Raw genomic sequence first — 55,858 nt, forward strand, 5'->3', positions numbered from 1 at the left:
TTTTTCCGCGTCCGGCGTCGCGGGCGCCTGGGCCCGGGTCGGGCCTGGCGCCGCGGTGCTACGGCACGCGGAGGACGACCTTGCCGACGGTGTTCCGCCCTTCCAGTTGGCGGTGCGCCTCGGCGGCCTGGGCCAGGTCCAACACCAGTCCCACCTGCATCCGCAGCCGGCCTTCGACGAGCTCCGCTCGCAAGGCCTCACGCGCCTGGCGCTGCAGCTCCGGCGGGTGGATGGTGTGCAGCCAGTAGGCACTCACCTTCAGGGATTTTTCAAACAGGGACTCCACGTCCACCGGTGGGGGCTGGCCGCTCGCATTGCCGTAGCTCACCAGGTGTCCAAAGGGAGCCAGTGACTCCAGGCTGCTCTTCCAGGTGCTCGCGCCCACCGAGTCCAGGACGAGCTCCACGCCCCGGCCTCCCGTCAGCGCGCGGACCCGCTCCGCCACGTCGCCTTCGCTGTAGAGGAGGACCTCGTCGGCGCCGTGCTCTCGCGCGAGCCGCGCCTTGCTTTCAGTCGACACCGTCCCCAGCACCCGCGCGCCCGCCGCTTTCGCGAGTTGAATCGCCAGCAGGCCCACTCCGCCAGCGGCGGCATGGATGAGCACCGACTGGCCCGCGGAGAGCCGGCCCATGGTGTGGACGAGGTGCCAGGCCGTCAGCCCCTGCACGAGCAGCCCGGCGCCTTCCTCGAAGGACACGCGCTCGGGGAGAACGAGCAGTGCCTCCTCCCGTGCGGTCGCGAGCTCAGCGTAGCTCCGCACCGTCAGGGCCACCACGCGGCGGCCCAGCCAGCTCGCGTCCACTCCGGGGCCCACGGATTCCACCACTCCCGCCGCCTCACTCCCGAGGATTCGCGGCAGCGGGGCCTGGGCGTCGTAGAGGCCTCGCCGGCGCTCGGTGTCCGCGAAGTTCACTCCCGCCGCCCGGACCCGGATGCGCACCTCGCCCGGACCCGGCACCGGGTCCGGAACCTCCTCGAGACGCAGCACCTCCGGCCCACCCACCTCGTGATAGCGAATGGCTTTCATGCGCTGTCTCCATAACGCCCGGCTGCAATCGCTGCCCGTGCCGCGGGGCTTTGTTCTCCGCCGCTCCTGAGGCAAGGCCTGGGCTTCCTCTCGCCTTGAAACATGCGCCGGCGCGTGGGCACGTCTCACGCGGCGGAACGTGATTCGCGGCGCTCGGGGGCTCCCGGGTCCGCTGGGAGTGTCTGCCTTCCGCTGCGACTGGCGCGAAACGCCGGAACCCCGCGTTTCCACACGGGAAAACCCTCGTGTGACTGGCCTCGCACGTCCTGGCTTGATTGAGTGTTGCTCCCCACCGTTACCGAGGAGCCTCTCGTATGAAGTTGCTTCGTTCCTGTCTCGGCGGTCTGCTCGCGCTGGGTCTCTTCTTCGTCCCCACGGCCTCCGAGGCCGCCGCCGTCCGAGCCGGGCTCGGGGCCGACTACTGGATGGACCAGAGCGCCGCCTTCAGCTTCACGCTCGGCGTGGAGGGAAGAATCGCGGGGCCCCTGTCCGTCGGAGCTCGCTTCGGAGCGGCGCTCATCACCGATGGGAATGACGTCGGCATCCCGCTCGACCTCTACCTGCGCGCCAACGTCGCGCGCAGCGTCTACATCGAGGGCATGGCCGGGCCGTGGATTGTCTTCGGCCGGGGCGATGAGTTCCGTGCCCACGCCGCCTTCGGCTTCGGCCTCCAGGGCAAGGCGGCCAGCATCGGTCTCGAGGTGGGCTACCTCGACCCGGAGCCCATCATCGGCCTTCGCCTGGGCTACAAGTTCTGAGCCTCAGTAGTGCGGTGGACGCTCCTGCTGCCGGGCGTCCACCAGCCCGGGGTCCCCCGCCAGCTTCTGCTTGAGCACCTCCACCTCCGCCTTCAGCGCGGCGATGGTCTTCTGCTGCTCGTAGAGCACGTCGCTCAGTTCCTGCAGCATCTCCTGCTGCTGCATGTAGCGGACTTCCAGCTCGGCAATGCGCATTTCGTCCATGCGGGGCTACCCTTAACCCGGAGCGGCCTCTCGCGTCCCCCTCCGGCCGCCGGTTCTGCCCGCCATGAACGTCCAGGAACACATCCAGCGCTCCCGCGAGCTCCTCGCCCGTGGCCAGCCCGAGCTGGCGGAGTCCGCCCTGAGCGATGCCATCGACGCCGCCGTCGCCACCGAGGACATCGTCCTTCTCACACAGGCCCGCTTCGCCCTCGGCGAGCTGCTCTTCCAGCAGGGGCGCGACGACGAGGCGCTCCCCTACCTCCAGGCCGTCGTCCGGACCGAGCGCGTGGACGGCTCCGTCGACGCCGAGGTGAAGGCTTCCGCGCGCATGTTGCGGCAGATTCGCGGAATCGAGCCTCGCTGAACGTCCCGGCCGCCGCCGTGTGGGTCAGGGAATGCTGCACGACTGCCGGATGAGCTCCTCCCGCCCGGAGAAGCGGCGCTCCAGGTCCATCCGCGTCAGCCGCGCATCGCTGATGCGCCCTTCTTCGAGCTGCATCGCGCACATCGCCGCCAGCGCCTTCGGGCTCTCGAGGTCCAGCTTGTCCGCCTGCCGCAGGGCCTCCTCCGCCACCTCCGCGTTCCCCAGCCGGTGCCACGCCAGCCCCAGCTCGAAGAAGGCGATGGCCAGCTTCGGGTCCTCCTCCGTCGCCTTCTGGAAGAGCTTCGCCGCCTCCGCGTCCCGTCCCTCGGCTGTCCACACCCGGCCCTGTTCCACCAGCAGCCTGGCTCGCGGTACCTGGCCTTCGAGCGAGTGCAGCACGCGCCGTGCCTCATCCCCGCGCTTCGCGGCGCTCAGCAGCCGCGCGTAGCGCAGGCCCACCAGCGGGTCGGCGGGCGTCTTGCCGTGGGCTCGTCCCAGTGACTTGGCCGCTCCCGCGACGTCCCCGTCCTTCTCCTGAAGCTCCGCCCGCAGCAGGTCCGGCCGGGCGTCCGCCGGGGCCAGCCGTGCCGCCCGCTCCAGCGCGGAGCTCACACACCGGTCCATCCGCTCCACGTCGCAGATGCGCGCGAGCAGCAGCTGCGTCTCCACCGCGTTCGGGTCCCTGCGCTCCGCCTCCTGGGCCAGCTCTCGCGCCTCGGCGGGGGCACCCTCCAGCAGCAGCTCCGCGGCCTCGCGCAGCTCCGCGGGCGTCGCCTTCGGGTGCTCCCGCAGTGGCAGCAGGAAGGGCGCCCGTTGCTCCGCGTTGGGCAACACGCGGGCGATGGCCAGCTCCTGCTCGGGCATGTTCCTGGGGAGGAAGAGCGGAATCAGGTGGATGAGCAGGGCGACGCCGGACACCACCAGTGCTCCCCGCAGTCCATGGTCGAGCCCACGCCGGCGCCGGCCCTCGGAGGGCGCCTCCGGGGCGGCCCCTGTCGTCAGCGACGGATTGTCCACGCGCTTCTCTCGCTCCCTCTCAGCCAGCCGTCCTTCCATGCCTCCCCTCCCGGCGTGCCGCCAGCACTTCGTGCCCGGGGTGCCCTACACCGCACGGAGCCGGGGCCGCAGCCCCGAGGGCAGCTCCAGGCCGCAGCTCCAGCACAGCTCGAAGTTGCCCGGGTTCTCCTCCCGGCAGCGCGGGCACTCCACCGAGCGCTCCGCGGCTTCCTGGTTCTCCCGCAGCTCCGCCAGCAGCTCGCGCGCGTGCTCCACCTCGTGAGGCCAGAGCCAGAGCTCCACCCACGTCTCGCCGCTGGGAATCTCCCCGCTGAGCGGAGCCAGCGCCTCGCCGCGCACCTCGACGGCCAGCCCAGCGGCCTCCAGCGCACCCGCCAGCAACCGCGCCTCTCCTACCGTGCGATGCACGGAGAACTGCACCCGCTTCATCTCTCTGTCTTCACAGAACACCGCGCCCCCGGCAACCCCACCTGCTCCTACGTTCGCGCTCGTTCCCTGACCTGCCAGCTCACCCGATGAGACGGAGCGGCTCATCCGCCGGCCGCAGCGATTCGAAAGCGGGGCGCATCGCGGGGTGAAGGACCACTGGATGGAGCCCGGGCCGGCGCGCTACTCCTCGTCACGCAACTCGTGGGGGAGCACGACGTGCGCCCGGCGTGGGGCTCTCGCGTGCAGCTCGGCCGTCAGCAGCGCATCCAGCTCCGCGAGGAGCGCGTCGTAGGCGGCGCCTGCTCCCCGTGCGGGCAGCCGCTTCGCCGCGAGCCGGACCCGCGGTGTCTCCTCGTCCTCGAAGGCCAGCGTCACGGCCATCCCGTCCGGGCCGCCCGCCTGCGGCACCATCATGACGGGCACCGGGCCACGGCCGGCCTCGTCAATCAGCGGGCCCAGCCGGCGGCTCTCGTCCGCTGTCAGGGCGCGTTCGGCCACCACCTCGCCCTGCTCGAGCACCTTGAGGTGCTCCAGTCCTTCCAGCCGCAGCGCCTGCGCTCCCGTGTTCGTCCGGCCGCTGCGCTCGTAGGTCACCATCCTCACGCGTCCATCACCCCCTCGGGCAGAGGAGTAGGCACCCCGGCTCGCGGCGGCATCCCGGTCCGCCCACGTCCCCTCACGCCACGTCGCGCGAGCCCCGGCCGGGCGTGCGCTTCCCGACACCACGCGGGCCCCCCGGCCGAGTGTCCCGCCCGGGCGTTCTCCCTACTTTCCGCTCCGCTCCCGGGCATTCCCGCCCGGGACACCCGAGGTAGGTCCATGAGCAAGGACAGCGGCAGGACGCCCACTCCCAACGATCAGCGCTCGAACACGAAGAACCCGAACAACCCCGCGCAGAAGTCCGCGCAGGAGAACCGTTCCAACCAGATGAACCCCAACAACCCCCGCCACTCGTCCAACAACCCGGGCGGCGGTGGCGGCAACTCGGGTGGCTCCACGCCGGGCTCGGGCTCCGGCGGCGGCTTCGGCTCCTCGAACAAGAGCTGAGTCCGAGCGACGCTTCGCACCTCCAGGGCCGGGGAGGGTCGGCCTGGGGCCCTGGGGCGGTGGCGCGGTGCGGACTCGCGGAGCTTCCTGCCCGCGCCCACCGCGCCACCGTGTCTACTCCGGGGGCACGCCGCGTCCGCGCGTCTTCGCAGGGGGCCTCGTCAGCGGGACTTCGGAGCGCACTCGCCTTCGCCGCGGAAGTGGCCCACCGTGCGCACCAGCGCCGTGACGAAGTCGCGCAGGTTGCGCACGTTGCCCACGCCGCCCGTGCCGTACTGGCCCTGCGGCAGCTCCGTGAGGTCCACCGCCTGGAGTTCCTCCAGCGTCACCTCGCCGTCAGGCCCCGCGATGCCCAGCTTGTCCGCGGCGGCCAGCGCGTCGAAGCGCATCTTCGCGGCCGGAGACTGCAGGTCGTCGAAGAAGAGGTGGTCGCCGTGCAGCGTGAGCTCCACCGTCTCCTCTCCCTCCTTCGGTACCGTCACGCCCTTGCCCAGGTCCGGGCTCTCGCAGTGCTCATAGAGCGTGTCCGTGGGGAAGCCCCACGCGAAGCGCTTCGTCACCGAGCCCTTCGTGGCCGTGCCCTCCACGTAGATGGAGTAGCCCTCCGCCTTCATCCGCTCCACGTCCCGCGCGTCCGCGTTGCCCGCCACCGCCTCCGGCCAGGGCGCAATCGCGTAGCTGACGTGCTCCCACTCCTTCGCCGGCAGGTCCTTGAAGGTCTCCACCACCACCGGTCCGGACTTGTGCACGTCGAACACCTTCGACGGGCCCTGCTCCGCGGCCGTCTCGTCGCTCGAGGCCACCTTCACCTCGCCCAGCATCACCAGGAACTTGCCGTACTTCACCGTCCAGCCGTCCGCGAAGGCGGCCGCGGGGATTTCCTTCTCGATGAAGTCCTCGCCGTAGGTGGTGAAGGTGACGGTGCCCGTGCCCTCACTGCACGCGGCCAGCCCGAGGAACGACAGCCCCAGCATCCACTTCTTCATTGCGCGGCTCCTTCTACCCACGTCACGACGTAGGTGGTGGTGTCCTCCACGCCGCGCACCAGCGCGTTCTGCGCCTGGCTCCCGGCGGGGAACGTATAGACGCCATCCGCGTCCGGGTCGGCCGCGGTGGCGAAGTCGATGCGGCCCAGCCACTTCCCCAGGTCCACCGCGATGCGCACCCGCCCGGCCTCCATGCCCAGGGACTTTTCGAAGCGTACGCCGGCCACGGGCGAGGGGAGGTCCACCACCGCGTCGAAGCGCACCGTGCCTCCATCCGTGTTGCGCGCCGTACCCTTCAATCGCACCGCGTGGCCGCTCAGTACACCCTGGGCATCCGTTGCCGCCGTGGGTGCCGCCAGCGTCAGCTCCATGGAGCCGTACTCGCCCGTCACCGCGCTGGCGTCTCCCAGCGTGGCTCCCGTGAGCAGGTCCACCGTGCTCGTGGTCAGCACCTCACCCAGCGCGTCGCCCGGGACGTAGTGCCCCGGGTGCGCGTGTGCCGTGCCTCCGATGAGCGAGTACCAGTCGAAGCGGGACAGCAACACGCGGCCCTCGAAGAAGCGCACCGGGCCCACGGACGCGTGTGCGGACTCCAGCGTCACCGTCCAGCCTCGCTCGTTGGCTCCGGTGGGGAGGGTGGCCGAGACTTCGACGGGGAAGACGCGGCGCTCCGCCTCGCTGCCACAGCCGCTGAGGACCGTGGACGCGGCCAATGCCAGCGCGCCCGTCAGGATGTGTCTGCGAATCACAGGTGGACCTCCAGGGTGAGCGAGGCCAGCCGAGGCGACCCCGCGGTGAAATGTCTTGCCGGCACGAGGCTGGCCGCGGCCTCCGGGTCGAAGCGCGAGCTGTAGACGAACTCGCCGTCGCGCCAGCGCGCGTCGAGCACGTTCTTCACCTCCAGCCGCACGCCCACCTCGCCCCGCCGCATGCCCAGGTGCGCGTCCGCGAGGAACACGGAGTTGCTTCGCTCGTCGAAGGGCAGGGGACGCGGGCCGAGGAACGTCAGCCCCGTGCCGATGGAGAACGTCGTGCCCGGGCCGCCCAGCCACGCCCACTCCAGCGGGCGCTCCCAGCCCACGTCCGCCCTCGACACGAGCGGCGCGAAGTAGGGCAGCAGCGTGTCCGTCTCCGTCACGTACGCGTGCGCCACCGTGGCGCTCAGCGCCGCGACGAGCCCGGGCAGCGGCCGGGCCTGAATCGCCGCGGAGACTCCCGAGCGCAGCGTCTCGCCCGTGTACACGGTGGAGCCCACCGCGTGGTCGAAGAAGAAGTCGTTGTCCACCTGCGAGCCGAAGAGGCTGAGCTGCACCGCCCAGCGCTCACCGTCACGCCGCGCGCCCAGCTCGGCGCCTCGCACGGAGACGAAGGGGGCTCGCTCTCCCTCCGACAGGCTGCGCGCCTGCGGCGAGCGGAAGCCGTCTCCGTAGCTGGCGAAGAGGCGCCAGGCCTCCGCGCCGTCCGACAGCGCGTACTCCACGCCCGCCTTCGCGCCCAGGTGCATGCCGAAGGCGCTGCGGGCGTAGCCTCGCCCGTCGTAGAAGCGCGGGTCACTGAAGGCGAGCGCGTCGAAGACCTCCACGCCCAGCGCGTCCGCCCTCCCGCCCAGGCGCAGGGCCCAGCGGCCGAGTGATACACGGGCCTCCGCCCAGCCCCACACGTCCGTCTGGGTGATGCGCGCGTCGATGTCCTCCGAGTAGAAGGTGCCGTCCGACTCGCGGTAGTGCCGCTGGGTCTGCTCCACGCCGTCACGCCGGGCGCCGAGGCCCAGCTCCAGCGCCACGGGGCGGCCGAAGGCCATCACCGTCCGGCGGTGCTCGGCGCGCGCGCCCACGGTGGTGGAGTCGTTCGTCTGCTCCAGCCCGTCTCCGCGCGCGTCCACGCGGTAGCCGGTGAAGTTGTTGCGCAGCCGCAGGTCCGAGCGGATGCCGAAGACCTCCAGCTTCGTGCGGCCCTTTCCAGTGCGCGGCAGCTCCACGCCCAGGAGGAGCTGGTGCCGCGACACCGTGCCTCCCTGCCGCCCGGTGGAGGGCGAGAAGAAGGTGCTCCGGCCCGCGAGCAGGTCGTCCTCGCGCACCACGCCCGGTGAGTCGAAGCGTGTGACGTAGCTGCCCCCGAGTGCGCGCACCGTGAGCCCGTCGCTGACCTTCGTCGTGGCCTGTGCGAGGAGGGCCGCGCGGCCGTAGCCTCGCTGCGCGCCGTAGCCCCTGCCCTCGCCCAGTTCCACCGCGGCGAAGGTGCTCTCGTCGTCACCGGGACGCACCGTGGCCACCAGCCGGCGCTGGCCGTACTGGCCCAGCGTGCCCGTAAGGTGCACTCCGGGCTCGGCCACGCCCAGGTTCATGCGCACCGTGCCGGCCACGGCGAAGTCTCCCTGGGACGCGCGGTAGGAGCCCTCCGTCACCTCGAGCGACTGCACCACTTCGGGGATGACGAAGTTGGTGTCCGCGTAGCCGAGCGCGTGGATGTGGCTCACCTCATTCACCGGCAGGCCGCCCACGTCCAGCTCCACGTCCTGCCCGTGGAGCGCGTCGAAGCCGCGCAGGAAGAGCTGGTGCGCCTTGCCTTCTCCGCTGTGCTGCGAGGCCACGAGGCCGGGCACCGCGCGGAGCAGGTCCACCGCGGACGTCCTCGGTGCCGCGTCGAGGATGTCCCGGCCCAGCGTCACCTCGGAGGCGCTCTGCGTGGGCCTCGCGCCTCGCACCACGGTGTCGCCTGTGGATGGTGGCTCGGTGGTCGCGGTCTCGAGGTCCGGCGGTGTGGCCTGCTCCCCGGCGGGAGCTTCCGCGCTCGAGACTGGTGGATTCACCTGGGGCACTGCTTCAGAAGGCGGGCCTTCGGCCTGAGCCGGCACGGCCGGAGACACGGCGAGGACACACGCCGACAACGCGGTTGCGAAGAACACGGGCACGCAATGACAGACAGCGGCGCGGGACACCGGCCCCGGGACTCACGCACCCGTCAACGTCACGGCGCACGTGTCTCCCCGGGGGGACGGCCCCACCGGCAGACGGTTTTCAAACGCACGGATTCGCGAGCAGGCCGCGCGGGCTCCCCTTCGGCCGCGCGCAACCCCTACGCTCCTGGACACACCTCGGCTGTGCCGCCGCCCTACGGGCCCTGGGGCATCGCCGTCAGGCGCGGCGCGGCTCCCGGGGCGCGTGACGGCCCGCACAGCACGTCCGCCAGCCACGACACGGCGCGCACTCGCGGCGGCTTCACCACCGCCCATGCCGCCACCATCGCGTGCAGGTGCTCCACCGAGCCCGTCAGGTGCTGGTGCCCGTCCGGCCCGTGCCCGTCTTCCGGCGCGCGGGGACGGGAGTCCTCGCCATGGCCCGTGCCGTCATGCTGCTCCGCCCGTGCGTGAGCCTTCTTCGCGCCCCCGGACGCGTCGCCCGAAGCCCGCGCGCCAGGCCCGGCCCCGTGCGAATGCGCCTCGTCACCCGGTCCATGGGCGTGGGTGTGCTGGCGAGCCACACCGTGCCGGCCGCCCCCGTGTCCCACCACCGCGTGCACCACGGGTGCGACCGCGAGCCCGTACACCAGGACCATCAGTCCCAGGCACGCCAGGTCTCGTCGGTCATGGCGGTTGAGCAAGGCGGTGCGGACCGGGGAGGAGGGGAGGGGCGGCCGCCTCCTAGCCGTCTTCCCCAGGACACGCAAGGCGGCAGCCGCCACCGGATGACCCCTGCAAGACACCCCGCAGCCCTCACGGAGGGTGCGCCTTGTAGAGCCCTTGACGCGGCGCATTGAATTCCACTGCCGGGACGTCGCCCCAGTCATTAAACTCTCTGCGTGCGTTCCGAATCATCCGCCGCGCTCCGACAGCCGTCCTCCGAGGGCGACGTCCCACCACCTCCGCCCCGCGCGGACCGCCTGCGTGCCCTCGCCACCGAGGAGTTCGACCTCCTCGTCATCGGCGGAGGTGTCACCGGCTCCGGCTCCGCCCGCGACGCGGCCCTGCGCGGCCTCAAGGTGGCCCTCGTCGAGCGCGAGGACTTCGCCAGCGGCACTTCCAGCCGCTCCTCGCGCCTCATCCACGGTGGCCTGCGCTACCTGGAGCACGGCCACCTGGGGCTCGTGTTCGAATCCAGCATCGAGCGCCGGCGCCTGCTGCAGCTCGCCCCGCACCTGGTGCGGCCCCTGGCCTTCATCTGGCCCGTCTACGAAGGCGCCCGCGTCCCCCGGTGGAAGCTCAACGCGGGCCTCATGCTCTATGACGCCCTCTCGCTCTTCCGGAACGTGAAGGGCTACCAGCGGCTCAACCTCAAGCAGGTGCAGGAGGCCGAGCCCGGCCTGCGCACCGACGGTCTCAAGGGCGGCGCGCGCTACTACGACGCCGCCACCGACGATGCGCGCCTCACCCTGGCCAATGCCGTGGGTGCCTCCGAGGCCGGCGCCATCGTCCTCAACCATGCTTCCGTGCGGCAGCTCGTCCTGCACGAGGGGCAGGCTCGCGGCGCCGTGGTGGTGGACCACCTCTCCGGCCAGGAAGTCACCGTGCGCGCCCGCGCCATCGTCAACGCCACCGGCCCGTGGAGTGACGAAATCCGCCGCCTCGACGCTCCCGATGGAACGAGCCCCGCGGTGCGCGGCAGCAAGGGCGTCCACATCGCCGTGCCGCGCGAGCGCCTGGGGCACCAGGACGCCCTCACGCTGCTGTCCCCCAAGGACGGCCGCGTCATGTTCGTGCTGCCCGCCGAGGGCTTCACCATCATCGGCACCACGGAGACGTCCACTCGCGCCCATCCGGCCGAGGTGCGCGCCAGCGAGGCGGACGTGGCCTACCTCCTCGAGTCCGCCAACGCCTTCTTCCCCGCCGCGAAGCTCACGCGTGACGACGTGGTGAGCGCCTGGGCCGGCATCCGTCCCCTGGTCGCCAGCGGCTACCACGGACGGCAGGCCGACGCGGGCAGCGCCAGCCGCGAGCACGCCATCGACGTGAGTCCCTCCGGCGTGCTGGCCATCAGCGGCGGCAAGCTCACCACCTACCGCGTCATGGCTCGCGACGTGGTGGACGCGGTGGAGCGCCACCTGGGCCAGGCCCGCCGCAAGTCCCCCACCGAGACGCTGCCCCTGCCCGGTGGCGCCATCCCCAACCTGGAGGCCGAGTTCTCAGCGGCCCGCGCCGAGGTGGGGGACGACGCCACCGCCGTCCATCTGGTGCGCGCCTACGGCAACCGCTGGCGCCGCGTGTGGGCCTTGACTCGTGAGGACTCCTCGCTGGCCCGGCCGCTCGCCGAGGGCCTGCCCTACCGCGCCGCCGAGGCCGCCTGGGGCGCCACCCACGAGTTCGCACTCACCTTGTCCGACCTGCTCATCCGGCGCCTCAAGGTGGCCTTCGAGACGCGGGATTTGGGCCGCGCCGCCGCCCGGGTGGCCGCCGGGGTGATGGCACCACGCCTGGGGTGGGACGCCGCCGAGACGCAGCGGCAGCTCGCCACGTACGAGGCCGACGCGCTGCGCATCTTCGGAGTCGACAGCGCGGATGCCTGATACCGGAGGTTCCGGCCGCCGGAACGTCCGTCTCTCCACTTCTCCAACCTCAAGAGTCCCTCGAGCCCGTCGCGCGTCGGACAGGCGCGCGAGCAGCCGGCTGGCTGGCGTGCTTAACTTGCGTCTCGGGAACGGGACACGCTGTGCTCTCGTTCCCACCGGCCCTCCGTGCCGGAAAGGGCGCCGCACACCACCCGCTGGCCGGGGCGTTTTTGAGGAGAACGAAAATGAAGCGTTGGGTCTGGCTCGGGCTGGTCGGAGGACTGGTGGCTTGTAAAGAGGACCCTGTCGAGCCCCAGGTCTGCCCGGGTACGGAGGTGGTGGGGCAGTCGCTGCCCAGGGCCCGCGCCCAGAAGCTGGCGGTGGATGACGGCCTGGAGCCGGTGCTCATCATCTACAAGCCCCGGGTGTCCGGCAGTGCCCTGTCCAACGCGGATGCGTTCGCCGCCAGCGTCAAGCGCCTTGGCGGCCGGGTGAAGAGCACCTTCCCCAGCCTGAACGTGGTGGCCGCGCGGGTGTCGCCGGAGGTTCGTGAGGCCCTCTCCCGCGACCCGGACGTGGAGCGGGTGGAGCCCGACCGCGTGGTTCGCGCTTTCGGGATGCCTCGGCTGTCCCCCCTCGCCTTGCAGGGGGCCGCGCCCAACCGCACCGGCTCCGCGGGCGAGTACACCGACGGCCTGAAGATGGTGCAGGCGCCCGCGGTCTGGGATGCCAACAACGACGGCGTGCTGGACGACGGCGCTCCCTCGGGCACCGGCATCAAGGTGTGCGTCATCGACAGCGGTTGGGACCCCCGTCACCCGGAGCTGGCGGCGGCGGTCGTCGGCCAGAAGGACTTCATCGACGGTGACGAGGAGGCGTACGACCAGAACAAGAGCGAGGATGGCACGGTGACGTGGGGCGGCGGACACGGCACGCACACCGCGGGCACCATCGGCGCGCAGCTCGGCGCGGGCGGGCGCGTGTTGCCGGGCTACGAGCCCAACGGCGTGGCGGGCGTGGCGCCCACGGTGTCGCTGCTGATTGCGCGCGTGCTGGACGTGGAAGGCAACGGCAGCACGTCCGACGTCATCAACGCCATGACCTGGTGCGTGGCGCAGGGGGCGAACATCGCCTCGCTGTCGCTGGGCTCGGCGCAACCCAGCGAGTCCGAGGAAAAGGCCTTCATCGCGGCGGTCCAGCAGAACGTGCTGTCCATCGCCGCCACCGGCAACTCTGGCGCGCCCAAGGTGTCCTATCCTGCGGGTTACGCCTCTGTCATCGCGGTGGGGGCTATCGACTCCAATAGCCAGTGGGCGAGCTTCTCGCAGTACGGCCCGGAGGTCTCGCTGGTGGCGCCGGGGGTGAACGTGCTGAGCACCACCATCGTGGGGGCCTCTCCGTTCGGGGCCGTCGACGCGGCGGGCACGCCCTTCACGTCCAATCCCCTGGAGTACTCGGCCATCGGCAAGTACTCGGGCAAGCTCATCCACTGTGGCCTGGGGGACAGCCTCGCCGCCTGTGGCGAGGAGGCCACCTGCTCCGGGTTCGTGGCGTACGTGGACCGCGGCGGCGGCATCTTCTTCGAGGAGAAGGCGCGCCACGCCATCCAGGCGGGGGCCAAGGCCGTCATCATCGGTAACAACGAGGCGGGTGAGGGGGCGGGCAACTTCACGCTCACCACCCCCAACTTCCCCTGGGTGCCCACGACGTCCATCTCCCTCGAGGACGCGGCGAGCCTGAAGGGGTTCGTGGGACAGGACGTGACGGTGGACGTCTCCGGCGTGGACTACCTCGTCCAGACGGGGACCTCCATGGCCACGCCCCACGTGGCCGGCGTGGCCGCGCTCGTGCGGAGCGCGCGCCCGGACCTCGACGTCGCCAAGGTGCGCGAGGCGCTGGAGAAGAGCGCCAGGAAGCTGAGCTCGGTGCCGCGGGACCCCCAGTACGGCTTCGGCCTGGTGCAGGCCAAGGCCGCCATTGATTACGCCAACGCGAACTTCCAACCCGCGCAGCCGTGAGGCTGAGCTGGGCGCTTCAGGCGATTGAGGATGCAAGGGCCCCCGGCGCCGCGTCAGGCTCCGGGGGCTCTTCGTTTCCGGCGGATGATGCGAAGGGTCAGCGCAGGGGGAGCCGGGGCGAGGCCACGAGGCATGCGCCCACGGAGGCCTCCAGCGCGGCGACGGCCTCTCGCGAGGGGTCCTCGCAGGCCTCACCGGCCAGGGCGGTGGCGAGCACGTCGCGGCTCCAGGAGGGCTCCTCGCCGGTGGACGTGGTGGGCCCCGCCTGCATCATGCTGAGGCCGACGAAGGCCACCGCGGCGGCGGCGCCCATCATCATCTTCCCCCAGTTCGTCCAGGTGCCCGGGAGGGGGACCCAGCGCTGCACGGGGGGCCGTGCCAGCCGGGCCTCCAGCGCGGAGAAGCTCAGAGTGGGGCGGGAGGGCGTGCGGCGCGCTCGCTGCGCCATCCACCCACGCTCCAGCCGGAGCCACGACAGCGCATGCCGGCACGCGGGGCACATGTCCGCGTGGGCGCTCACTCGGGCCGCGTCCTCGGGCGGCAGCTCGCCGGCCAGCAGTGCGTCCAGTTCATGCTCACGGCAGGCGCTCATGGCCGACCTCCGACGTGGCCGGAGAGCTGCTCGCGGAGCTGCAACCTCGCCCGGTGGATTTCGTTCTTCACCTTCTGCAGCGGCCAGCCCATGACCGAGGCAATCTCCTCGTAGGGGAGCCCGTGGTCGATGCGCAGCAGCAGCGCCGCGCGCCGCTCCTCGCGCAGCATTCCCAGCGCGTCCGCCAGCAGGCCCTCCAGCTCCCGGTCCAGCAGCAGGTCCTCCGGTGTGGGCGTGGGGAGCACCGCCTCCACGCGGCTGGCGTGTTCCTCGTCGTCCACGTCCACGTGCAGGCCCCGGTGGCGCCGGGACTCCAGGTACACGTGACGGGCAATGCCCAGCAGCCACGCGCCGAGCCGGTCCTCGTCTCGCAACGCGCCGAGCCTCCCGTGGGCGCGGACGAAGGTCTCCTGCGTCGCCTCGTCCGCGGCGGCCTCGTCCCGCAGCAGGTCTTTGAGGAAACGCCAGACGCCGGGGGCGTGGCGCTCGAAGAGGGTGCGGAAGGCGGCGGGGTCTCCGGTGCGCGCACGGCGCAGCAGGGCTCGCTCCCTGTCCATGTCGGACGGGGGCACACCTGCTAGCACCATTTTCACCGCGGAAAGAAGAGCCACGGTTCCACCGTGTCACGAGCCGGCCCGGAGTTTCACCGGCCCGTGCTTTTTTCTCCAGGCCACCGGGGAGGGGCGGCCGCCCTTCGTACCTCGCGTGTCGGGCGCCCCGGCGAATCCACTGGAGAAGAGGCCGTACAATGACTTCTCTTCAATGCTGGACCCGGGGGAGGACTTCCCATGCGCAGGTTGCTGGAAACACTTCTTGGCGTGGGGGCCCTGGGAGGATTCGTGGTCCTGGTGGCCGTTTTCCCCCCGACCCCATCCGTCACGGTCCAGGTTGACTCGGAGCTGGTGGTGCGTGGCGGCGTGGATGAGACCTGCCTGGCGCGTCACTTCGCAGACGCCTCTGTCCGCGGTTGGTATGTCATGCCCGTGGACGACGTGTTCGGGCCTGACAGGAACTTCGGTGGGGAGATTGGAATCCAGGTCGCCGGCTCTGATCGTCAGACCACGACCCTCCGAGTCGTATCGGAGGCAAGGGCGAACGCCCGCTCGTTATCGCCCGAAGAGTGGCGTAACGCGGAGAAGAACAATGCGTTGGCCATCGAGAGGATTCTCAGCCAGTGCGTGCCAGCGGAGAACGTTGTTTCCAGGTCCTGCATCCGCAGGGGACATCCTTCATCCGCGGTATGTGGAGCGGGCGTATGACTCACCTCGGTTCTCGACGCTGGAGCATCGCCGCGGCGGCTGGCTCATGCCTGCTGCTCATGGGCTGCGATGAGACGGAAGGTCTCTACCGCACCGTCACCGTCGATTCCGAAGTGGCGGAAGCCTGTATCCACACGGCACTGGAGGCGGTGCCTGGAGCTACCCTTTCGGGTGATGGCACACGGTGGTCCGTCCGGTTGCCGGGGAATGCCGATGCGACGCTGGACCCTTCCGTCGTGCTGACCCGGAAGGGCTCGCTCATGAAGCTCGAGGTGTTCGTGGGGCGAATCGTTCCAGGCCGCGGGCGATACACCGCTGACGAGCTTGCCGCCGCCGAGGACGCCACCGAGCGACTCATGCGGGCCGTGACCCTGGCCTGCGTGCCTTCGGACAAGGTGCTTTCTTCTTCCTGCGAGGTGAAGGCACGCGCTCGTCAGAGTGGGGAGTGTCAGCGCGAAGGGGCTCGCTGAACGCCCGCTCGCGCCGGTGACCGCTCGCGTGCGGCTCACCGGACGCGAGTGCCGTGCTCAATCCCTCAACAGCGAGACAGCCTCGGCGACGCGCAGGGCCCAGGCCTCGGCCGAGTCGAGCTCCGCCCGCGCGCTCGCGTAGCGGTCCTTGCCTTCCTCGGAGCCGTCGCGAGCGAAGACGGCGTCGTGAAACTCCTTCTGCGCGCGCGTGAGCCAGTGGCTCGCCTTCTGCCTCAGCCGGGCCGCGGACTGCGGCGTCATCGCCAGTTGTTCAGGAGCCATCAGCTCATGCTCCTCGGGGTGCAGCGCCGTTACCTTGTGGAAACCCGCATGTTCGATCGTCGTAGCCATGCTCTGAGAATTCGCACCGACAGCCGGGCAGGCACCTGACCATCCGGGCGATGCCGTGTGCGGCTCACATCAGACCCATGTCCCGCGGTACGAGAAAAGTGTTCGGACTCGTGGGAAGCCACTACGCCACGGGGAGGCCGGGGTGACTCTTCCGCGGTGCGTCGAGCCAATCGCGTGTCCTGGCTTCCCGCAAGAGCTGTAAGGGATTGCGATTATATCCGGCGGTGCGTGTTTGTCATTGCTCCACCATCGCGGGCCTCCCACGCGCACTACGCGCTGGGAATCCCCCGGGCCCGGGCCCTCACGCGCGCGGCCTCCTCGGAGTTGCCCGTCTCCTCCAGCAGCGCGGCGGCGCGGTGGTACAGCAGCGCGGCCTCCAGGTGACGCAGCGCCGCGGCCTCGGACTGGGCGGCGGCCACCAGGAAGGGCACGGCGCGCAGGGGCTCATGGCCCTCCACCCAGTGCTGCGCCACCACCGCCGGCGCCGCCTTGCGCAGCTCCAGCGCCACCGCCAGCCGGCGATGCAGCAGGGACGCCAGCGAGCGCGGCACGCCCTCGCGCACCACCTCGAAGAGCAGGTCGTGCGTGAAGCGCTCATCCCGGAAAATCTGCGCCCCCTCCAGCTCCGCCAGGTGCGTGGCGAGCGCGAGCGCCGGCATCTCCAGCACCTCGCTGGCCAGCTCCAGCCCGAAGGACTGCCGGGCCAGCGCCGCCAGCCGGGCCACCTGCAAGGCCGCCGGAGTCAGCCGCTCCAGGCGCTGCTGGAGCAACTGCCGCCCACGCCCGGAAGGCGGGACATGCTCGGGCCAGCCGCGCTCCAGCCCGCCCGTCTCCAGCAGGTGCTTGAGCGTCTCGGTGATGAAGAGCGGATTGCCCCCGGTGTGCCGCGACACGTCCGGAGCCAGCCTCGCCGCGCCGGGAAGGTCCAGGGTGTTGAGCAGCGCGCCCACCGCGTCCGGCACCAGCGGCTCCAGCTCGATGACGACGGCCAGCCCCGCCACCACCAGCTGCTGCACGCAGGCGTGCGCCTGGGGCGACAGCTCGTCGCTGCGGTAGGTGTCGATGAAGCGCGGGAAGCGTCCCCCCGGCCCGGGCGCGTGGCGGCGCGACAGCATGAGCACCGCGAACTCCGCCGTCGCCGAGTCCATGAACTGCAGGTCGTCCGCGACGAGCGCGTCCACGCCGGCGCAGAGCTGGTACACGAGCTCGCAGTGCGCCTCGAGGAAGCGGCTGCGGTCCGCCTCGTCCGCCATGGGCGGGGGCGGCCCTTCCGGCCCGGCCATGTCGGGCAGGAGGCGCGCCAGCTCGCGCCGCACCCAGGGCTCCAGCTTCGGGTCCGGCACCTTCGCCAGCAGCTGCCGCACCAGCCGCACGTGCGAGGCGTACGGCACGTTCAGCTCCCCGGGCCGCGCCTCCAGGATGAGGTGCGTGCCGCGCGACGCGGCGAAGTCATGCGCCAGGCGCGTCTTGCCCACACCGGGCTCGCCCGCGAGGAAGATGGTCTGCCCCGCCTCCCACGCCGCCTCCATCCGCGCCCACTCGCGCTCGCGCCCCACCAGCACCGGCGGACGGAGCACGGAGAGCGGCAGCTTCGGCTTCGGAGGCGCCGCGGGCGTCGACGCCTTCGGGCCGCGCTCGATTTCCCGCGCCAGCGCCAGCGTCTCCGGCAGCGGCGTGGTGTCCAGCTCCTCGCGCAGCATGCGGCGGCACCGCTCGAAGGTGTTGAGCGCGGCCATGCGGTCCCCGGCCACGTAGTGCAGCCGCATCAGCCGGCGCCACGACTCCTCCGAGTACGGGTCCATGCTCAGCAGCTGCTCCGCCAGCGCGAGCGCTCCGGGCAGGTCCCCCCGCCGCTCCCGCGCCTCCGACTCCAGCGCCGCGGCCCGGCGCCGCAGCTTGTCCAGCCGCTCGCGCGCGCCCTCCAGCCACCGCTGGAACTCGGTGCAGTCCTCGTACTCCAGCGCGCCCAGCAGCACGCCGTCCATCGCCAGGGCCTGGGTGTGGCGCCCCGCGAGCACGTGCGCCTGCAACTCGGTGGCATCGGTGGAGACGCGCTCACAGAGGGAGAGCACGTCCGTGCCCTGCACCAACTCCACTCCGCACGCGAGCCTCAGCCGCCGCAAGAGCTGTCGCATGTTGTTGCGCGCCGTCGCCTCGCTGGACTCCGCCCAGAGGAGTCCCGCGAGCCGGTACTTGGGGTGGGGCCCCTCCAGCGCGAGCCACGCGAGCACGCCGGCCGTGCGGCGCTCCAGCGGAATGAGCGCGTCACCGCTCCGGAGCCGCGCCTCACCCAGCAGCTCCAGGCGGACACCTCGCGTGTCTGCCACCTCGTTACCTGCCATGTCCTCCCCAGGCCCCCCTGGTTGGGAGGCAGGGGAACGTAGCACGTCTCACCGGGCCCTCCTCGCGGGTTGTGGTTGCCCCAGCGGTGACAATCCTTGTCATGTGGGTTTTCTGCCCTGCGGCAGCTCTCCACTCTGGGCGGATGTCGGAAAGACCTGTGAACGCGGTCACAGCGTGGTCACACCCTTTGGTTAATCAATACGCGTGAGATTGCCCGAGGAGGCTCCCGTGGGTTGTGACAACCAGCAGGCCGAAATGCAGGTGGATGTCATCATCAGTGGCTGCGGGCCGGTGGGGGCGCTGACTGGGAATCTGCTCGGACAGATGGGGGTGCGGACGCTGTTGCTGGAGCGTGACATGGCGCCCCACGGCGAGCCGCGGGCCTTCTCGTGCGACGACGAGGGGCTCCGCATCTACCAGGCCACCGGGTTGCTGGAGCTACTCCAGAAGGACATGAAGGAGACGCGCTTCGCGGAGTACGTGGGCGGCACCGGCAAGCGCTTCGCGGAGGTGCACACGGGCGACGCCGACTTCGGCTTCGGGCACACGCCGCTGTGGTTCTTCCACCAGCCCCTGGTGGAGGGGGCGCTGCGGGACGGCTTCAAGCGCTTCCCGCACGTGGAGCTGCGGCAGGGCATGGCCGTCGACAGCGTGGAGCAGGACGCGCGCGGGGTGACGGTGCGCTACCGCGAGGTGGCCACCGGCGAGCTGCACACCGTCCGCGGGCGGTACCTGCTGGCGTGTGACGGCGCGCGCAGCTCGGTGCGCAAGGCGCTGGGCATCCCGATGTCCGGCAAGTCCTACGGCGAGAGCTGGCTGGCGGTGTCGGGCACCATCGACGGCCCGGCCCCGGACCTCTGCCGCTTCGTGTGCGACCCGAAGCGCCCCGCTTTCATCGCCACCGGCGCGAAGAACCAGCTCCGGTGGGAGTTCATGATGATGCCCGGCGAGACGCGCGAACACCTCGAGAAGCCTGAGACCATCGCCGGGCTCATCGCCCCCTATATCGACCCGGCGCGGGTGCGCATCGAGCGCGCCCAGGTGTACGTCTTCCACTGCCTCAACGCGGCGCGCTGGCGGGATGGGAATGTCTTCCTGATGGGAGACGCGGCGCACACCATGCCGCCCTTCATGGGGCAGGGCCTCGTGTCCGGCATGCGCGACGCGGCGAACCTCGCCTGGAAGCTGAAGCGGGTGCTGCACGGGCAGGCGCCGGACTCGCTGCTGGACACCTACGAGCAGGAGCGCCGCCCGCACGTGGCGGAGATTCAGAAGCTGTGTGTGAGCGTGGGGCACCTCTTCATGGCGCGCAACCCGGTGGTGGCCACGGCCCGCGACGTGTTCATGCGCGCCCTCCAGCGCATCCCCCGCGTGCGCCGCTTCATCCAGGGCTTCGAGTTCAAGCGGCCGCCGCTCCACGCCGAGGGCTACTACTTCGGCGGTCCGAAGGTGGACCCCAAGGCCCCGGAGGGCTCGTACTTCATCCAGCCCCGGGTGCGGCTGCAGTCGGGCGAGGAGGTGCTGCTCGACGACACCCTCGGCAACGACTTCACGGTGCTGTGCCGGTGGGACGCCCCGGCGGCGGAGCTGGCCGCGGCGCGCGAGCTGGCGGAGTCCCTGGGCGGCCGGTTGGTGACGTTCCGCTCCGCGCGGGAGGAGCCGAAGGCCGAGGCCCCCGCCCTGGTGGACGTCACCGGGAAGCTCACGGAGTGGTTCTCGCGCCACGCCGCCGACGTGGTGGTGCTGCGCCCGGACCGCTTCGTCTTCGGCGCGGTGAAGGCTCAGCACCTCCCGGAGCTGCGCTCCGCGCTCGGGGTGTGAGCCGCGGGACAGTCCGCCGGAGAGAATCAACTAAGGGCTTAGTTGACGAACAACTAAGGTCTTAGTAGTTTGCTGGCCACGGAGGAACTCACGTGGCCAGCAAACCCGAGCCCGAAGCGCCCCGGCCGTTGACGCCGGTGGAGCTCGAGCTGATGCACATCGTGTGGAGACTCGGCGAGGTGAGCGTGGCGGACGTGCTCGCCGCGCTGCCGCCGGAGCGCGCGCTCGCGTACACCTCGGTGTCCACCGTTCTGCGGATTCTGGAGCAGAAGGGCGTGGTGCGCAGCCGCAAGCAGGGCCGCGGGCACCTGTACTCGGCGGAACTGCCTCGCGAGGCCTACGAGGCGCAGAGCGTGCGCCACCTGGTGGACACCCTCTTCGAGGGCACCCCGTCCGCGCTGGTGGCGCGGCTGGTGGAGGCCGTGCCGCTGGCGCCCGAGGAGGTGGAGCAGATTCGCAAGCTGCTCAAGGCGAAGGGGGGCAAGCCATGAGCGCGGCCCTTCGAGAGCTCGCATCCTTCTATGTGGCGGTGGCGCTGCTGCTGCCGGTGGCGCTGCTGCTGGCGCGGCTCTCGCTGGCCCTGCTCGCGTGGCTGGGAAGGCCGCTGTCCGCGCGCCAGTCGCTGCGCGTGGGGCGGGGGGCGCTGCTGCTGGCGCTCGTGCTGCCGCTGCTGGCCACGGGCGCGCATGCGCTCGCTCCGGCCGGGCCGCTCTTCACCTTCGAGCGCTCGGTGGCGCGCCATGCGGGGCGTCTCCCCGCGCCCGCGTGGAATGCTCCCGCGGCTCGAGTCTCCCCCCAGCCTCGGGACACGGCGCCGTCATTGCCGCCGGTGCTGCCGCTGGTCGCCCTCGGGCTGGCCGTGGGCGCGGCCCTCTTCACCGCGCGTGCGCTGGTGCGTCACCGCCGGCTGCTGCGCGGCCTGGAGTCCCTGCCTCGCGTGCGAGGCGTGGGGCGCGTCGTGGTGGCGCTGGGGGAGGAGGGCACGCCGGCCTTCTCCGCGTGGTTCCCGCGCCGCCAGGGCCGGCGCTCCGCGTGGGTGGTGGTGCCTCCGTCGGTGCTGGGGGACGCGGAGTCCTTCCGCCTCACGGTGCTGCACGAGTTGCAGCACCACCGCCAGCGCGACACGCACCTGGCCTTCGCGCGGCTGCTGCTCACCGGCGCGTTCTTCTGGCACCCGGCGGCTCACCTGCTGTCTCGCTGGCTCGCGTCGCTCCAGGAGTTGGCGTGTGACGAGGCGCTGGTGGCCAGCGGCCGGGCCCAGGCGCACGCCTACGCGCGTTGCCTTCTTCAAGCAGCGCTCTCGCTTCCGGGCGCGCCGCCCCTTCCCGCCGGAGCCACCGGCATGTCCCACCCCACCACGAGGAGAATCCAGATGCTGTTCCAACCCCGTCCCTTCCGCGCCCACGGCGCCGCGGCGCTGCTGGCCGCGCTCTCCCTGGTCCTCCTTCCCCTGTCGACGCTGGCCCAGAACGCGGCGCGTGGCCGCACGGTGACGCTGGCGGAGGCGAAGGCGCTCGCCGAGTCCAGCCAGCCGTCCGGAGACGTGCCGGTGGTGGTGGACGCGCAGGTGGTGGCGCAGGTCAACCGGCTCATCGGTACGGAGAAGGGGCGCGCCTTCATGAAGCGCGCGCTGACCAACCTGGGCGCGCAGCGGGAGGCGCTGCTGGCGGGCCTGCGCGCGAAGCGCCTTCCCGAGGGGCTGCTGGCCGTGGCGGTGGTGGAGTCGGCGGTGACGAACATGCCGGAGACCTCCACGAATCCGTCCCTGGCCCCGGGCCTGCGCGGCGCGGGCGTGTGGATGTTCATCCCGGACACGGCGCGGCGCTACGGCCTGGAGGTGAGCGCCACGAAGGACGAGCGGCTGGACGTGACGCGCGAGACGCAGGCCGCCGCGGCGCTGCTGTCCGACCTGCACGCGCGCTACGGCGACTGGCGGCTGGCGTTCGCCGCGTACAACCAGGGCGAGAAGTGGGTGGACGGGGTGATTGCCCAGACGGGCAGCCGGGACGTGACGGCGCTCGCCGGCGCCGGCAAGCTCAACGACTACACCGCCACCGTGCAGGCGGGGCTGCTCATCCTGCGCAACCCGCACCTGCTGGACTGAGCGGGCACCGCCGGGCGGACTCAATCCCAGGCGCGCGTCACCCGCTCCACGAGCGCCATGAGTCCGAGAAGCACCGGGCCGTGCAGCACCAGCGCCACGGCCACCCTCCAGGTCCAGTCCCGAGGCCGCACCCACCGCTCACGGGCCGCGTGGGGCAGCAGGTACACGGACAGGGGCACGTAGAGGAGCCGCGCCGTGACGACTCCTGGCGCGTACTCACCGAGCACCACCGTCGAGCCCACGTGGGACAGGACGTTGAAGGTCATCGTCACCTGGTAGGTCAGCAGGGCGTACGTCGCCGGCCCTCGCTCCCGCTCCAGGTCCGCCCACAGTGCGACGGCGTAGGGCAGCACCGTCACCAGTCCCAGGACGAGCAGGAACTGCGGCAGGGGGACGGTGGCGGCAGTCCGCGCACGGGAGCGGGGCTGCGCTGCGCTCGGGACTCATTCGTGGCGCGGTCGGGCTTCGCACGAGGCAGGGCGCCGCCTGGCGGTGCCTGGGCCATGGCGGTGCATCGGAGAAGTCGCGAACGGGGGCGGCCCTCGATGAATGCCCTCGCGTTGCACGGACCATTGAGAGTGCGTCGCTTTCTCGGAGAGCATGACCCGGCACCACTCCGTCAGAGACGGGCACCTCTGGCGATGCAGCACCGATGGCCAACGCGGGGCCGCCAGTCCTCTCGGCCTCGACGTGCTCCGCGACAGGCGCAAGCGTGCCGGTGCCTCCAGGCTCGAAGTCTTCCGTCCTCACCGCCCCAGAAGGAGGCGTGCCCGCGGCCCGTGCCATCTCCTCGGCCCGCACGTTGCCGTAGCCCCGCAGCGCCATCACCGCCGCCGAGTCCCGCGCTCATGAGGTACAGCTGCTCCGCCGTCCACATACCCCTTCCCCTCTCCCTCGCCCCCAGGGCGATGCTCCGCTGAAAGGAGCGCTCCTCCCGCGGCATGGTGTCCACCTCAGGGGTCTGACATGGCGGGGAGGCTGGGGTCCGCCACCAGCGAGGACCCGGCGGGTCATGCGGAACGGAGGCTCCATTCCACGCTGGCGGCCCAGGGCGGGTGACAAGGCGGGAGAGGTCAGGTTGATGAAGCGGTGCGGGCTGCACGGGCCGTGCGGAACGGAGGCTCCATTCCGCGCATGGCGGCCCGGGCGGGGGGCTGACAAGGTAGAGAAGCGGGGCCCATGCGTGGTGAGCTCGTGGCGGGCCTCGCGGAACGGACGCTCCATGCCGCGCATGGTGGCCCGGGGAGGCTGACATGGCGAGAAGTCGTGGCATGGGAGACAGGGCCTGGGGCTTCGTGGGTCCTCGGTCTCCCGCACTCCGAACATGCCGAGTTACCGTTGTGGCTACCGCATGGTCGAGGCGGCTCCATGGCAGGACTCATCCGCGTCCTGGAGCAGTAGCAGCACCCGGTGCATCCCCAGCGCCTCCTCGACGTTGTGCACGGTCTGCACGAGCGGCACCAGCCAGAGGGCACGTGATTTCGTCATGGCGTGGGGAGGCGCACGCTACCTCGTGGCCACGGGCATGAGAACACCTTCGCTGCGTGCCGCAATCGGTGAGCGCTTGTTTCGCGTGAGACGTCCCGATGCAGTCGGACCCTCCGAAACAGGCTGCAGACAGCCTGTTCGAAGATTCACCGCCAACAGTTCTTGATAGCGCTGACGCCAGCCCGCCGCCCCTTGCGTCACAGGTCGAAGAGGTCCTTGAACCAGTCGAAGACGGTCTTCATCGCCTTCTTGATTTCTTTGTCCGCATACCCGGCGGCATCGAGGGCTGCCTTGACGGTGTCGTCCCCGTACTTCAGCGTGTCCTTCATGAACCGGGCGGTGTGTGTCGCCGACCAGCCGTACGCGGTCCTCAGGCCGGTGGCGATCTGCTTGGAGCTGTAGCCCGCGGCCTTCATCGCCACGCCCGCCGCGTCGCCGCCGATACCGTAGATGGTCTCCAGCGCCTGCGCGGCCTCGGCGCCAGTGTGGTTGAGCAGGCGAAGGCCCCGGGCCGCGGCCTCCGGAGTCTGGCGGAACTGGTTCATCAGCACATCCGCGACGGCCTCGGCGGTCTCGAACCCGAGGATGGCGCCCTGGCGCACCCACTCCAGCCACGCCGTCCCCTGCTCCAGGAACTTCCGGACGAGCGCCTCCGCCTTGTCCTGGAGGTCCTTCCCCAGCGCCAGCAGGGTGTCGTCCTTGATGGCGAGGTCGAACGTGGCGATGTTGAACCGCTGTCCCTGGAACCTGAACTCGCCGGTGCACCGGGCCCAGAGCTTGCCGCCCGAGTAGCCCAGGTCGAGCTTCCCGTCGACCCGGGTCTCCAGCCTGAGCGTGCCCAGCGCTCCCAGGTCCAGCGTCGTGTCGATGCCGGCCTCCGCGCGGCCCCCGCAGGTGAAGTCGCTCGGGTCCTTGAACCGGGCCTTCAGCTCGTAGCTCAGCGTCGTGCTCGGCCGCTCCGTCAGCCCGAAGGCGAAGCCCTGGTCCGAGATGGAGATGAGCAGGCCCGCCACCTCCAGGCCCAGCAGCTTGACGCCGGCGGAGAGGAAGGCGTGCGGCTCCCGGAAGTCCGCCTCGAGCTGTGGCTGCGTGAAGGTGGAGAGCGACAGGCGCGGGTGGCTCTTGCCCTTGTAGCCGGTGATGGAGAGGAACTCGCGCTTGCCGATGATGAGCGGCTCCACGTCCACGTCCACCGCGATGCCCTTCATGGGATTGACGATGACGTCCGTCTCGGCGCGCAGTCCGAAGAACTCCAGGCCGCCGTGCACCTGGAAGCCCATGGGGAAGGAGAGCGCCCCAATCGTGGTGGCCTGCGGCGCGCAGTAGATTTGCGGCTGGAGCGAGACGCGGATGTTCGTCCCGTCACGCTTCAGCTCGTAGTGCGTCATCGTGGTCAGGTCCGTGAGGTGCCAGGCCCGGCCGCGCGCGTTCACCGTCAGCAGTACGGACTGGTGCCCGCTCGGGATGCGCACCTGGCCGTGCTGCTGGAAGGCGTCGGCCACGGTGGCCAGGTCCCGCGAGTCGAGCGCCGCCGCCACCGAGTCGGGAAGCTGGAAGGTGCGCGTTCCGTGCAGGCCGAAGCCCGTCAGGACCTTGCTCATCACCGAGGGCACCGGCGCGCCGGCGATGGTGGTGACGACGTCATGCAACGTCAGCTCGCTCACCGCGCCGGCGAACATGCTGCGGCCCGGGTTGACCGAGTCGAACAGCACCGCGATGGAGCTGTTGAAGCTGGCCACGTCGACCGTCGCGGCGATGCCCAGCGTGGGGATGGCCTGGGTGTTGATGCCCACCATGAGGGCCAGGTTCGTCAGCTTGACGGAGGAGAACGACAGCGTCCCCCTCATCGTGCCGGTGAGGTACACGCCCAGGGGCACCGCGGACATCTTCACGTCGAAGGTGAGCGGCTGGCCCTCCACCTTCGTCGTCACGAGCCCGTTGAGGAAGAGCCCGAAGACGCCGCCCTCCATCATGGCGCCGAAGCTGCCGGTGAGCCGCGTGTTCTTGTCGATGTCGCACGCCACGGCCGCGGACAGCCGCGAATTCTTCTTCGGGTCCCTCCCAATCTGGAGCGAGATGTCGAGCGTGCCGTCCACCGGCACGCCCAGGAACTTCCGGAGGATGTTCGCCGTCTCGTCACCGCCGAACCGCATCCGCGAGTAGAGGTTGAAGCCCTCCTGGAGCTGCCCGCCCGCCTGCGCCGGAAGAGTGACGGGGCTCGCCTGGAGCGTGGGGTTCGCCAGCGTCTTCGAGTCCGGGAAGGTGTACCCGGGCAACGTGTGCGTGGCGACCGCGAGGAGCAGCTTCTCGAACTGGAACACCTCGTCGAACGGCGCGAGCACGTCCAGGCCCGGGATGTCCGACATCCGGAGCATGTCCAGGTTCAGCCCCGCCGCGAAGCCCCACTTCCCGTTGGTGCGCAACACCTGCAACGCGATGACACCCAGCGCCTCGGGACGCGCATACAGGCCGAAGCTGAAGGTGGAGGCGCCCGCGTCCGTGCGCTGCTCCACGAACAGCTCCGTCTGGGGGAGCGTGAAGGAGGGGAACCAGTCCGGCAGGTCGAAGCCGCTGCCCGCGAGGTCCGAGATGATGGCCGGCAGGTCCACCTCGAATCGGGGCAGGGACGCGGCGACGCGGAAGGAGCCCGGCACCGCGAGCTGGAAGGTCGTCTTCGCGCCCAGCACCTCCAGCGTGCCGCCGAACCGGCCCGTGAGCTGCCGCGTGGGCCCGCTGTCGAGCCCCACGGTGATGTTCCGCAGCTCCACCGGGGCTCCGCCGCCGAACCTCAGCTTCCACGAGGCGCCGAGGGTGCCCTGCACCCGGAGCTGGCTCTGAGCCGTGCCCTGAGGCGAGCCCGCCCCCGTGCCCGGAGTCGTGCTCGAGGCCGACGTATAGGTGAGCGACGCGGAGGTGAGCCCCACGTCCAGGTCGCCGGGAAGGGCGGGCGGCGTGAGGCCCAGCGCCCGGGCGAGGTCGTCCACGCCCAGTCGCTCCTTCGGGTCCTGGAGCATCCACGTGGCGTGGAGCGTCTTCGTCTGCGGGGTGTTGAGGTAGTCCAGCATGAAGGCGTTGCCAGCCAGCCAGAGGTAGCCCCGGAACGTCTTCGTCGATGCCCCCTCCACCGTGCGCGACATCCCCAGCTCGACGCCGAGGTCGAGCGTCGTGCCCAGCAGCTCCGTGGCGCTGAGCGCCCGGAGGCTGAAGCTCCTGCTCGCGGTGTTGAAGGACAGGTTGAGGTTGCGCAGCGTCATCTCCGGCGCGTTGGCCGGCAGCGAGAGGCCGAAGAGGTCGAGCGCCTCGCTCATCAGGGTCGTGAGGGAGATGTTCTGCTCGCCCACCGTGCCGCCGGAGAACGTCCAGCCCAGGCCGGTGCCCTCGTACTCGGCGGCGACCATCAGCTCCGTGCCGGCGATGGAGAAGTTGCCGACGACCTCGCCCGCGCCGCCCCGGCCCGGCGCGTAGTCCAGGTCCAGGGAGATGCCGGTCAGCACCAGCGGCGTGCTGCCCAGAGAGAACGACCAGTCATCCGTGAGGGTGCCTTGCAGGCGGTACTCCCTGCTGCTCACGTTGCCGAAGAGCTTCAGCTCCGTGCACCGCATCTGCCCCATCGAGATGGAGTCACCCGCGATGCTCTTCACGGCCTCGGCGATGTCGACCGTGCTCCCTGGCAGCAGCTCGCAGGCGAAGCCCAGCGAGGGCAGCTCGATGGAGGCATTCAGGAGGTCGCCGCCCAGCGTGGCCAGGCACTCCACCTCGGCGGTGACGCGGCTGGAGCCCGAGGGGAAATACGTGAAGGTGACGGCGAGCTGCTCGAAGGTGAGCAGCCCATCGAGCACCTCCCAGGGGTCGGGCTGGCTGTAGGCCACCGTCACGCCGAGCGAGACCAGCTTCTGGCTCCGGGGCGCCACCGACAGGCTGAGTCCCCGGAGCTGGAGGTCATCGAGCGCCGGGAGGCTGTCCGGCACGAGCCCCGCCAGCGACTCTCCTCCGAGCAGGTGCGGAAGCTGTGAGAAGGAGAGGCCCTGTCCCGGAGACAGCTCGCTCTCGATGGTGAGCACGTCCAGCTCGCGCGAGTGGAGCCGCACGGCCAGGGGAATCCGCAGCGGCTGCGCGGCGCCGACGTCCTTCGACACCGCCGCTTCGAGCCGCACGCAGGAGGTGACGAAGCTCGGAGGCTTGCCATCCTTCGGCTCGACGGGCGCGCTGGCGAGGCTCAGGGCGAAGGGGATGTCGTAGCCCGCGAGGCGCAGCGGCGCCTGGGGGGCGGAGCGCAGGCAGAGGCTCGGCAGCTCTCCGTTGAGGACGATGGCGCCGGTGACGTCCCAGCGCGAGCCGCCTCCCATCAGCCAGGACAGGTCCTTCAGCGCGGGCAGCGGCGAGAGCGTGGCCTTCAGGCTCAGCCCCGGCACCTGCTTCTCCTGGAGCGTGAGCGAGGCCGGCACGAAGCCGAAGCGGGCCGCGAAGTCCGAGGGCAGCACCGGCGCGCCCGAGGAGGCGAGGCCCAGCTCGGGCGCGGCGTAGGAGAACAGGTCGAAGTGCGTGCCCTTGAGCGCGGAGAACGTGTCCGAGGGCTTCCAGCCGGAGGGCAGCCCCGTCAATCGAAGCGAGAGGTGCGCCACGCCGTCCGCGACGGTGAAGGTGGCCACCGCCTGGAGGCCGGACAGCCCGCGGTACGGCTTCGCGAGCTTGCCGCTCACGGTGATGGAGGTGTCCGTCTCGGCCGTCCTGCTCGCGCCGTCCAGCGCGAGGCTGTCCGCGCCGAGGTGGCTCACGAGCAGGCGGGTGAGGGGCTCCGACTGGAGCCCGGTGCCGCTGACCTGGAAGGGAGAGGACGCGAGCGCGGAGGAGATTCGCGCCTTGAGCGTTGGAACGTCGATGGGAGCCATGGCGAGCATGGGTCGCTCCTGTTCGAAAGGAAGGGGAAGACGGCCGCGCCGCTCAGGGGCAGGGGAACGCGAGCACGACGGGCAGGTGGTCGCTCACCAGGTTCGCGCCAATCCAGCGGTCGGTGACGCTCAGCGGATGGTTCGTGTTCGCCTGCCGCTGGAGGTTGAGGGCGAGGTCGGCGTCCTTCGTCCTGTCGGAGGTGGCGTAGTGGGTGGCGATGGCGGACACGTCAATCTGCCCCGCGTTGAGCGGCGCCCCCGTCTGGACGATGTTGGCCGCGATGTCGACGACCTTGCCCGAGTCCACGCCGTTGGTGCCGAAGGCTGGAGTCGCGTTGCGGACCTGCGCGCCGCCGTAGAAGAAGTTGTCGAAGGCGGCGCCCCGGATGGTGTGGGTACTCGACGTGTCGCCGGGGCTGTCGGACTTGTAGTCGCGGAGGATGGTGGCTTCCGTCGTCACGGCCGCTTTGAGCCGCTGGCTCAGGATGTCGCTGGTGAGGGGCGCCGGTGGGAGCGGGTTGAAGGGCACGCCGGGGGCGTTGCCCTGGGGCGCATTGCCGGCCTGGGCGGCGGGGTTCGCCGAGCCGCCCTGCTGCTGCGTCGGCGTGAGGGCGTCGTAGGCGTTGCGGTTCGTGCTCTGGAGGAAGCTCGCCTGCGGCGTGTTCGCGTTCTGCAGGAAGTCGATGTTGAAGTCCCCGGTGAAGAGGATGTTTCGCACCAGCACCGGCTGGCCATCGACATCCAGGTAGTCGGAGACGGGCGGGGGATTCTGCGCGCGGTTGACGTTGAGGTTCTGCTCCCAGGCGTAGAGCTGGGAGATGTGCAGGAAGGGGAGCTTGGCCACCTGCGCCTGCGCCAGGCCGTTGCGGGTCGTGCTGCCGCGCACCGCCGCGTAGTGGCAGCAGACGATGGGGAGGATGTAGTCCGTATTGCTAGTGGGCGAGTGCACCTTGAAGAGCGCCAGGCCGGGCATCCGGTAGCCCCGGCCCAGCGAGTAGCCCCCGTTGGCCAGGGGCAGACCTCCGAAGTTCTGCCGGGTGGCGGCGCGCTGCATGGGGCGCTGGGCGAACGCGTTGCACAGGGGCAGCTGCGGCCGGGCGTTCGGCAGTTGAGGCATCTGGCCCCAGTTGTTGTTGTTGGGCCACGTGCTCCAGCGCACCGCCTTCAAGTTCGTCAGCGGGTGGGCCTGCGTCCCCATGGGGGGCGTCCCCGCGGCGGGCGCGGGCAGGGTCAGGGGCCGTATCAGCCCCAGGTCCCGCACGATGAAGCCATAGAACTCGCAGCCCGTCTCATGGGACAGGAACCATGTGTAGGTCGGTGCGTTCTGCGCGTTCTGTGCGGCCCTGGCCGCCGCGTTCAGCGCCGTCGTGAGCCGGTCCATCAGGTTCCGGACCTGGGTCTTCTTGACCTCGAGCAGCACCAGGATGTCGATGTCCTCGGCCACCACCGTGCGCGCGATGGCGGTGGCCATGCCGTCGATGCGAATCTTGTTCCAGCTCAGTTGCTCGATGTTCCAGTTCATCACCCGGATGGTCGGCATCGGCGCTCCCCTGGGGCGTGTGGCGGCGTCGCCCCGGGGAGGGAGACGCACGCCATTTCCGATGTGAATTTTCCGGGGGATTTTCCGGCGCGTTCAACGGCCCGGGTGGGGCGCGGCGCGAGCCGGTGGGCTCACGCCGGCCGCATGAACCGGTGGAGCGCGGCGAAGTCCGCCTGCCCGTCTCCGGCCTGGATGGCCTTCTGGAAGAGCTGGTCGAAGGCCTCCGGCACCGCGCGATGGATTCCGCGCTCCTGGCAGATGGCCAGCACGTGGTGCAGCGCTCCGGCGTGGATTTCCACCGTCGCGAGCGTCTGCTCGTCGGCGCCGAACCGTCTCCGCGATGCGGGCTCCCTTCGCCGCGAGCGGCTCGCACTTCGGAAGTGCTCTAGTGATTCGGGACGAGGACCTGCGTGAGGCCGCCATCGACGAGCAGCTCGACGCCGGTGGTGAAGGTCGCTTCGAAGCCGAGGAACAGCACCGCGCGGGCGACCTCCTCGACGGTGCCGATGCGCTTCATCGGGGTGACGGCGTTGCCCTCCTGCTCGAAGGCCGCCAGGTCCGCCGGGGAGACACCCGAGACACCCATGGTGGGCGTCTTGATGAAGCCGGGGCTCACGGCGTTCACCCGGATGCCTCGCGGCAGCAGCTCCGCGGCGAACCCCTGGGCGAACGACCGCAGCGCCGCCTTCGCCCCCGAGTAGACACTCAGGCCGGGGTAGCCCACGGCATCCGCGACGGAGGTGGTGAAGACGAACGAACCGCCCTTCCGGACGAGCGGCGCCAACCGCTGCACCGTGAAGAACGCGCCCTTCGTGTTGACGCCGAAGGTCTGGTCGTAGGCGGCCTCCGTCACCTGCTCGAGCGGCTCGATCCGCGAGAAACCGGCGTTGATGAACACGAAGTCCACCTCACCGAGCTTCTCCTGGACGATGCGGCCCAGCGCGTCGATGTCGGCCATGTTTGTCGCGTCGGAGCCCACCACGTGCGCCCGGGACTCCAGCTCGCGCCGCACCGCCTCCAGGTTCTTCCCATGGCGGCCGGTGAGGAGCACCTCGGCGCCTTCCTCCAGGAGCGCCTTCACCGTCGCGAGCCCCATGCCGAGCGTCCCACCGATGACCACTGCCTTCTTCCCTGTGTACCTGCCCATGAACACCTCCTTGTGACAGGCAGATGAATAGGAGCGGTGGGCCCGGCCGTCGCACACGTTCGGACGCGCGAAGAGCACGAACGGATGCAAAGGAAGGGGCTCGTTGGCATAAGTCATGGACGGACGCCGCGAGGCCGGTGGAACCTCGTGGAGAGGAGTGGTCGTCATGAGCAGGGAGAAGCAGGCGGCGCTCGCGCTGTACTCCGGCGGCGCCAGCGCACGTCCGGTGGCGGCACGGGAGGACGCGGCACGGGCCCGCACGGGGCTGCGTGTGGACCTCCATACGATTCCGCCCGGCGTGGTGGAGCTCGCTCCCCTGCCGGACCACCGGCTGAAGGTCCATGCGGGAGCGCCCACGCACGGCTCCTGCAGCTTCCATCGCTTCGTCTACACACGCGGCGACGTGGACCTCCTCCCCGCGGGGACCTCGGACGTCTGGGAGCACACCGATGCGAGCACCTCCGTCATGGTGCGGCTCTCACCGGCGCTCCTGCGGCGCGCCGCGGAGGACATGGGCATGGACCCGGACCGCGCCGGGTTGGAGCAGCGCCACCAGTTCAAGGACCCGCAAATCGAGCACATTGCCTGGGCGCTCGATGCGGACCGGCAGGCGGGCCATCCGGGCGGGTTGCTCTACACGGAGAGCCTGGGTCTCGCGCTCTCCATCCACCTGCTGGGCCGCTACCCGGCGCCCCTGAAGCACGTGCGCGGACTGTCGCAGGCGCAGCGGCGGCGCCTGACGGAATACATCGAGGAGCACCTGGACAAGGACCTCGCCCTCGCCCGGCTGGCCAGTGTCGCGGGAGTCAGCGCGTCGCACCTGAAGACGCTGTTCAAACGCTCCATGGGCGTCCCGGTGCACGAGTACGTCATCCAGCGGCGCGTGGAGCGCGCGAGGACCCTGCTCCTGCGGGGCAAGCTGCCCGCGGGGCAGGTGGCGCTCGAAGCGGGCTTCTCGCACCAGAGTCACATGGCGCGATGCATGCGGCGCATCCTCGGCGTGACGCCCAGGGCCCTGGTGCGCGGCCCACGCGCGTAGGTGGCACCTACCGGAGGATGAAGTCCCGGGGGCGCAGCGGCTCGGGCTGGGGCTCGCCCAGCGCCTCCAGCAGGTTGATTTCCGCCGTGCGGGCGAGCGCGAACAGGGGCAGGTCGTTGGGGGCATCCCCGAAGGGCTCCTCCAGCTCGTCGCCCAACCAGTCCAGCCCGAAGAAGGTGTAGGCAATCATCGCGGTGAGCACGGGCGTGAACCAGCCCAGGGACTCGGCGAGCCCGAAGGGGAGCAGCAGGCAGAAGAGGTACGCGGTGCGGTGGAGCAGCACCGTGTACGTGAAGGGCAGCGGGGTGAGGCGGATGCGCTCGCAGGCGCAGAGCACGCCCATCAGGGCATGCACCCGCGCGTTCAGCGCGTTCCAGGTGATGTCGGAGAGCCGGCCCTCCCGCCGCAGCGAGGCCAGCTCACCGGTGTGCTCCCGCAGCAGGGCGTTGGGGCGGTTCCCGCTGGCCAGCACGCGCGAGCACTCCGGCTCCGGGAGGAGGCGGGAGAGGTCCTCCCGGGCATCGTGCCCGCGCAGGTGCGCGGCGAGCGCGTGCGCGAAGGCGATGTTCCGGTGCACGAGCCGCCGCGCCGCCTGCCGCCCCGCGACGGGCGACTCGGCGCGGCCGTCATCCAGCAGGGCGATGACTTCGTGTGAGAACTCGCGGAGCTCGATGAGCAGCGCGCCCCACTGCTTCCGGGCCTCCCACCAGCGGTCGTAGCAGGCGTTGTTCCGGAACCCGAGGAAGATGGAGAGCGCGATGCCGAGCAGCGACAGGGGCGCGGGTGATGCGATGGGGAGCCGCGGCTCGCCCTGCCGGAACGCCCAGACGACGATGCAGGCGAGCACCGCGATGCCCAGCACGTGGGGCAGGACGCGCGGCAGGATGGTACCGCGCACGACGAACAACAGACGGAGGGGACTGGGGCGGGGACGGACAATCACGGCCGGCCCCTCCTGCTCCAAATCCCCGGGGGCCGCAAGGGCGCGGCGCGGCAGTGGGCCGGGCATGCTCGGCCTGTCGCACGGCCCGTCGCACGGACTGCACGGCGGGCATCAGTGCTGGTGCCCCAGCCGCACGTCCACGTTGGGGTGGGCCGCGGCGAACGCGCGCAGCTTCTTGAAGCTCTCCACGCCCCGGGGGCCGTCGGCGGTGAAGGTGCCGGGCTCCACGTCGTGCTCCCAGCCCCAGCGCGTGTGGCAGGCGTCCCCCACCAGCAGCACCGGGCCCTTCGTCGAGCGCACCAGGTACGCGGTGCTGCCCGGCGTGTGGCCCGGCACCCAGAGCGCCCACACCGAGCCGTCGCCGAAGATGTCCACCGCGCCGTCGAACAGGCCGCCAGGCTCGTGGGAGTAGGTCCACTCGGACAGGGCGGGCTTGCCCGCGAGCGCGCGGTCCGTGCTGCCCTGCACGAAGAGGTAGAGGAACTGCCGGGCGGAGGCCTCGCCGGGGCCGGTGTACACGGGCGTGCCAGCCGGCACGTCGGCCATGCCGGTGACGTGGTCCAGGTGCAGGTGCGTCAGGAACACGCCCTTCAGGGGCTGCGCCTGCCTGCCCAGCCACTCACCGAGCGGCGCGTTCACCTTCAGCTTCTCCATGTTCATGGCGCTCCGCACCATCCCGCTGAGGGCCGACTTCTCCGGCGCGTCCCGCAGCGCCGTCTCCACCCCGGTGTCCACGATGAACAGGCCCTGCTCCGGGTGGCGGAGGGCGTGGAAGAAGACCTGGATGGGCTCGTCCTCGTTCTTCAGTCCCGCCGCCTTCGCGGTGGGGTGGTCGAGGTTGATGACGCCGCCGCGCTCCACCACCCAGTCGGCGGAGTTGACGGTTTCGAGCTCCACCGGGCCGGGCTGGTCCAGCAGCGCGAGCAGGCCCGCGGTGGGGCGCGCCGCGCCGAGCGAGGACTTCCGGGCCTCGTGCGAGGTGGCGGCGCAGCCGACGGAACTGGCGACGGCGAGGGCGGCGGCGATGGAGAGGGCAATCATCCTGGGGCGCATGTGTGACGGGCTCCGTGAGTGCGTCGAGACATGCGGAAGGTAGCGATGCCAGAATGGATGGAAAACGGCGATTCCGTCATGGGGCCATACGAAAATGGATATCTCCTGGGATGACGCGCGGCTGTTCCTGGCCATCGCGGAGACGGGCAGCTTCAGCGGGGCGGCGCGGCTGTTGCGCATCGGCCAGCCCACCGTGAGCCGCCGGCTGGCGGCGCTGGAGTACGCGGTGGGGGCCACGCTGTTCCGCCGGAGCGCTGACGGCGCGGCGCTGACGGCGGCGGGGGAGCGGCTGGTGCTGCCGGCGAAGAAGATGGCGGAGTGGGCGGGGGAGCTGCACCGCGCGGCGGAGTCGGCGGACAACTCACCCCGCGGCCTGGTGCGCGTGACGTCGAGCCCATATACGAGCTTCGACTTCCTCGCGCCCTTCGCGGGCTTCGTGGCGCAGAAGCATCCCGGGCTGCGGCTGGAGGTGCTGTCCACGATTCAGCACCTCGACCTGGCGCGCGGCGAGGCGGACCTCGCCCTGCGCACCCGGCCGCCGACGAACGCGGACCTGAAGCTCGTGTACACGCTGGAGATGGAGAATGCCGTCTTCGTCTCGAAGGCGCTCAAGGCGAAGCTGCCCAGGAAGCCGACGCTCCAGCAGCTTCCCTGGGTGGCCTGGGCGCCACCGTTCGAGTCGGTGACGCCCAACCCCCAGCTCGAGTCCTTCATCCCGGACTTCACTCCCGTGTTCACCACGGACAACTACCTCGTGATGCTGGCGGCGGTGGAGGCGGGCGTGGGGGCGATGGTGCTGGCGAACCTCACGCACCGCTTCAGCCGGGACCGGGGGCTGGTGCCGCTGGACGTGGACCTGGGGCCATTCGCGACGGGCCGGGTGCACCTGGTGTGCGCGAGGTCGGCGCTCGACATCCCCCGTGTGCGGAAGGTGTCGGAGCTGCTGGTGGACGAGCTGGAGCGCGTGAAGCGGCGCTGAGCAGTGGTACGGTGCTCCGCCTTCAGCTCAGGAGAAGACCCTCATGGCCGACCTCAAGGGAAAGACGCTGTTCATCACGGGAGCCAGCCGCGGTATCGGCAAGGCCATCGCGCTGCGAGCCGCGCGGGACGGCGCGAACATCGTCATCGCCGCGAAGACGACGGAGCCCCACCCCAAGCTCCCCGGCACCATCTACACGGCCGCGGAGGAAATCGAGAAGGCCGGCGGGAAGGCGCTGCCCTGTGCCGTGGACATCCGCGACGAGCAGCAGATTGCCGCCGCCGTGGCGAAGGCGGTGGAGACGTTCGGCGGCATCGACATCCTGGTGAACAACGCCAGCGCCATCAGCCTCACGGGCACGCTCGAGACGCCGATGAAGCGGTTCGACCTCATGCACGGCATCAACACGCGCGGCACGTTCGCGTGCTCGCAGGCGTGCATCCCGTACCTGAAGAAGTCCAGCAACCCGCACATCCTCAACAACTCGCCGCCGCTCAACATGGAGGCGCGCTGGTTCGGGCCCCACGTCGCGTACACCATGGCCAAGTTCGGGATGAGCATGTGCGTGCTCGGCATGGCCGAGGAGTTCCGGGACGAGGGCATCGCCGTCAACGCCATCTGGCCGCGCACCGTCATCGCCACCGCGGCCGTGCAGAACCTGCTGGGCGGCGATGAGACCATCCGCGGCAGCCGCTCGCCTGAAGTCATGGCGGACGCGGCCTACGCCATCCTCACGAAGCCGAGCCGCCAGTTCACCGGCAACTTCTGCATCGACGAGGACGTGCTGCGCGCCGAGGGCGTGACGGACTTCTCCAAGTACCAGATGGTGCCCGGGGCGGAGCTCCTCCCCGACTACTTCATCTGAGGCGCCCGGCTCGGGGGAGGGGCGCTCAGTCGATGGCGGGCGCGCCGAAGACGGACACCTCGCGCAGCGACGAGAAGTAGCCCCTGCCCCGCGGCCCGCCCGGGTATTCCGTCCAGGGCGCCGTCAGCCACAGCCGGATGCGGCTCACGGGAGGCGCATCCGGCGCGAGCGGCACGTCCAGGAAGCGCTCCACGGCGCGCTCGGTGTCCGGGTCGGCCACGTGCAGGTTCTGGGGGGCCTGGGAGAAGGGCGCACTGTCCCCCAGCGGAATCCACGTCTTGCCGTCCACGGAGCCCTCCACGTGGAGCACCTCGCCCGCGTGCGAGGAGGTGTCGAGCCCCCGGAGGAGCACCCGCCGGGGCCGCACGGGCTCGCGCAGCAGGATGAACAGGTCCTGGGCCAGCGAGCTGCCGGAGAAGGGCACCTGGACCGGCTCGAGCCGGCCATCGGTGAAGGGACACGGCGTGATGGGCCGGGTCTCCACCACGGCGCAGGCCGCGCCCCGGCTGGCGGGCACCGGGCCCGCGAAGGGCAGCGGCAGCGGGGGCGCCTCGGAGACGGCGCTGTAATACAGCGTGCTCGTGAACCAGACGCGGGCTCCCCGGGAGAAGGACTGCACGTGCGCGAACCCGTCCGTGAAGTCCTCCAGCATCTCCGGGCGCAGCCAGGGCTCGCCGCTGCTCGCGACGACCCGCCACGCCAGGCCCGTCTCTCCCCGGAGCCGCACGAAGTACTCCGGCTCCGGGATGTCCGCCGTGGGCACCACCGGGTTCCAGGACAGCCGGACGCCGCCCGCTTCCTCCTGGGCACGCACGTGGCTGTCCCACGCGCGCAGCGGTGGCACGTCCGCGTCTCGGATGAGCTCGAACTCGAGGAAGTCCCTCGCTCCCTCTTCCCTCGGGGGGAGGTGGAGCTGGAAGAGGTTGAGGCTCGCCCACGGGTGGGGACGGTCCAGCCTGTCCGCGCCCGTGTCGCGCGCGTTGAGCCGGTGGAGGAAGAGGCCGTCCTCGCCCGGAGTCACCTCGGCCCAGGGCTCGTAGCGGGTGTCCCAGACTTCACCGCCGTACTCGTTGACGCGGATGTTCACCTTGCGCGGGCGCATCAACGAGAGGGGCCCGCCGCGCCACGGCGTGCCGTCCGCCTCCAGCGCGGTGCCGGAGAGGTAGATGGGGTCATCGGGCTCCATCGCGCAGCCCCCCAGGGCCACGCAGAGCGGCAGGAGTCGCGAGAGGCGCACGCGCATGGTCAGAAGGTCCCCTTCACCCCGAGGGTGGGCAGAATCACCGGCACGCCGATGCGCGACTTCTTCAGCCCCGAGGGCGCGTCGGGAGGCGTCCCGTAGCCGTACTCGTGCGTCAGCACCTCGCTGCGCGCGGTGACGTTGAAGACATCCAGGTATGCGTCGAGCACGAAGCTGTCGAACACCCAGGAGCGCGAGGCGCGCACGTCGAGCCGGAAGAACGGTGGCAGCCGGTCCACGGCGTCGCGGCTCACGGGCATCCACTCCGCCTCGCCGTCCGCGGTGGTGCCCTCGCGCCGGGTGCGGTAGCCGAACTGCCCGGACTCCGGCCGGCCGGTGTTGAAGTGCGCCACCGCGCCCAGGGTGACGAAGTCGAAGCGGTAGCTGAGCGCGGCGTTCACCGAGTGCGCCTGCTCGAAGGCATAGGGGAGGTAGCCCTCCGCCTGCCCGAGCTCCTCTCCGTTGGGCCCCAGCTTCGAGTAGCGCTCGAAGCGCCTGCTCTGGTTGAAGCCGTAGGTGAGCCAGCCGAACCAGCGGCGCCCGAGCGGCCTGCGCGCCATCAGCCCCAGGCCGTAGGTGTAGCCGCGGCCCTGGACGTCCTCGGCCTCCAGCCCGCGGCGGCGCAGGTTGCTCACCACGTCCTCGAAGTTGAACTCCAGCGTGCGCAGCAGCGGGTTGAAGTAGGCCTCGGCGGACAGCTCCACCTCCGGGGCCGGCCGCCACTCCGCGCCCGCGGAGAGCTGCACCGCGCGTTGCAGCCCGCGCTCCAGCGCGAGCATCTCCCCCGCGGGCACGGGCAGCAGCACGGTGGCCGGCTGGTGGTAGAGGCCCGCGCCGGCCTTGAGGGTGAGCGCGTCCGTGAGCGCATGGCGCACCGCGAGCCGGGGCTCCAGGGCCACGTGCGTGTCGAGGCCGAAGCCGTGGTAGCTGTCCAGCCGCACGCCCGGCACCAGCGTCCAGCGCGCGGAGGGCCTCAGCGTGAGCTGCGCGCCCACGCCCGCGAAGGTCGCCAGGATGCCCGGCCGGTGGTAGGCGTCCTTCCCGTCGACGGGGCCCACGGGGCGGAAGAGGCCCGTGGCGATGAGGTCCGCGCTGCGGCGCTCGAGCTGGCCGAAGACCTCCAGCGCCGCCGCCGGGGACAGCTCGCGGGTGTGGCTCGCGCGCAGCGCCAGGCTGCTCTGCCGCAGCTCGTAGCTGCCGGGCGCGTCCGCGCCCCGGGCGAAGTTGAGGCCCAGCCGGTCATACCCATACGTCAGTCCGGCCTCCGCCTCTCCACCGGCGAACGGGTGACGGCCGCGCAAATCCACGCGGTGGAACAGGAGCCCCACGCCACCGGCGTCCTGCTCGGGAGTGCGTGCCGTCAGGCCCACCGCGTCCGACGTGCCCAGCGCGAGCAGCCGCAGCCGTCCCTCGCCCACGCGCTGCTCCACCCGGGCCTGGTAGTCCCAGGAGTCGGCGTAGACCTTGGGCTCGCCCGGGTCCGTGTACGTCTGCCCATTCGGGGACGTGTACGAGGACGGACCGGTGATGCTGTTGGCGATGCGCGTGACGATGAGGCCGGTGTAGCTGACGCGGGCGGCGGCGGTGACGGTGGTGCCCGTCCCGGTGAAGGGGACTTCGAGGAAGACGCCGCTGTGGATGAGGTCGGCGTAGGCGCTGCCGCGCACGCCCTCCTCGCGCGGCCGGCTCACGTGCGCGTCCACCGCGCCTCCCAGCAGGCTGCCGTGGCGCGCGGAGGGCACGCCCACCTGGAAGTCGAGCGTGTCGATGAAGTCCGGGTGGACCACCGCGCCGCCCACCATCAGGTGGTAGAGGAAGGGCACGCGCACGCCGTCCACGGAGAAGGCGCTCGCGGAGGGCTGCACGCCGCGCACCACGGGGTACGAGAGGCCCGAGGCGAGCGTCGTCACGCCCGGCATCAGCATGATGACGCGGAAGGGGTCGCCCATGGTGCCGGGCACCTCGCGCAGCTCCTGCTCGTGCAGGGTGACGCGGGAGACCTCGGTGCGGGGCCGGTCCGCGCGCACCACCGTCTCGTAGGGGTTTATCGAGAGCGGCTCCAGCGCGTAGAGCACGTCCAGGTGCTGGCGCTCCTCCAGCGTCTCCTTCAGCACGAGCAGGCGGTGGCCGGGCGCGGTGATTTTCAGCTCGGAGGTTCCGGGGGGCGGTTCCAGCCGGAAGAGGCCCTGGGCGTCCGTCTCCGCCGAGGCCTCGCCCGCGCGCACCGTGGCGCCCGCGAGCGGCTTGCGCGTGCCCTTCTGCCGCACGCGGCCGGTGAGCAGCGTGCGGGGGCCCTGGGGGGCCTGGGGCTCGAAGCGGTAGGAGAAGGGCAGGCGCACCGCGACGGGCGCTCCGCCGGAGGTGGCGGGGTGGAAGCGCAGGCGTGGGGCGGCATGCAGCGCGGCGGCGGCGAGCTCGGGCGGGGCGTCACCCACGAGGCGCACGCCGGTGACGTCCCCGGCCTCGTCCACGGTCAGCTCCAGCTCCACGACCACGGGGGCGGTGAGGTGGAGTCCCTCGGGCAGCCGCGCCGGGGCGTCTTCCCGCAGGATGGGCGGGACGAGTGGCGCGGAGGATGGCGGCCCGGAGGTGCTCTCACCCGGGACGGGAGGAACGAGTGACCTGGTGGGGACCTTTGCTTCCCCGGCCTCGGAACGCGGGGTGGCGAGCGCCGGGGCGGAGGCTGTGCAGAGGACCAGGGGCAGGAAGAAGGAGCCGAGGCGCGTCATCGTCGGGGGCGGGGAGCCTGCGGGGTGCAGTCGTATAGACGTACGGCGCACATGCAAGGCTTTGGTCGCTCGGCGACGACGTTTTGATCAATTCTTCTTTCTGCCCAGGAGGGGTGTTCGGGAGGGCTTCGGCGGGCCCGGCAGGTGCGGTAGGTACGGGGCCCATGCCCACGTCGCGCGCCCGAGTCCTCCTCCTGGCCATCTGCGCCCTCTTCGTCTCGGCCTGCCCGCGTCCCACCCGGGCTCCCGTCACGAAGCCCGAGGACGCGCTGGTCGAGTTCTCCCGCTCCCTGCCGCTGCGGGACGACGGCGAGCCCGCGGCGCTGCGGGCCGCCATCACCGAGAGCCTGGTGTGGCTGGGGAAGCGGCCCGTGGACGAGCGCTTCGTCTACGGGCCGCGCCAGGTCACCGCCTATGAGCTGCGCACCGCGCTGGAGCGCCTGCACTCGCGCATCCGCGACGGCATGTCTCCCGAGGAGCTGACGGCGCGGGTGCTGGAGGACTTCGAGCCCCTGGAGGCCGCGGGAGGCGAGGACGGCCAGGTGCTCTTCACCGGCTATTACGAGCCCACGCTCGAGGCGAGCCTCACGCGGACGGACGAGTACACGGTGCCCATCCTCGGGCTCCCGCAGGACCTCATCGAGGTGCCCCTGGAGCCGTTCGCGGAGCGCTTCAAGGCGGAGCGCGTCTTCGGGCGGCTCGACGGGCGGAAGGTGGTGCCCTACTGGACGCGGAGCGAGATTCGCGCCGGGAAGCTGGCGGGCCGGGGACTGGAGCTGGCATGGGCGAAGGACCCGGTGGCGCTCTTCTTCACGGAGGTGCAGGGGAGCGGCACGCTGAAGCTTTCCGATGGGAGCCAGCGCCGCATCGGCTATGCGGCCTCGAATGGGCGGCCCTACCGGAGCATCGGCTCGCTGCTCATCCAGGAGGGCGCCATTCCGCGCGAGGCGATGTCGATGCAGGCGCTGCGCTCCTGGCTGGCGGCGAACCCGGCGCAGCGCGGGCGGGTGCTCGACTACAACGAGTCGTATGTGTTCTTCCGCTTCCTGAACGGCGCGTCGGAGGGCTCTCTCGGGAGGCCCGTGACGCCGGGACGCTCCATCGCCACGGACGCGCGGCTGTTCCCGAAGGGCGGGCTGGCCTTCATCCACACCGAGCGCCCCGTGAAGGGCGCGGACGGGACGGTGCGGTGGGTGCCGCTGTCGCGCTTCATGCTCAACCAGGACACGGGCGGGGCCATCCGTGGCGCGGGCCGGGTGGATGTCTACTGGGGCCCGGGCCCCGACGCGGAGCTGGCCGCGGGCATGATGAAGCAGAAGGGGCGGCTGCTGTTCCTCGTGCCGCGCGTCGTGCCCGAGAGGCCGGCGCCCCGCGCTTCAGCGCCGTAGGCTCAAGCCACGGTCTTCATGGTGATGTGGATGGGCGTGGGGTTCGCGAGGTTGTCGCTGACGGGGCATCGCGCCTCGACCTCGCTCTTGAGCTTCGCAATCTGGTCGGCGTTGGCGGGGCTCTTGATGAGGAGGGTGACGTCGAGCGACTGGTAGCCGGCGCGCACGTTCCGGTCGGTGCCGGCGAACTTCGCGGGGTCGAGTGAGCCGCGCACGGTGATTTCGGTGCTGGTGACGGGGATGCCCAGCTCCTTCGCGATGAAGAAGGTCATGTAGTTCAGGCAGCCCGCATGCGCGGCGAGGATGAAGTCGAGCGGGCTGGGCGCGCCGTTGCGGCCGCCCAGCTCGGGGGGCTCATCCATGAATATCTTGAAGGCGTGGGCCTCCGTGGTGCTGCGAGCCATGCTCTCGCCCAGCGTGCGGACCTGTCCGGTGTAGAGCTGCTTTTCCATGATGGCGTCCTCCCGTGTGAAAGGGATACGCGCCTGGAGGCATTCCCTGGCTGTCCACCGGGAGCCGCACGGGAGGTGGGGGCTCGGGGAAGGCAGGCGAGGAGGCAGGGACCTTCCGTCGCCTGGGCGGAAGAGTGGGTGGCGGGCGCACTCGGAAACCGGGCAGTATGGGCGCTGTCACCATCGTCACGGGGACTTGAGCCCACCCCGTGCGCGCCCACGCCTGTGTGGCGCCGTTGAGGAGACACGAGGCATTCGGGATGAGCAGCGAAGCGGTCGAGACGAAGGACGGAGTGGTGGTGCTGGACTACGCGAAGCTCGCGGCGGGCGAGGACCTGTCGGCCGCCATCGAGCGCGCATATGGGGCCGACGGCATCGGCCTGCTGGTGGTCCGTGGAATCCCGGGGCTGGCGGAGCTGCGCAACGGCCTCTTGCCGCTCGGGTTCCGCTTCGCGGCGCTCCCCAACGAGGTGAAGGACCGGTACGTCCACGCGCGGAGCAGCTACTCGTTCGGCTGGAGCCACGGGAAGGAGCTGCTGAAGCCCGGCCAGTTCGATGAGTTCAAGGGCTCGTACTACAACAACCCGCAGTACGACGTGCCACAGGCGGACCCGGCGCTGGTGGAGAAGTACCCGGAGAACTACCACCCGAACGTGTGGCCGGACGCGGACTTCCCGGAGCTGCGGCCCGCGTTCATGAAGCTGGGGCAGCGGATGGTGGACGTGGGGGTGCTGGTCGCGGAGCAGTGTGACCGGTACGTGCGCTCGAAGCTGGGGGACCGGCTGACGCCGGACGGGGAGCTGGCGAGGACGATTCGCGAGTCGCGCGCGTGCAAGGCGCGGCTGCTCTACTACTTCGCCATCAACGAGGACGCGACGCCGCGCACGCGTGACTCGTGGTGTGGCTGGCACAGCGACCACGGCTCGCTGACGGCGCTGTGCCCGGCGATGTACTTCGAGGCGGAGCCCGGCGCGCCCGAGCCGGCGAGGTCGGACATCGCCCTGCCGGACCCGGAGGCGGGGCTGTATGTCCGCACCCGTGGCGGCCAGGAGCGGAAGGTGGTCATCCCGAAGGACTGCCTGGCGTTCCAGATTGGCGAGAGCTCGCAGATTGTGACGGGGGGGCTGCTGAGGTCGACGCCGCACGCGGTGCAGGCGCTGGCGTATCCGGCGAGCCGGAACATCTCGCGCTCCACGTTCGCGGTGTTCATGCAGCCGGACAACGACGCGACGATGCGGGCCCCGGAGGGGACGGACCCGAAGGAGCAGCGCGTGGGCGCGTTCCAGCCGGGGATGACCTTCGGCGACTTCGCCCGGGCGACGTTCGCGAAGTTCTACAACCCGTACGCGTGACGTGGATGCTGGCCGGGGCGTTCGTGTCGGGGCTCGGACGGAGGAGCCTCGATGCGTGCTCCCTGGCGAAGCGGGTGGTGCCGAAGACGTTCGAGGTGTGGACGTACAACTTCGGGCCAGGCACCACGCGTGGAGACCCTCGGCTTCAAGAGCCGGGACCTGCGCCGTCTGATTCGCGGCGCGGTAGGGATTCGCACGAGACAGGGCGCCGCCCCTGGCGGTGCCTGGGCCATGGCGGTGCATCGGAGAAGGCGCGAACGGGGCGGCCCTCGATGTCGGTCTCGACGTGCTCCGCTCCAGGCGCAAGCGTGCCGGAGCCCCGCGGCGCCAGCACCGCCGCCGACTCCCGCTCCCTTCCGCTCTGGGGTGAAGCTCCGCTGAAAGGAGCACTCGTCCCGCGGCATGGTGTCTACCCCAGGGGGCTGGCATGGCGGGGAGGCTGGGGCCCGCCACCGGCGAGGACCTGGCGGGTCCCGCGGAACGGAGGCTCCATTCCACGCATGGCGGCTCAGGGCAGCTGACACGGCGGGAGCGGTCAGGCTGATGAAGCGGTGAGGGCCTCGCGGGCCTCGCGGAACGGAGGCTCCATTCCACACAGGGCGGCCTGGGCAGCTGACACGGCGGGAGAGGTCAGGCGGATGAAGCGGTGAGGGCCGCGCGGGCCTCGCGGAACGGAGGCTCCATTCCACACAGGGCGGCCTGGGCGGGGGGGCTGACAAGGTGGAGAGGCGGGGCCCATGAGGAGTGAGCGCGTGGCGGGCCACGCGGAATGGAACTTCCATTCCGTGCATGGCGGCCCGGGGGGCTGACATGGCGAGAAGTCGGGGCATGGGAGACAGGACCTGGGGCTTCGCGGGTCCCCGGTCTCCGGGTACTCCGAACATGCCGAGTTACCGTTGCGGCTACCGCGTGGCCGCGGCGGCTCCATGGCAGGACTCATCCGCGTCCTGAATGAGTCCGGAGCTCTTGGAGGCACAGGTGCTGGCGGACGCGAGGGAGGCCCTGAGCTATTACGGCCAGGAGCTGAACATCCGCCGGCGCACGCTCAACCCCGAGGGTGACCTGGTGCAGGTCCAGGTCCAGCGCGTTCGCCTCGTCTACGAGGGGGGCGACCTCGGGCCTGGAAACCCGAAGGAATGGAAAAAGGCCGTGAATGAAGTCAAGAGCAAGGTCACGGGCGTGGAGGTGCTGCTCCAATGAAGGTGCTGGAGTTTTATGACTTGAGGCCGGAGGACCGTTTCTGCTTGTACTTCGAGGCCAGCTTCGACCCTCATTCCCCCCTGGATAGTGAGCTGGAGGCCTTCTTCCAAGCCCTCGAGGCGTATGCGGGCGTCAGCATGCCGGAGGTCGTCCATGGCAAGCGGTGGCGCAAGTACTCCCGTGCCGCGGTCTTCAAGGCACTGGAGGAGAGGCGTGACAGTGACATCGAGTCCATCGGGCTGTATCGGAAGCAGTGGCCCGCCCTGGACATGTCGCTCAGTCTCTGGTTCCCGCCGCATTTGCCCCGGCTGGACTTCAGTGCCTCCGTTCAGCCGCTCTCCGTCTTCGCGGACGCCGAGCGCTGCCAACACTTCGTGGACATGGTGCGCGCCTGGACCTCCCACTACCCGGTCACGCATGCCGAGGCCAGCAGCTTGGCGGAGATCCAGTTGTCGGGCGCTCCCGACTACGGTCGCGACGAGCAGACCTCGATTCGAGACGGCTTCGACAAAGTCTACGAGGTGTCCTGGCTCAACGTCTTCGGGCCGAAGCTGGTGGAGTCCATCGGCCGCGAGCGGGTGCTGTCCACGCCAGCCCACCGGGTGGAGGAACTACCCCACGGCGCTGTTCTGCTCGTGACGTGGCCCATCGCCGCGGACTTCGCCCGTGACGAGGCCCGGCAGGCCCAGGCCCGCGCGCACGCGCACCTGAGGCCGGACCTGGACTACGCCACGCTGCTGCGCACCCTGCGCGAGCGAAGCGCCATCCTGGCCCCCGTGCAGCCGCGCTTCCCGCCGGAGTGGGAGCGGCTGCTGACGCGGGTGGTGGACCGGGTCCGCATCAGCGAGCGGCAGCGGAAAATCGCCGAGCTCAACGCCTGGCGCCCCCCGGAGCCGGACGAGTGGCTGCCGGCCCGCGCGGCCCTGCCTCCGGACGTGAAGGACGTGGACTTCGTGCGCCAGCAGTACGGCGACCTCGCCGAGGGATTGGTGGCATTGCTGCACACCGACGTGCCCTCCGTCTTCGAGGCGTCGCCGGAGTCGCTGACGGACGTGGACGCGCACCTGTGGTGCGAGGACTTCCTGAGGAACCGCCGGCCGGGAGTCATCGACGAGCACCTGATGCCGGCGGTGGGGGCGTACCTGGGAGAGGTGCTGGTGAAGCACCTCGGTGGGCAGTGGATTCCACGCAAGAAGCTGGAGGAGGCGCAGGTTCGCATCGGCGACCGCGTGTGGCTGCCCTTCCTTCGGGCCCACCGGTACACGCGCTCGCGGCAGGCGCTGCTGGACTTCTCGCTCTCCGGGCTCTACCGCGCGGCCGAGCAACACCGCGCCTGACAGCCCTTCGCGCCGCGCCGCGAAACACGACCGCCGGGCCCCTCTCGCGAGGAACCCGGCGGCGTGTGCTGCCTACCGCTGGAGGGACTCAGTCTACTTCTTCGGGCCCCGGTGCTCGTGCTCGGTGATGCACTGCTCGGTCTTCTCGGGCGCCACGAGGAAGGGCTGCATCCGCATCAGGCTCTCGGTGTCCCCGAGGTACGGGTCACCGATGGTGCTGGCGCCATGGTAGACGAGGGCCGTCCAGTCGTTCTGCGACGCGTTGATGATGTCCGAGGTGTCGCCGTCGTTGTTGAGGTCCTGGGCGAGGGGGGCGGCCTGGATGACGCCGTTGCCGTTGAAGTCCAGGTTGGCGCTCGCGTTGCCGGAGCGCAGGGAACTACCGATGCGCACGCCGTAGTGGGCCAGGTCCGCCTCGGTCGTCGTGCCGGCGGGGGCGAAGGCGGAGATTTCACTGACGGCCGCCTCGCTCGCGGAGGCCACGCGCACCCGCGAGTAGTCCAGCACGCCGGTCGTCCCGTCCACCGTCAGGCCGCGGAGCTGGTAGTTGTAGCTCATGAGGCTGAGGTAGTTGGCCTTGTAGTTCATGTTCTCGTTGCCGCCATGCATCAGGCCGATGTTGTGCCCCAGCTCGTGCATGATGGTGCCGGCCTGCTGCTGCTCGGTGCCGCCGGGGGTGGACCAGTTGCCCAGGGTCACCATGAAGTCATGGCCGGGGATGCCGCGCGACAGGCCGCTGGAGCCGCCGCTGTTGTACTGGTTGGCGATGAGCGCGTAGTGGAAGAACGGCGCCCGGCGCGAGGCGAAGTACTTCGCCTTGATGACGTCGAAGTCCGTCCACGCGGGGCTCAGGTCCATGTCCGCGTCGGCGGCGGCGACCTGCTGGTCCACCACCAGGTGCAGCGCGATGCCCGTGGAGCCGTCCGGGTTGCTCACCGGCGCGTTGGCGAAGGCCGCCGTCACGCGGTCCAGCGCGGCCTGGATGGGCTGGAGGTTGGGGTAGTAGTCCATCTCCACGAAGACGTCCTTCTTCTTCGGGTTGGCGCCGTAGTAGCGCAGGTCGACGCCGCCGTAGCCGTACAGCTCGGCGAAGTCGCTGATGCTGTCGCCGTCCGTGTCGGAGTTGGTGGCGCTCGTGCCGTAGCGGCTCTCCGCGGCGTCGCAGATGCCGTCCCCGTCCGAGTCGGGAGCGAGCAGCGCGCAGAGGTAGACGGGCTGCACACCGGAGATGAGGTAGTCCTTGCCGTCCTGCGTCACCTCCTCGTACTTGGGCTTGTGGTAGACGTTGACGGAGCGGTAGCCGGCGCGGCTGTAGAGGAGCCGGATGGCCTCCTCGCCGGACGCGGGCATGATGATCTTCACCTGGTCCGCGCCGTTGCGGTCACCGTACGCGTCGAAGACGAAGAGGCCCGACGAATCCGTCTTCTCGCTGGGCGTGGCGCAGCCGGCGCCGGAGCAGGTGCCGGAGGCGACGGACACCGTCACGTCCTGGATGGCGCTGCCCGTCGAGGCGTCGTTGACGTAGCCGTAGACACAACCGTTCAATCCAACGGCGGCCACGGAGGCCACCAGGGTGTTGCGAAGCGTGGACATGAGTCCCCCTCATGCGATTCGAGTGTTGGCGGTGCGCGCGCGCTGTCACTTGAACGGGAGGGGGGGAAATTCTTCCCGGCGGGTGTGTCGATTTTTTTCCGGCGGGGGCGGGGCGCCCTACTTCGAGCGCGGCGCGGGGCGGCTCTTCGCCCGGCCGGCGGTGAGCCAGCGCCAGAGGCTCGCGGGGGTGGGGGAGAGCCGGAACTGCGCCGCCCGGACCTGCTTCAGCCCCGCGCCGCCGATGTGGCTCACCAGGTTCTCCAGCCGGGCCAGCCCGTCCTTCTTCCGGCCGGTCCTGCCGAGCACCCGGGCGAGTGAGATGGTGGCGCTCAGGTGGTACGGCTCGAGCTCCAGCGCCCGCTCCAGGAGCACCACGGCCTTCTGCCGGTACCCCCTCGAGCGGTCGAGGTGGTTGGCGCCCTGCACCAGGTACTTCACGGCATCTCCACGGCGTCCACGCTCGATGGAGATGCTCGCCGCCTGGCTCCACAGCTTCTCGTCCATCGGAAAGTGCGTCGCGGCCTGCACGTACACCGCGAGCGCCTTGTCCGCGAAGCCCTTCTCTTCGAGCACCCGGGCCGCCCGGGCGAAGGCCCGCGCCGCCTCGTCCGTCTTCCCCTTCTTGAAGAGCAGGGGGGCGATGCGTGCGTTCACGTGTGCGTCGTCGGGGTCGACCGCGAGAATCTTCTTGTACTCGGAGATGGCCTTGCCGGTGCGCTTGCGGCCGCGGGCCTTCTCCGCCGCCTCGAGCACCTTGGTCCGGTCGTAGGCCGCTTTTCGATTCCAGAACGCCACGGAGTGCGGGCGAGTCTACCCGAATCGCCGCGTGTTTCAGTCGAAGTGTTTCTCCCGGCGCTGGGCCTTCCTGGCACCGGTCAGCCGCTTGTCTTCCAGGCGCCGGCGCTGCGCGCCCCTGGGGGGCTTCGTGGCGCGGCGCACCTTGGGGACCACGGAGAGGGCCTCGAGCCCCGAGCGGAGGCGCTTGAGCGCCACGCTCCTGTTCTGAGCCTGGCTGCGCCGCTCGGTGGCGGTGACGGACAGCTCCGTGGGGGGATGGGTGAGGCGCACGCCGCTGGCGGTGGTGTTGCGGTGCTGCCCGCCGGGCCCGGAGGCAATGAAGAACTCCACCTCACAGGTGCGCAGGATGGACGCGTCATCAAGCGCGAGCGCGGCCCGCGCGGCCTGCCGGCGAAGAGGGGACACACTCGAGGAGGGGGTGAGCATCGCGCCGTCATCTACGGGCGAGGGCGCGGGCTGCTGACGGAGGGGCTCGACTTTCCGAGGCGTGTCGGAGGGCTGGCTGCAAACACCCATCCAGGCTCACTTTTCAGGAGCCTGGCTTCGTGCCCCTCCGAATCAATCCCAGGCCGGCGGCTCCCGTGAGGCCACGGACTACCGCGCCGCCACGCCTGCCTTCTTCAGCTCGTCGTCGATGACGCGGCGGAAGTGGTCGATGGGCATGGCCCCCACCACGGCGCGGCCGTTGATGAAGAAGGTGGGCGTCGCGGACGCGCCGATGCGCGCGCCCTCGCTCGAGTCCGCCGTCACCTGCGCGTCGAACTTCCCGGAGTCCAGCGCCGCCTTGAAGCGCGCCTCGTTCAGGCCGAGCTGCTTCGCGTAGCCCTCCAGTGACGCGCGGTCCAGCTGCCGCTGGTTCGCGAACATCACGTCATGGAACTCCCAGAACTTCCCCTGCTCGTGCGCGGCCAGCGACGCGGCGGCCGCCAGCTTCGCGTGGGGGTGGTTGGGCAGCGGCTGGTGCTTGAAGGCCACGCGCAGCTTGCCCTTGTACTCCTCCTCCAGCGCCTTCAGCGTCGGCACCGCGCGGGCGCAGAAGGGGCACTCGAAGTCGGAGAAGGCCACCAGCGTCACCGGCGCGTTCGCCGGGCCGCGCGCGGGCGCATTGCCCACCTCCACCTTCTGTACCGGCAGCTCCTGCTGAGGCGAAGGCTGCGAGGGCGGACGGTCCACGCCCTTCTCGATGACGCGGGCATACACCTCCGCCGGACGCACGCCGCCCTTCACCAGCGCCTCCGCCTTGCCCAACTCCTCGTCCACCACGCCCGTGAAGACCTCCAGCGGCTGCGCCCCGCTGATGAACCGCCCGTTGACGAAGAAGGCCGGCGTCCCGGTGGCGCCCACCTGCATCGCCAGCGACTCGTCCTTGCGGATGCGCTCCGCCAGCCGCGGGTCTCCGAGGTCCTTCTTCCACCGCTCCAGGTCCAGCCCCAGCTCGCGCGCGTAGCGCTCCAGGTCCCCGTCCTCCAGCGCCCTCGCGTTGGCGAAGAGCACGTCATGCATCTCCCAGAACTTCCCCTGCTCCCCCGCGGCCAGCGCGGCCAGCGCGGCGGGACGGGCGCGCGGGTGGTTGCCCAGCGGGTGGTGCTTCATCACCACGCGCAGCTTCTTCCCGTACTTCTGCTGGAGCTGCTTCACCGTGCCGTGCGCGCGCGAGCAGAAGGGGCACTGGTAGTCGGAGAACTCCACCAGCGTGACGAGCGCGTCCTCCGGCCCGGCCGCCAGCGAGCCGTCCAGCGGCACCTTGTAGACGGTGGGCGCAATCGGCGGACGCTGCCGCGCGGACGGCGCCTTCGCGGCGGCGGAAGGTGTTCCCCGGGCCTCGACGGAACCGGCCGCCGCATCGGCGGGACGGCTCACCCGGCCTCCCACGAAACCCAGCACGAGCCCCACGGCGAGGCTCACCCACACGGACGGCTTGGACACGGCGCGACTCCTCGGGAAGAGACACCGGTGGCGTGCGGTGTGCCGCGAGCCACCACCGGGCCGGGCCTCCACGGGCCGGCGTCCGCGTAGTGACGCGAGCCCGTCCGGAGTTTCAGCGCCTCGATTCTTCCCGAGCGGGCGCGCGTGCCTGCCTCGCGCGGGCGTCAGGCCAGGTCGAGCAGCGGGCTGTCCGCGGGGACGAGCGGCTGTGGCAGGGCCCACAGCGCGGTGGGGTCGCGGTAGCCCAGGGTGAAGGCGGTGAGGATGGCGGGCCAGCGGTCCTCGAAGCCGGCCCAGTTGTACTCGGTGGGCTTGGAGGTGAGCGGGTTGGAGTCGCGGTCGCGCTGGGTGGCGGCGTAGTCGGAGAAGTTCCACATCACCGAGCCCAGTTGCAGGCGCAGCAGCGGCGTCAGGGCCTGTGTCAGCTCGGGGCGGGACACCTCGTCCGGCAGGCGCCCGGGCGGAGTGAAGGCGGGCTGCACCGCGTCGTGCTGCTCGCGCCAGGCGAAGCAGTTGTTGGCGATGGCGATGAGCGCGTCGCGCGCGCCGCCGCCGGGGGCCTGACGGGCGGCCTCCGTGAGCGCGAAGCCCGCCACCACGAGGCTGGGGCCGGACACGTCCGGCAGCAGGCTGGCGAAGTCGGACGGTGCCGGCTGCTCGCGGGTGCGGGTGACGAGCACGTCATGGGCCCGCTTCGCCTGCTGGGGCGTGGCGCCGCGCAGGGTGAACTCGCGCAGCACGCGCTCCGGGGTGATGGCGCCCGCGCCCCGCCGCCACGCGAGGTACGCCTGCGCCGCGCCTCCGATGTCGGTGAAGATGGCGAGGTTGCCCTCGTTGAGCATGCGCTCCAGGGTGCGGGCCATCGCCTCGGCCTTGTTGAGCGGCAGCACGCCGGGCGCCTGGAAGAACAGGCGCGCGAAGCGGTGCGCGGTGGACCAGAGCGTGCGCGGGTCCGACAGCGGCTCCAGGTTCATGGCGCCCGCGAGCGCGCCAATCGCGGCGGAGGCGTCTCGCGGCAGCCCGTGCCAGCTCAGCGCGGTGGAGAGCTTCTCCGCGCCCTCGCGCATGGAGCCGGTGAGGCCCACGCGGTCATACGCGTGCGCCACGCTGGGCAGGGACTCTCCCTGGGCGAGGTCGATGATGCGCCGGGCGATGGCCGCGCCGAGCATTCCCTTGCCGGCCTCCTGCGAGGCATGCGGCGCGAAGGCGAACCAGCATGGGCGCACGCGGCTGGCGCCGCCCGGCTGGAAGTCCGGGTCCAGCAGCCCTTGCAGCGTCTGGGCGATGCCGACGTAGCCCTGGGTGATGAAGCGGTTCTGCCGCAGCGGCGTGCCGGCCGGGATTCCCGCGGGCGCCAGCAGGTCCGTGACGGGGGCGCGGAGCACGTTCAGGTCGCGCAGCACGTGCAGCTCCGCCGCGGGCAACGCGTCGGGCGCGTGGATGCGGAGCGCGGTGCGCGGAGGCTCCGCCGGAGGGGCGGTCGGCTTGGCCGTGGGCTGGGAACGTTTTGTCGCCATGGGTCGGCTCCCGGGCAGTGCAGGAAGCCGCACTATCGCCGGGATGTCCGGGCGAATGCTTGTCAGCCCATCGACTTCACGGCCGGCCCAGGCCCTGGCCGGCTCTCCGCTGACCCGGGGCGTCCTGGACGGGCGGGTGGTTGTCCGGGACCCGGAAGTCCCCACCTTTGAAGCGGAAGGGAGGCCGGGCCACATGCTGCGGAAGGCTGGCTGGGCGGTGCTGGGCATCATGGGGCTTTCGCTGATGCTGTGCGGTGGATGCTCGGCGGAGGCGCAGTCCAGCGATGCGGGCGCGCGGGGAACCGGGCAGGTGTCCTCCGCTTCGGCACAGGAGACGGCCGGAGGACGGCAGGCGGGTGGCCAGGCGCTGTCTCCCGAAGAGGCCGCGAACCTCCGCGACACCGTGGCGGAGCTGAGCGCGGAGGTGGCGCGGCTCCGGCAGGAGGTGACGCGGCTGCGCACGCAGGTGGCCGAGGCGGGCGTGGGAGGCTCGGGTGCCACGACGGGAACCGGGGACACGCGGGCTGGCCCGGCGCGAGGCGAATCGGCACGGGGGACGGGCGGCGCCGCGCGTGCCGAGGCTCCGGGCACGGGCGGCAGTGGAACGGCGGGCACGGGAGCCCCGGTCGTGAGTGACGTGCCCCCCGCGGGCTCGGGTGTGCCTGCTCCGCAGGGCACCGAGGTGGTGGACGCCGTCTACACGGGCGTGGTGCGCTCTGTCTCAGCGAACCAGGTGGTCATCGACCTGGGGGAGGGTGCGCCGCTGGTCCTGGGCGTGGATGCGAGCACGCGGGTGCTTCGCGATGGACGAAGCATCGGCGTGCGCCAGCTCGAGAAGGGCGAGCAGGTGCGAGCCGTGGTGGACCTGGTGGGCCAGGACCAGACGCTGGAGATCGCCGTGTTGCCGGCGGCGGCTCCGGAGGGATGAGGCGGGGAGCCGGCCCACGCTCCGTCAGTCGCACGTCTCTTGCTCGTCCATGGGAGGGAGGTTCCCATCATGACGGCCTATGACCGATATCGCGCGCTCCTGCGCAAGCTCCAGCTCGTGCGTGCGCGGCATCCGGAGGGCGGCTCTCCCGACGAGGACGCCCTGCTGGACGTCATGGACGAGGTCTGGGCGGAGATGACCGAGGGCGAGCGCGCCGCCATCTCCTCGGAGCGGGCCCGCGCGCTGGGCCTGCCGGAGTCCCACGGCACCGACTCCGCGCCGCCGCCCCAGGGCTGACAGCCTACTTGCGCGCCGTGGGCATGGACGACGGTGGGCGCTCCACCGTGCCATGTCCCTCGTCCGGGGGGACTCGCGGCCGCGCGCGCAGCACGGCTCGCGAGTAGTCCACCACCGAGGCGAGCGACAGCACGCCGATGAGCGCGACGAGCGGCGACACCACCGGCGGGAAGAGCAGCACGCACAGCAGCGTCATCAACTGCAGTGTGGTGACGATTTTTCCGAGCAGCCGCGCCTTGAGCTCCACCGGCCGCAGGCCCGGCACCACGCGGGCGACGACGAAGCCGACGGCGGTGCCGATGTCGCGCACCACCAGCAGCAGCACCTCCGGCAGCGCGATGAGCCCGTCCAGGTAGCAGACGAGGATGGCCGTCACCATGAAGCCGCGGTCGGCCACCGGGTCGATGAGCGCGCCGATGCGCGTCGCGAGCCCCTTGTGACGGGCAATCCACCCATCCAGGAAGTCCGTGAAGGCCGCCAGCACCACCAGGCCCGCGCGCACCACCACGTCGGGGATGATGATGAACAACACCGCCAGGGGCAGGCGAGACAGCGACAAGATGTTGAGCAGTGCGAGGCGCGCCCGGCGGTGCATATGCATCAAGGTGCGTACTCGCCCGCCATGATGCACGGGGAGCGGAGGAGGAGCGTTCAGCGGCGGACCCCGGTTCGGGGCAGGCGGGCATCCTCGACTCTCGGCTCAGGTGCGCGGCCGGGAGCCCGCGATGGAACTCCGGGGCCGTGAGAATGTTCCAAGCAGCGGACCGTCACATCCCGTGCAATCCTTCCCGACCGGAGCCTCCGCCCCGTGAAAGTGCCCCAGCGTTCCCTGTCCCGCGCTTCCCCTGGACCCTCGCCGGAAGGAGGGGGTGGCCATTCCAGGACGCGGAGGCCCGTGATACCGGGGCTCGTGGTGATGGCGCTGCTGCTTCCCGGCGCGGTCCAGGCCTCGGGAGCGCCGCCCGCGTCCGGGACGTCCGTGGCCGCGCCCGTCACCCCCTCCGAGCGAGAGGCGGCCCGTGAGTCCTTCCTCGGCATGAGGCGCTGGGTGCTCGGCCCGGACTCGGGCTCCACCGAGGCCACGCCCACGTCCGGCGGCTCCGCGCCCCGTGCGCCCACGCGCGACGAGCGGGCGCGCTACGCCTGGCTGTCCGCGGACGTGAAGGTGCGCCCGCTGGAGTCCACCTTCGCGCCACCGGAGGGGTACACGCGGCTTCCGGTGGAGCAGGGCTCGTTCGGAGCCTGGCTGCGAGGCCTGCCGCTGCGGCCGGAGGGCACGCCGGTGCTCCACTTCCGTGGCGGCGAGGTGCTGCCAGGCGGCGACTCGCGGCTGGCGGCGGTGGCGGAGCTGGACGTGGGCACGGCCAACCTCCAGCAGTGCGCGGACTCCGTCATCCGGCTCCATGCGGAGTGGCTCTGGTCCAGCAACCAGCGGGAGCGCATCGCCTACCGCTTCACCAGCGGGCACCTGGCCTCCTGGCCGAAGTACGCGGCGGGAGACAGGGCGCGCGTCTCCGGCTCGAAGGTGGCCTGGGTGCGGAGCGCGGGCGCGGACTCCTCGCGCGCCGCCTTCCGCGCGTACCTGGACCTCGTCTTCAACTACGCGGGGACGCTGTCACTGGAGCCCCTGAAGGGACGTCCCTCTCGCGAGGACGTGCGGCCCGGGGACTTCTTCGTGCTGGGCGGCAGCCCGGGGCACGCGGTGCTGGTGCTGGACGTGGCGGCCAACGCCGAGGGACGGCGGGTGGTGCTGCTGGGGCAGGGCTTCATGCCCGCGCAGGACTTCCACGTGCTCTCCCCGGGCGGAGACTCGGCGCCCTGGTTCCCGCTGGAAGGCGAGGCGGTGGCCACGCCGTTCTGGAAGCCCTTCCCGTGGTCCTCGCTGCGGCGTTTCCCGTGAGCACCGGGGCTGGCGCTCACGAGTGCAGCGGCTGCTGCCGCAGCGTCTCCGCCTGGGAGGCGGCGACCACGGCGGCGGACGCCCCCGGCGCGCGCGTGAGGTACTGGATGAGGCTGTTCTCCTTGCCCAGGTACGTGTCGAACTTGTTCACGCCGTCCTCCAGCAACCCGGCCTTCTCCAGCTCCAGGTGCATGGCGGGCAGGTTGTAGAAGGGCACGGACGGGAAGGCGTGGTGGGTGAGGTGGTAGTTCACGTTGAGCGGGGCCACGAAGAAGTTCTCCAGCGCGGTGCCCGTCACGTCGCGCGTCTCGCGCGTCTCGTCGCCCTGGGGCTCCTGGTCGATGGGGTGCTCACCCAGCGCCCGCATGCGGAAGAAGGCCATCATCACCGTCGCCGTGGGCATCACCCACAGCAGCAGCCAGTGCAGCCAGGCGCCCGTCGTCACCAGCACGGTGACGAGCGTGGCCACGTACAGCCAGTAGCGCGCGTGCTCGGCCGCGGAAATCCCCGGCTGGCCGCGGCGGGCCAGGCGGCCCCAGTACGTCCACGGCAGCACCACCTTCAGGTGGTTGGGCGCGTACAGGCCCACCGCGTCGCCCAGGAACACCAGCGTCGCGCGCAGCGGCGTGCGCGGGAAGTGCCACGACGTGTCCACCTGCTGCCCGGCCCAGTACGGGTCCTGCGGTGTATTCACATAGCGGTGGTGCAGCATGTGCTCGTAGCGGTAGCCCGCCGTCGTCATGTTCAGCGGGAAGGCGCAGAGCAGGTCGCTGACCCCTTCGTTCAGGGTCCGGTTGGACAGGAAGTGGTAGTGCGCGGCCTCGTGCATCAGCGCCAGCAGCGCGTGCTGCCGCGAGGCGATGACGAGCGCGGCGATGGGCCACGCCCACCAGCGGTCCACCATGACGACGAACGCGAAGGACGCGGCGATGACCAGCCACTGGGAGGCCAGCGCCCACAGCGCCCGGCCGTTGCTCACCTGGGACA

At 71.0% G+C, this 55,858-nt stretch carries 51 protein-coding genes (1 of these 51 cut by a window edge); 20 read left to right on the forward strand and 31 right to left on the reverse strand.

Annotated features, from left to right (window positions below):
* Positions 1-58: 58 nt before the first annotated feature.
* Positions 59-1,027 carry a quinone oxidoreductase gene (locus tag K8638_RS40245; protein ID WP_223760069.1) on the reverse strand — a complete coding sequence of 323 codons (969 nt, stop codon included), beginning with the start codon at positions 1,025-1,027 and terminating at the stop codon, positions 59-61.
* Between the two features lie 314 nt (positions 1,028-1,341).
* On the opposite strand from K8638_RS40245, the gene K8638_RS40250 reads away from it, so the two are divergent.
* Complete coding sequence (locus K8638_RS40250) at positions 1,342-1,785, forward strand: hypothetical protein (RefSeq protein WP_223760070.1); 444 nt, start codon at positions 1,342-1,344, stop codon at positions 1,783-1,785.
* Positions 1,786-1,788: 3 nt separating this feature from the next.
* On the opposite strand, the gene K8638_RS40255 is transcribed toward K8638_RS40250, so the two are convergent.
* On the reverse strand, positions 1,789-1,989 hold the full coding sequence (locus K8638_RS40255) for a SlyX family protein (RefSeq protein WP_223760071.1): 201 nt from the start codon (positions 1,987-1,989) through the stop codon (positions 1,789-1,791).
* 64 nt (positions 1,990-2,053) lie between these two features.
* On the opposite strand from K8638_RS40255, the gene K8638_RS40260 reads away from it, so the two are divergent.
* The gene (locus tag K8638_RS40260; RefSeq protein ID WP_223760072.1) at positions 2,054-2,353 is read left to right on the forward strand and encodes a tol-pal system YbgF family protein; all 300 of its coding nucleotides are present in this window, start codon (positions 2,054-2,056) and stop codon (positions 2,351-2,353) included.
* A gap of 24 nt (positions 2,354-2,377) precedes the next feature.
* Here K8638_RS40260 and K8638_RS40265 read toward each other — a convergent pair whose 3' ends face one another.
* From K8638_RS40265 to K8638_RS40275, 3 genes are all read right to left on the reverse strand, one after another.
* A complete protein-coding gene (locus K8638_RS40265; RefSeq protein ID WP_223760073.1) occupies positions 2,378-3,409 on the reverse strand; it encodes a lipopolysaccharide assembly protein LapB in 1,032 nt (343 codons plus the stop codon).
* A 45-nt stretch (positions 3,410-3,454) separates the two neighbouring features.
* Entirely contained in the window at positions 3,455-3,799 is a 345-nt protein-coding gene (locus K8638_RS40270; RefSeq protein ID WP_223760074.1) for a hypothetical protein, read from the reverse strand.
* Positions 3,800-3,979: 180 nt separating this feature from the next.
* Positions 3,980-4,402: a hypothetical protein gene (locus K8638_RS40275; RefSeq protein ID WP_370644235.1), complete on the reverse strand. Its 423-nt coding sequence runs from the start codon at positions 4,400-4,402 to the stop codon at positions 3,980-3,982.
* Positions 4,403-4,618: 216 nt separating this feature from the next.
* Between K8638_RS40275 and K8638_RS40280 the strand changes: the two genes are divergently transcribed.
* Positions 4,619-4,846, forward strand: a complete 228-nt coding sequence (locus tag K8638_RS40280; RefSeq protein ID WP_223760076.1) for a hypothetical protein — start codon at positions 4,619-4,621, stop codon at positions 4,844-4,846.
* Positions 4,847-5,007: 161 nt separating this feature from the next.
* Here the strand turns inward: K8638_RS40280 and K8638_RS40285 are convergent, their stop codons facing one another.
* The 4 genes from K8638_RS40285 to K8638_RS40300 all read right to left on the reverse strand — a co-directional run bounded on the left by K8638_RS40285 (position 5,008) and on the right by K8638_RS40300 (position 9,387).
* Positions 5,008-5,832, reverse strand: a complete 825-nt coding sequence (locus K8638_RS40285) for a hypothetical protein (RefSeq protein ID WP_223760077.1) — start codon at positions 5,830-5,832, stop codon at positions 5,008-5,010.
* On the reverse strand, positions 5,829-6,581 hold the full coding sequence (locus K8638_RS40290) for a hypothetical protein (protein ID WP_223760078.1): 753 nt from the start codon (positions 6,579-6,581) through the stop codon (positions 5,829-5,831). The genes K8638_RS40285 and K8638_RS40290 overlap by 4 nt, the downstream gene beginning before the upstream one ends.
* Positions 6,578-8,737, reverse strand: coding sequence for a TonB-dependent receptor (locus tag K8638_RS40295; RefSeq protein WP_370644236.1), 2,160 nt, complete (start codon positions 8,735-8,737; stop codon positions 6,578-6,580). Before K8638_RS40295 ends, K8638_RS40290 begins: the two co-directional genes overlap by 4 nt.
* Before the next feature lie 206 nt (positions 8,738-8,943).
* Entirely contained in the window at positions 8,944-9,387 is a 444-nt protein-coding gene (locus K8638_RS40300) for a hypothetical protein (RefSeq protein WP_223760079.1), read from the reverse strand.
* 243 nt (positions 9,388-9,630) lie between these two features.
* Between K8638_RS40300 and glpD the strand changes: the two genes are divergently transcribed.
* Entirely contained in the window at positions 9,631-11,331 is a 1,701-nt protein-coding gene (gene glpD, locus K8638_RS40305; protein WP_223760080.1) for a glycerol-3-phosphate dehydrogenase, read from the forward strand.
* Between the two features lie 227 nt (positions 11,332-11,558).
* A complete protein-coding gene (locus tag K8638_RS40310; protein ID WP_223760081.1) occupies positions 11,559-13,331 on the forward strand; it encodes a S8 family serine peptidase in 1,773 nt (590 codons plus the stop codon).
* 97 nt (positions 13,332-13,428) lie between these two features.
* Here K8638_RS40310 and K8638_RS40315 read toward each other — a convergent pair whose 3' ends face one another.
* Both K8638_RS40315 and K8638_RS40320 read right to left on the reverse strand, forming a co-directional pair.
* On the reverse strand, positions 13,429-13,923 hold the full coding sequence (locus K8638_RS40315; protein WP_223760082.1) for an anti-sigma factor: 495 nt from the start codon (positions 13,921-13,923) through the stop codon (positions 13,429-13,431).
* Complete coding sequence (locus tag K8638_RS40320) at positions 13,920-14,534, reverse strand: RNA polymerase sigma factor (RefSeq protein ID WP_223760083.1); 615 nt, start codon at positions 14,532-14,534, stop codon at positions 13,920-13,922. The genes K8638_RS40315 and K8638_RS40320 overlap by 4 nt, the downstream gene beginning before the upstream one ends.
* A gap of 177 nt (positions 14,535-14,711) precedes the next feature.
* Between K8638_RS40320 and K8638_RS40325 the strand changes: the two genes are divergently transcribed.
* Together K8638_RS40325 and K8638_RS40330 are read left to right on the forward strand one after the other, a co-directional pair.
* Positions 14,712-15,182, forward strand: a complete 471-nt coding sequence (locus K8638_RS40325) for a hypothetical protein (RefSeq protein WP_223760084.1) — start codon at positions 14,712-14,714, stop codon at positions 15,180-15,182.
* Complete coding sequence (locus tag K8638_RS40330; protein ID WP_223760085.1) at positions 15,179-15,652, forward strand: hypothetical protein; 474 nt, start codon at positions 15,179-15,181, stop codon at positions 15,650-15,652. The genes K8638_RS40325 and K8638_RS40330 overlap by 4 nt, the downstream gene beginning before the upstream one ends.
* 57 nt (positions 15,653-15,709) lie before the next feature.
* Here K8638_RS40330 and K8638_RS40335 read toward each other — a convergent pair whose 3' ends face one another.
* Positions 15,710-16,003, reverse strand: a complete 294-nt coding sequence (locus K8638_RS40335; RefSeq protein ID WP_223760086.1) for a FruA-associating protein, FapA — start codon at positions 16,001-16,003, stop codon at positions 15,710-15,712.
* Positions 16,004-16,272: 269 nt separating this feature from the next.
* On the reverse strand, positions 16,273-18,330 hold the full coding sequence (locus K8638_RS40340) for a BTAD domain-containing putative transcriptional regulator (RefSeq protein ID WP_223760087.1): 2,058 nt from the start codon (positions 18,328-18,330) through the stop codon (positions 16,273-16,275).
* Positions 18,331-18,574: 244 nt separating this feature from the next.
* Here K8638_RS40340 and K8638_RS40345 point away from each other — a divergent pair, with 244 nt between their 5' ends.
* The 3 genes from K8638_RS40345 to K8638_RS40355 all read left to right on the forward strand — a co-directional run bounded on the left by K8638_RS40345 (position 18,575) and on the right by K8638_RS40355 (position 22,271).
* Positions 18,575-20,167, forward strand: coding sequence for a bifunctional 3-(3-hydroxy-phenyl)propionate/3-hydroxycinnamic acid hydroxylase (locus tag K8638_RS40345; RefSeq protein ID WP_223760088.1), 1,593 nt, complete (start codon positions 18,575-18,577; stop codon positions 20,165-20,167).
* Between the two features lie 92 nt (positions 20,168-20,259).
* Positions 20,260-20,658, forward strand: coding sequence for a BlaI/MecI/CopY family transcriptional regulator (locus K8638_RS40350; RefSeq protein WP_223760089.1), 399 nt, complete (start codon positions 20,260-20,262; stop codon positions 20,656-20,658).
* Positions 20,655-22,271, forward strand: coding sequence for a transglycosylase SLT domain-containing protein (locus K8638_RS40355; protein ID WP_223760090.1), 1,617 nt, complete (start codon positions 20,655-20,657; stop codon positions 22,269-22,271). Before K8638_RS40350 ends, K8638_RS40355 begins: the two co-directional genes overlap by 4 nt.
* Before the next feature lie 20 nt (positions 22,272-22,291).
* Here the strand turns inward: K8638_RS40355 and K8638_RS40360 are convergent, their stop codons facing one another.
* The 6 genes from K8638_RS40360 to K8638_RS40385 form a co-directional block, all read right to left on the reverse strand.
* A complete protein-coding gene (locus K8638_RS40360) occupies positions 22,292-22,660 on the reverse strand; it encodes an HXXEE domain-containing protein (RefSeq protein WP_223760128.1) in 369 nt (122 codons plus the stop codon).
* A gap of 955 nt (positions 22,661-23,615) precedes the next feature.
* Positions 23,616-23,759 (reverse strand): hypothetical protein, encoded by a 144-nt coding sequence (locus K8638_RS40365; protein WP_223760091.1) that lies wholly within the window; start codon positions 23,757-23,759, stop codon positions 23,616-23,618.
* Positions 23,760-23,956: 197 nt separating this feature from the next.
* The gene (locus tag K8638_RS40370; RefSeq protein WP_223760092.1) at positions 23,957-28,657 is read right to left on the reverse strand and encodes a hypothetical protein; all 4,701 of its coding nucleotides are present in this window, start codon (positions 28,655-28,657) and stop codon (positions 23,957-23,959) included.
* A 43-nt stretch (positions 28,658-28,700) separates the two neighbouring features.
* The gene (locus K8638_RS40375; protein WP_223760093.1) at positions 28,701-30,188 is read right to left on the reverse strand and encodes a hypothetical protein; all 1,488 of its coding nucleotides are present in this window, start codon (positions 30,186-30,188) and stop codon (positions 28,701-28,703) included.
* A gap of 131 nt (positions 30,189-30,319) precedes the next feature.
* On the reverse strand, positions 30,320-30,487 hold the full coding sequence (locus K8638_RS40380; protein ID WP_223760094.1) for a hypothetical protein: 168 nt from the start codon (positions 30,485-30,487) through the stop codon (positions 30,320-30,322).
* An 86-nt stretch (positions 30,488-30,573) separates the two neighbouring features.
* Positions 30,574-31,335, reverse strand: a complete 762-nt coding sequence (locus K8638_RS40385) for an SDR family oxidoreductase (RefSeq protein WP_223760095.1) — start codon at positions 31,333-31,335, stop codon at positions 30,574-30,576.
* Positions 31,336-31,501: 166 nt separating this feature from the next.
* Here K8638_RS40385 and K8638_RS40390 point away from each other — a divergent pair, with 166 nt between their 5' ends.
* Positions 31,502-32,374: an AraC family transcriptional regulator gene (locus K8638_RS40390; RefSeq protein WP_223760096.1), complete on the forward strand. Its 873-nt coding sequence runs from the start codon at positions 31,502-31,504 to the stop codon at positions 32,372-32,374.
* A 7-nt stretch (positions 32,375-32,381) separates the two neighbouring features.
* On the opposite strand, the gene K8638_RS40395 is transcribed toward K8638_RS40390, so the two are convergent.
* Both K8638_RS40395 and K8638_RS40400 read right to left on the reverse strand, forming a co-directional pair.
* A complete protein-coding gene (locus K8638_RS40395; RefSeq protein WP_223760097.1) occupies positions 32,382-33,317 on the reverse strand; it encodes a bestrophin family protein in 936 nt (311 codons plus the stop codon).
* A 111-nt stretch (positions 33,318-33,428) separates the two neighbouring features.
* Positions 33,429-34,370, reverse strand: a complete 942-nt coding sequence (locus K8638_RS40400) for an MBL fold metallo-hydrolase (RefSeq protein WP_223760098.1) — start codon at positions 34,368-34,370, stop codon at positions 33,429-33,431.
* A gap of 94 nt (positions 34,371-34,464) precedes the next feature.
* On the opposite strand from K8638_RS40400, the gene K8638_RS40405 reads away from it, so the two are divergent.
* A complete protein-coding gene (locus K8638_RS40405; RefSeq protein ID WP_223760099.1) occupies positions 34,465-35,349 on the forward strand; it encodes a LysR family transcriptional regulator in 885 nt (294 codons plus the stop codon).
* A 43-nt stretch (positions 35,350-35,392) separates the two neighbouring features.
* The gene (locus K8638_RS40410) at positions 35,393-36,214 is read left to right on the forward strand and encodes an NAD(P)-dependent oxidoreductase (protein ID WP_223760100.1); all 822 of its coding nucleotides are present in this window, start codon (positions 35,393-35,395) and stop codon (positions 36,212-36,214) included.
* 25 nt (positions 36,215-36,239) lie between these two features.
* Here the strand turns inward: K8638_RS40410 and K8638_RS40415 are convergent, their stop codons facing one another.
* Positions 36,240-37,457, reverse strand: a complete 1,218-nt coding sequence (locus K8638_RS40415) for a hypothetical protein (protein ID WP_223760101.1) — start codon at positions 37,455-37,457, stop codon at positions 36,240-36,242.
* Positions 37,458-37,459: 2 nt separating this feature from the next.
* Positions 37,460-40,183, reverse strand: a complete 2,724-nt coding sequence (locus K8638_RS40420; protein WP_223760102.1) for a TonB-dependent receptor domain-containing protein — start codon at positions 40,181-40,183, stop codon at positions 37,460-37,462.
* Positions 40,184-40,347: 164 nt separating this feature from the next.
* On the opposite strand from K8638_RS40420, the gene K8638_RS40425 reads away from it, so the two are divergent.
* Positions 40,348-41,571 carry a murein transglycosylase A gene (locus K8638_RS40425; RefSeq protein WP_223760103.1) on the forward strand — a complete coding sequence of 408 codons (1,224 nt, stop codon included), beginning with the start codon at positions 40,348-40,350 and terminating at the stop codon, positions 41,569-41,571.
* Between the two features lie 2 nt (positions 41,572-41,573).
* Here K8638_RS40425 and K8638_RS40430 read toward each other — a convergent pair whose 3' ends face one another.
* Positions 41,574-42,023, reverse strand: a complete 450-nt coding sequence (locus K8638_RS40430; RefSeq protein WP_223760104.1) for an OsmC family protein — start codon at positions 42,021-42,023, stop codon at positions 41,574-41,576.
* A gap of 260 nt (positions 42,024-42,283) precedes the next feature.
* Between K8638_RS40430 and K8638_RS40435 the strand changes: the two genes are divergently transcribed.
* The 3 genes from K8638_RS40435 to K8638_RS40445 all read left to right on the forward strand — a co-directional run bounded on the left by K8638_RS40435 (position 42,284) and on the right by K8638_RS40445 (position 45,912).
* Positions 42,284-43,375, forward strand: a complete 1,092-nt coding sequence (locus tag K8638_RS40435; protein ID WP_223760105.1) for a 2-oxoglutarate and iron-dependent oxygenase domain-containing protein — start codon at positions 42,284-42,286, stop codon at positions 43,373-43,375.
* A gap of 951 nt (positions 43,376-44,326) precedes the next feature.
* Positions 44,327-44,575, forward strand: a complete 249-nt coding sequence (locus K8638_RS40440; RefSeq protein ID WP_223760106.1) for a hypothetical protein — start codon at positions 44,327-44,329, stop codon at positions 44,573-44,575.
* Positions 44,572-45,912 carry a hypothetical protein gene (locus K8638_RS40445; RefSeq protein ID WP_223760107.1) on the forward strand — a complete coding sequence of 447 codons (1,341 nt, stop codon included), beginning with the start codon at positions 44,572-44,574 and terminating at the stop codon, positions 45,910-45,912. The genes K8638_RS40440 and K8638_RS40445 overlap by 4 nt, the downstream gene beginning before the upstream one ends.
* Positions 45,913-46,005: 93 nt before the next feature.
* Here K8638_RS40445 and K8638_RS40450 read toward each other — a convergent pair whose 3' ends face one another.
* The 5 genes from K8638_RS40450 to K8638_RS40470 form a co-directional block, all read right to left on the reverse strand.
* The gene (locus K8638_RS40450) at positions 46,006-47,505 is read right to left on the reverse strand and encodes a hypothetical protein (RefSeq protein WP_223760108.1); all 1,500 of its coding nucleotides are present in this window, start codon (positions 47,503-47,505) and stop codon (positions 46,006-46,008) included.
* A gap of 117 nt (positions 47,506-47,622) precedes the next feature.
* The gene (locus tag K8638_RS40455) at positions 47,623-48,300 is read right to left on the reverse strand and encodes a lipopolysaccharide assembly protein LapB (protein ID WP_223760109.1); all 678 of its coding nucleotides are present in this window, start codon (positions 48,298-48,300) and stop codon (positions 47,623-47,625) included.
* A 36-nt stretch (positions 48,301-48,336) separates the two neighbouring features.
* Positions 48,337-48,729, reverse strand: coding sequence for a peptide chain release factor-like protein (locus K8638_RS40460; protein ID WP_223760110.1), 393 nt, complete (start codon positions 48,727-48,729; stop codon positions 48,337-48,339).
* A gap of 168 nt (positions 48,730-48,897) precedes the next feature.
* Positions 48,898-50,229: a thioredoxin domain-containing protein gene (locus K8638_RS40465; RefSeq protein WP_223760111.1), complete on the reverse strand. Its 1,332-nt coding sequence runs from the start codon at positions 50,227-50,229 to the stop codon at positions 48,898-48,900.
* Positions 50,230-50,393: 164 nt separating this feature from the next.
* A complete protein-coding gene (locus K8638_RS40470) occupies positions 50,394-51,746 on the reverse strand; it encodes a hypothetical protein (protein WP_223760112.1) in 1,353 nt (450 codons plus the stop codon).
* 193 nt (positions 51,747-51,939) lie between these two features.
* On the opposite strand from K8638_RS40470, the gene K8638_RS40475 reads away from it, so the two are divergent.
* Positions 51,940-52,674 (forward strand): bZIP transcription factor, encoded by a 735-nt coding sequence (locus tag K8638_RS40475; protein WP_223760113.1) that lies wholly within the window; start codon positions 51,940-51,942, stop codon positions 52,672-52,674.
* Positions 52,675-52,743: 69 nt separating this feature from the next.
* Positions 52,744-52,971, forward strand: coding sequence for a hypothetical protein (locus K8638_RS40480; RefSeq protein ID WP_223760114.1), 228 nt, complete (start codon positions 52,744-52,746; stop codon positions 52,969-52,971).
* 4 nt (positions 52,972-52,975) lie between these two features.
* Here K8638_RS40480 and K8638_RS40485 read toward each other — a convergent pair whose 3' ends face one another.
* Entirely contained in the window at positions 52,976-53,566 is a 591-nt protein-coding gene (locus tag K8638_RS40485; RefSeq protein ID WP_223760129.1) for a CDP-alcohol phosphatidyltransferase family protein, read from the reverse strand.
* A gap of 321 nt (positions 53,567-53,887) precedes the next feature.
* Here K8638_RS40485 and K8638_RS40490 point away from each other — a divergent pair, with 321 nt between their 5' ends.
* Positions 53,888-54,871, forward strand: coding sequence for a DUF4846 domain-containing protein (locus tag K8638_RS40490; RefSeq protein ID WP_370644238.1), 984 nt, complete (start codon positions 53,888-53,890; stop codon positions 54,869-54,871).
* Positions 54,872-54,887: 16 nt separating this feature from the next.
* Here the strand turns inward: K8638_RS40490 and K8638_RS40495 are convergent, their stop codons facing one another.
* A protein-coding gene (locus K8638_RS40495) for a fatty acid desaturase family protein (protein WP_223760116.1) crosses the window boundary here: on the reverse strand, positions 54,888-55,858 show its 3' portion. It continues 85 nt past the right edge of the window; 971 of the gene's 1,056 nt are visible here — the last part of the coding sequence; the start codon falls outside the window, past its right edge; the stop codon is at positions 54,888-54,890.

The organism is Myxococcus sp. RHSTA-1-4, assembly GCF_020037125.1.
GTDB lineage: Bacteria > Myxococcota > Myxococcia > Myxococcales > Myxococcaceae > Myxococcus.

What these genes read in the sequence shown, in the direction of transcription:
- K8638_RS40415 (WP_223760101.1), bottom strand. Translation starts at nt 37,457, where the DNA reads ATGCGCGTGCGCCTCTCGCGACTCCTGCCGCTCTGCGTGGCCCTGGGG.
- K8638_RS40285 (WP_223760077.1), bottom strand. Translation starts at nt 5,832, where the DNA reads ATGAAGAAGTGGATGCTGGGGCTGTCGTTCCTCGGGCTGGCCGCGTGC.
- K8638_RS40370 (WP_223760092.1), bottom strand. Translation starts at nt 28,657, where the DNA reads ATGCTCGCCATGGCTCCCATCGACGTTCCAACGCTCAAGGCGCGAATC.
- K8638_RS40265 (WP_223760073.1), bottom strand. Translation starts at nt 3,409, where the DNA reads ATGGAAGGACGGCTGGCTGAGAGGGAGCGAGAGAAGCGCGTGGACAAT.
- K8638_RS40480 (WP_223760114.1), top strand. Translation starts at nt 52,744, where the DNA reads ATGACGGCCTATGACCGATATCGCGCGCTCCTGCGCAAGCTCCAGCTC.
- K8638_RS40485 (WP_223760129.1), bottom strand. Translation starts at nt 53,566, where the DNA reads ATGCACCGCCGGGCGCGCCTCGCACTGCTCAACATCTTGTCGCTGTCT.
- K8638_RS40325 (WP_223760084.1), top strand. Translation starts at nt 14,712, where the DNA reads ATGCGCAGGTTGCTGGAAACACTTCTTGGCGTGGGGGCCCTGGGAGGA.
- K8638_RS40270 (WP_223760074.1), bottom strand. Translation starts at nt 3,799, where the DNA reads ATGAAGCGGGTGCAGTTCTCCGTGCATCGCACGGTAGGAGAGGCGCGG.
- K8638_RS40490 (WP_370644238.1), top strand. Translation starts at nt 53,888, where the DNA reads ATGGCGCTGCTGCTTCCCGGCGCGGTCCAGGCCTCGGGAGCGCCGCCC.
- K8638_RS40310 (WP_223760081.1), top strand. Translation starts at nt 11,559, where the DNA reads ATGAAGCGTTGGGTCTGGCTCGGGCTGGTCGGAGGACTGGTGGCTTGT.
- K8638_RS40450 (WP_223760108.1), bottom strand. Translation starts at nt 47,505, where the DNA reads ATGTCCACGCTTCGCAACACCCTGGTGGCCTCCGTGGCCGCCGTTGGA.
- K8638_RS40410 (WP_223760100.1), top strand. Translation starts at nt 35,393, where the DNA reads ATGGCCGACCTCAAGGGAAAGACGCTGTTCATCACGGGAGCCAGCCGC.
- K8638_RS40440 (WP_223760106.1), top strand. Translation starts at nt 44,327, where the DNA reads ATGAGTCCGGAGCTCTTGGAGGCACAGGTGCTGGCGGACGCGAGGGAG.
- K8638_RS40425 (WP_223760103.1), top strand. Translation starts at nt 40,348, where the DNA reads ATGCCCACGTCGCGCGCCCGAGTCCTCCTCCTGGCCATCTGCGCCCTC.
- K8638_RS40430 (WP_223760104.1), bottom strand. Translation starts at nt 42,023, where the DNA reads ATGGAAAAGCAGCTCTACACCGGACAGGTCCGCACGCTGGGCGAGAGC.
- K8638_RS40300 (WP_223760079.1), bottom strand. Translation starts at nt 9,387, where the DNA reads ATGGTCCTGGTGTACGGGCTCGCGGTCGCACCCGTGGTGCACGCGGTG.
- K8638_RS40420 (WP_223760102.1), bottom strand. Translation starts at nt 40,183, where the DNA reads ATGACGCGCCTCGGCTCCTTCTTCCTGCCCCTGGTCCTCTGCACAGCC.
- K8638_RS40400 (WP_223760098.1), bottom strand. Translation starts at nt 34,370, where the DNA reads ATGCGCCCCAGGATGATTGCCCTCTCCATCGCCGCCGCCCTCGCCGTC.
- K8638_RS40365 (WP_223760091.1), bottom strand. Translation starts at nt 23,759, where the DNA reads ATGACGAAATCACGTGCCCTCTGGCTGGTGCCGCTCGTGCAGACCGTG.
- K8638_RS40375 (WP_223760093.1), bottom strand. Translation starts at nt 30,188, where the DNA reads ATGCCGACCATCCGGGTGATGAACTGGAACATCGAGCAACTGAGCTGG.
- K8638_RS40470 (WP_223760112.1), bottom strand. Translation starts at nt 51,746, where the DNA reads ATGGCGACAAAACGTTCCCAGCCCACGGCCAAGCCGACCGCCCCTCCG.
- K8638_RS40255 (WP_223760071.1), bottom strand. Translation starts at nt 1,989, where the DNA reads ATGGACGAAATGCGCATTGCCGAGCTGGAAGTCCGCTACATGCAGCAG.
- K8638_RS40385 (WP_223760095.1), bottom strand. Translation starts at nt 31,335, where the DNA reads ATGGGCAGGTACACAGGGAAGAAGGCAGTGGTCATCGGTGGGACGCTC.
- K8638_RS40280 (WP_223760076.1), top strand. Translation starts at nt 4,619, where the DNA reads ATGAGCAAGGACAGCGGCAGGACGCCCACTCCCAACGATCAGCGCTCG.
- K8638_RS40475 (WP_223760113.1), top strand. Translation starts at nt 51,940, where the DNA reads ATGCTGCGGAAGGCTGGCTGGGCGGTGCTGGGCATCATGGGGCTTTCG.
- K8638_RS40260 (WP_223760072.1), top strand. Translation starts at nt 2,054, where the DNA reads ATGAACGTCCAGGAACACATCCAGCGCTCCCGCGAGCTCCTCGCCCGT.
- K8638_RS40330 (WP_223760085.1), top strand. Translation starts at nt 15,179, where the DNA reads ATGACTCACCTCGGTTCTCGACGCTGGAGCATCGCCGCGGCGGCTGGC.
- K8638_RS40355 (WP_223760090.1), top strand. Translation starts at nt 20,655, where the DNA reads ATGAGCGCGGCCCTTCGAGAGCTCGCATCCTTCTATGTGGCGGTGGCG.
- K8638_RS40390 (WP_223760096.1), top strand. Translation starts at nt 31,502, where the DNA reads ATGAGCAGGGAGAAGCAGGCGGCGCTCGCGCTGTACTCCGGCGGCGCC.
- K8638_RS40315 (WP_223760082.1), bottom strand. Translation starts at nt 13,923, where the DNA reads ATGAGCGCCTGCCGTGAGCATGAACTGGACGCACTGCTGGCCGGCGAG.
- K8638_RS40435 (WP_223760105.1), top strand. Translation starts at nt 42,284, where the DNA reads ATGAGCAGCGAAGCGGTCGAGACGAAGGACGGAGTGGTGGTGCTGGAC.
- K8638_RS40245 (WP_223760069.1), bottom strand. Translation starts at nt 1,027, where the DNA reads ATGAAAGCCATTCGCTATCACGAGGTGGGTGGGCCGGAGGTGCTGCGT.
- K8638_RS40405 (WP_223760099.1), top strand. Translation starts at nt 34,465, where the DNA reads ATGGATATCTCCTGGGATGACGCGCGGCTGTTCCTGGCCATCGCGGAG.
- K8638_RS40460 (WP_223760110.1), bottom strand. Translation starts at nt 48,729, where the DNA reads ATGCTCACCCCCTCCTCGAGTGTGTCCCCTCTTCGCCGGCAGGCCGCG.
- K8638_RS40445 (WP_223760107.1), top strand. Translation starts at nt 44,572, where the DNA reads ATGAAGGTGCTGGAGTTTTATGACTTGAGGCCGGAGGACCGTTTCTGC.
- K8638_RS40335 (WP_223760086.1), bottom strand. Translation starts at nt 16,003, where the DNA reads ATGGCTACGACGATCGAACATGCGGGTTTCCACAAGGTAACGGCGCTG.
- K8638_RS40250 (WP_223760070.1), top strand. Translation starts at nt 1,342, where the DNA reads ATGAAGTTGCTTCGTTCCTGTCTCGGCGGTCTGCTCGCGCTGGGTCTC.